This is a genomic window from Collimonas sp. GW821-FHT02H07 (genome assembly GCF_059421505.1).
Map to the genome: position 1 here is coordinate 1 of NZ_JBWKVC010000025.1, position 42,913 is coordinate 42,913.

The window sequence follows — 42,913 nt, forward strand, 5'->3', positions numbered from 1 at the left end:
GCCTTTTGATCTGCTTGCTGCAGATAGTTGTTGCTGGCGATGTGGTGGACGGCAATGATCAGGAATTCATTCTTGCCCGCTTCTTCATGGCTGGCAAACGGGCTGGAAGAGAAATGGCCGGTGAGGCGGTACCAGCGTCCTGGCAGCACGTAGCGGTTGTTGCCCGCCGCTTCAAAGTGCTTGCCGGCGGCTTCGATCTCTTCCATGCGCAACCGCGACAGTTTATCGGCATCCTGGGCGCCCTTGACGCCGTAGGCGCCGGCATATTCATAGGATTCGACATCGAGCACATTGCCCTGCTTGTTCAGGGTCGGCACGCCGGCATTGATCGGCACCGGGCTCTTGAAGTTGAAACCGGACAGCGACACCGAACCGGGCACGATCTGCCGCACCGGAGAAAACTCGCCGATACCGTCTTCCTCAAACGCGCCGCCATGGCGCTGGAAGCGGATTTCTGCGCCGCCGTCGATGGGAACGGCCTGGGTCGAGTCATCGGTGATGATGAGCTTGTGGCCTTTGTCCGTGTGTTCGTAGTAGTACAGCAAGCCGGCGGCTTCCAGCCGGCGATGGATGTAGTTATGGTCGCTTTCGTCGAACTGGATGGCGTCCGTCATGACCGGGTCTTCGCCGCTGACGCGGTAGTCCCAATCGGGCAATGTGCCGTAGTCGGCGCAGATACTGTCGATCTGTTCGCGCAGAGTCTTGCCGTGGAAGATGTAGTTGTCCTTGCGCAGGCGCAGGTATTGGATCCAGGGTCCCAGCTTGGCTTGATAAAAGGTGATATTCCCGTCGGTACGCAAGAGACGGAATTCGAAGCAGTAGCCGGAGAAGTAACGCAGGCTGCCGTCGGCTCTCACTAATTCTACGCAGAACAGCTTGCCTTGCAGATCCTTCAGGGCCAGCCCGGCGTCATCGGAGAGCAATTCCACGGTGTAGTCAAAATCGCGCGACAGGCTTTCGACGGCATCGAGCTTGTTCACCAGCAGCTGGGCGTGCGGGCCGTCGTCGTGGGAGAAGGAGAGACGGAGGATGCGCTTGTTCTGGCGGCCGTTGATAAGGCTTTGCAAAGTCTGGATGACGTTATTGCTCATGCGGTATTCCTATGGCAGCACAATATTTCACAGGGGAAATAAACAATGTGATTTTAACAAACTTCTGCAAAATAGGGATTGCTATGTTTCAACACCGGACACAATGCAACAGCTTGGAACAGGTCTTGTATGTGATTTGCTGATCTTTAAGCGATCAATTGCTGACGCCACGCACCAGGCACAGCGCCGTGCAGACGAATCTGTTCGACCGCAGCCAGTTCCTCGCGGCTGCAAAGGGAAATCGCGAAACCATGCTGCGACCAGTTCCGCGCATGCCAGCCAGGTCCTGACTGCAAGCGCAGGCCGCCAGCTACAAGCTCGGGCGATACGCCATCCTCGCTCTGATTCGACATCAGCTTATACAGCGCTTCCTTGGCGCTCCACAGAGCATAAAACGCCTCCACCCTTTCGGCATCAGGACGCCCGGATAACCAGTGGCTCTCCGCAGAGGAAAAAGCGCTGCCGGCAAGCGCTTCAACATCGCGCCCGCCGTCCAGCGCTTCCATATCGATGCCGACAGCCGTATCGGCGCTGGTCGCACAGGCGACCCAGCCGCGGCTGTGCGATAAGCTGAACTGCGGCGTCAACGGGCAAGCGGCCGGCAACCGCAACTGCGGCGCCTTGCCTTGGCGTTCGATGAGCTCGATCGCCTCGAATGCGATGCCGGCCAGCTGTGCGACCGCAAAGCGCAGCAGGACCCGCCCCAGCAGGAATTCGCGCTGGCGCAGCGGCCGCAGAAAACGCCGGTAGCGCAGCAGTTCAGGCTCGCTCAGGCAGGCCAGCATACGCTCGCAGTCATCGTCAGCCAATGCATTCGCATCGAGCAGCCAGATGACGGCGGATCGCACGGCAGGCCTCAATCCAAGCGTTTGAAAATCAGCGAAGTGTTGATGCCGCCAAACGCAAAATTGTTCGACATCACATACTCGCATTGCAGCGCGCGGCCCTGGTCGACAATGTAGTCGAGCTCGGCGCACAGCGGATCGAGCTGCTTCAAATTGATGGTCGGCGCGAACCAGCCGCTGCGCATCATCTCGATGCTGACCCAGGCTTCCAGCGCGCCGCAGGCGCCCAGCGTGTGGCCGGTGTAGCTCTTCAGCGAACTGATGGCGGTATTGCGCGCAAACACGGCGGCGGTGGCGTGCGATTCGGCGATATCGCCCTGCTCGGTGCCGGTGCCGTGGGCATTGATATAGCCGATGGCCGAGGCCGGCAAGCCGGCATCCGCCAGCGCCAGCGTCATCGCAATCTGCATGGTGTCGGCGTTCGGATGAGTGACGTGGCAGCCGTCGCTATTGGTGCCGAAGCCGACGATTTCGGCATACATCCTGGCGCCTCTGGCGCGCGCGTGTTCGAAGTCTTCCAGGATCAGCGTCCCCGCGCCCTCGCCGATCACCAGGCCGTCGCGGCTGCGGTCGAACGGGCTCGGCGTCATGGCCGGCGTATCGTTGCGGATGCTGGTGGCAAACAAGGTGTCGAATACCGCGGCTTCGGTAGCGCACAATTCCTCGGCGCCGCCGGCTACCATCACTTGCTGGCGGCCGCCGCGGATCGCTTCGTAAGCATAGCCGATGCCCTGGCTGCCGGAAGTGCAGGCGCTGGAAGTAGTGATGACGCGGCCGGTGATGCCGAAAAACACGCCGATATTGACTGGCGCCGTATGCGCCATCATCTTGATATAAGTAGTGGCGTTGATGCCGCGCGTGCTGCGCTCTTCCATCATCCGGCCGAAATCGCCGATCGCCGCCGGCGTGCCGGCGGACGAACCGTAGGCGACGCCGCAGACGCCGCTTTTCAGCAAGGGATCGTCGATCAGGCCGGCATCAGCCAAGGCCAGCTCGCTGGCGCGGGTAGCCATCAGCGCCACCCGGCCCATGCTGCGGGTGGTCTTGCGGTTATAGCGCTCCGACAGAGAAAACTCGGCGGCAGGCGCTCCCAGCTGGGTGTTCAAACCATCGTAGTCGGCCCATTCATGCATGCGCACGACGGCGTTGCGATAGCTGCCGAGATGGGCGCGGATGGCGTTCCAGTCATTGCCGATCGGGCTGATGCCGGCCATGCCAGTCACCACCACCCGGCGCGCTGTTGAAACATGCGTCATGCCATGCCTCCGTTCACCGAAATGACCTGGCGCGTGATATAGGCTGCATCCGGATGCAGCAGGAAAGCCACGGCCGCCGCCACTTCCTCCGGCTTGCCGACCCGGCGCGCGGGGATCATCTTGAGCGCTTCGTCCAGCGGCACGTCATCGATCATGTCGGTTTCTATCAGCCCCGGCGCCACGCAATTGACCGTAATGTTGCGCTTGGCCAGTTCGATCGCCAGCGCCTTGGTGGCGCCGATAATGCCGGCTTTGGCGGCGCTGTAGTTGACCTGCCCGCGATTGCCGATCATTCCGGACACCGAAGCCAGCGTCACGATGCGGCCTGCCGCGCGGCGCTGCACCAGCGGCATCACCAGCGGGTTGAGCACGTTGTAGAAGCCGTCCAGGTTGGTCTTCAGCACCAGGTCCCAGTCCTCGCCCGGCATCGCCGGGAACGCATTGTCGCGCGCCACGCCGGCATTGCACACCACGCCGTAATAACAACCGTGCTGCTCGATGTCGGCCAGCAGGATATCCGCCGTGGCCTGGCGATCGCCGATATCGAACTGCAATACGCGCGCCTGCACGCCCAGCTCGCGCACCGTCTGCGCCACCGCATCGGCGGCTGCGCGCTGCTGATGGCAATGCAAGACGACATCGTAGCCGTCGCGCGCCAGCCGCAAAGCGATGGCCTTGCCGATGCCGCGGCTGGAACCGGTCACCAGCACGGTTTTACTCAGCCCGGCAAGCGGGGCCGCAGCCGGACCTGCGGCAATATTCACATCCGACATCATTCAGTACTTCCTTCTAGAAAAACAGCCGCATCAACCGGCTGGAATACGGTAATCGTGGCGCTCGCCAGCTGCTGCGTACTGGTACTGGCCCGGATATGGCATTCGAACGAGCCGATGCCGTTGTCCGCCTGCAGCAGCCTGTGCACCTGCACCTGCAATACGCTGCCGATGGCAAACTCGGCGCAGGCGGCTTCGTAGCGCCGGGTGCCAAGCAGGAAGCCGATCTTGACTTGCTCGCCGCGCTGGCGGGCGGTATAGCCGGCATAGGCGGCGATCGCCTGCGCCATGTACTCGACGCCGACCCAGGCCGGCACGCCGTGCTGCCGGCAAAACAGGCTGTCGGCGCGGATCGTCACCTCGGCCAGCAACTCTTCGGCACCGGCGTGCAGCAGGCGATCCAGCAACACCATCGTGCCGGAATGCGGCAGCAGGCTGCGGATATCCAGGTTTTCAAAGGCTATCGGTTCGCTCATCATTCGCGTCCCAGCAACAGGCTGGCATTGGCGCCGCCAAAGGCAAAGGAGTTGCTCAGGGCCCAGCGCACGGGCCGGCCCAGCCTCGCCCCCAGCGGTTGCAGATTGAGCTGCGGCAGTTGCGCGTCGGCCGTGCCGTCCCACAAATGCGGCGGCAGGCAGCCCTGCGGATTGCTGTCCTGCATCGCCAGCCAGCACAAGCCCGCCTCCACCGCGCCGGCGGCGCCCAAGGCATGGCCGGTGAACGGCTTGGTCGAACTGAGCGCTACCTGGTCGCCGAACAAGGCGGCGATCACGCGCCCTTCCATGGCATCGTTCTGCATCGTCGCCGTGCCATGCAAGTTGATGTAGTCGCATTGCGCCGGCGCCAGGCCGGCGCGCGCCAGCGCCTGTTCGATGGCGCTCCTGGCGCCGTTGCCGGACGGATCGGGCGCAGAAATATGATAGCCGTCGGAAGACTCGCCCCAGCCGCGCAGGCTGACCGTCGCCTCTGCCTTGGTCATCAGGAACAGTGCGGCGCCCTCGCCGATATTGATGCCGTTGCGATTGGCGCTGAAAGGATTGCAGCGGGCGACGCTGACCGATTCCAGCGCGGCAAAGCCGGCCACGGTGAACGCGCACAGCGAATCGACGCCGCCGCTCAGCACGGCGTCGCAGATCCCCATGTTCAGCAGGCGGGCTGCGCTCGCCATTGCCTTGCTGCTCGATGCGCAGGCGCTGGAATGCACATAGGCCGGGCCGCTGACGCCCAGTTCGGCGGCCAGCATGGCTGCCGGCGACGCCATTTCCTGCTGCGCATAGCTGAAATCCGCAGGAAAGCCGCCGTTTGCCCGGCAATAGCGAAAAGCCGCCTCGGTCTGGGCGATGCCCGAAGTACTGGTGCCGAGCACGATCGCCACCCGGTGCGCGCCGAAGCGTTGTATGGCGGCGTCGACCTGCGGCCGGATCTGCGCCAGCGCGGCCAGCGCCAGCTGGTTATTGCGGCTGCGGTGATGCAGAGGCAGGCTCTCGATGTCAGGCAGGACGGCGTCCACGCAACCCAGCGCCAGCTCCCGCTCCGGCGAATGACGGCGCGTCGTGGCGACGCCGCTGTCACCGGCGAACAGGCGGCCGCTGATCCCGGCGTGGGTATCGCCGAGCGCACAGATCATGCCGAGTTGATTGAGATAAACCATGTCTAAGGCGCCGCGGGCGCTACGTTAGTTACCGGACTGGCCGGCACATCGTCGGCGGCATCGCTGACCGAATCGATCGTCAGGCGATAGTGGTAACGCAGATTGTTCAATTCCATCTTGCCGCTCCAGGGCGCCGTCTTGCTGTCCGAACTGTAGTTGATGATCATTACCGGCTCACCCTGCAGCGACAAGGTGCGCGTCAAACCTTGCTGCTGGATGTCCCAGCCTGCCGGCAGCGCCGAACGGATTGCCGCCAGCGGCCACAAGGTCAGCTGAGTGTCTTCCAGCACATCCTCCGCCCGTACCTGGGACGGCAGCATCGGATGACGCCAGGATTGCAAGGCCTCGCCATCATAATGCAGGGTCAGGACGCGCTGGCCGAAAGCCAGTCCGACCATATTGAATTGCTGCTGGTCGATCTCCAGCGCAGCATCCAGCTGGTCGGTGCGGCCATTGCGCTCCACCGTCAGATGCTGCTGCAGGCTGATATTGGCGCCCAGCGTCGCCGGCGCCAGCTTCAGCCCAAGCCGGGCTGGAGCCAGCGCCTGGCTGGCCGGCTGCGTCGTGCAGGCAGCCAGCAGCAGCGCGCTCAACGACAAGCCGAGCCAGCGCCGGCCGGCAAGCTGAAAGCAGCCTAGCTGCATATTTCCTCCAGCGTATTGAGGCGACGCTTGCTCTCCTTGACATACGGATTGCTCTCGTCCCAGGCATAGCCGGCCAGGATGGCGGCGATCATGCGGCGCACCTCCGGCTGCTGACCTTCATAAAAGATCACTTTCTGGAAGCCACCGGAATACCAGGATTCGACAAAAGTGCGGAAAGCGTCCACGCCCTTTTTCAAGGGTATTGCATATTCTTTCTCCCAATCGACGGCTTCGCCGGCAAACTGGCGCTGCAAGGCTGCGGCGGCCAGGCTGGCCGACTTGACGGCAATCGTCACGCCGGAAGAAAACACCGGATCGAGGAACTCGCCGGCATTGCCCAGCAAGGCATAGCCTTTGCCCCACAGGGACTTGACGTTGGCCGAGTAGCCGACGATCTGGCGCGCCGGCGTATCCCAGCGCGCATTTTTCAGCAGCGCGCGCGAGGCCGGGTCCTGCATCACCAGTTCCTGCAGGCGCTCGGTTTCGCTGCCCTTGAACTGCTCCAGGAACTTGGTTTCCGCCACCACGCCGATAGAACAGCGGCCGCCGGCAAACGGAATCAGCCAGTACCAGACATTGCAATGCTCCGGATGGACCGTGATGCGGATCTTGTTGCGGTCGAATCCGCCGGCGGCGACGCCGTCCTCGATATGCGTGAAAATCGCGCCGCGCACCGGAAAATTCGACGGCGTTTCCAGTTGCAGCAGCTTCGGCAAGACACGGCCAAAACCGCTGGCGTCCAGCACAAAGCCTGCTTCCACGATGTATTCGCTGCCGTCGGCGTGACGCACGGTGACGCGCGGCTTCGCTCCTTCTTGATCGAATGCAGTGACGGTGTGCTGGTAACGCACTTCGGCGCCCTGGCGTTCAGCCTCATTCGCCAGCACCTGGTCGAAATGGGCGCGCTGCACCTGATAGGTAGTGCCCCAGCCGGCTGAGTGCTTGTCGCGGAAATCGAAGTCGGTATAGCGCTCGCCGCGGACAAAGGCGGCGCCGTTCTTGTACTGGAAGCCGGCTTCCACCACGGCCTTCAGCATGCCGGCTTGTTCCAGGTACTCCATGCTTTGCGGCAGCAGGCTTTCGCCGATGCTGAAACGCGGGAACTGTTCGCGCTCCAGCACCAGGACCTGGCGCCCCTGCTTCAACAGCAAGGCCGCCGCCACCGCTCCGGCTGGACCTGCGCCGATGACCAGAACATCACATTGCTCAACTCTTGTATGCATTATTGTTTTTCTTCCCTTGGTGAATCTTGGCTAAAACATGGTGCGATCATCCAGACAACCGCAATCCCGATCAACATCGTAAATCCGAAAGCATGCAGCGGCGGCGTTCCCGACAGCGCCAGCAAGCCGAACGACAGCAAGGCGCTGGCGGCCGACAAGCCTACCGTCAGCCAGGCGAAGCGATCACGCTGCATGCTTTGTTCCTGCAGGAAAATGCCGTAGTCGACGCCCAGGCCGAGAATCAGCATCAGCGCCAGCACATGGAACAACTGCAAGGGCTGGCCGATGACGCCCAGCAAAGCCAGGGTGGCGATGCTGGCCACGGCCGGCGGCGCCAGCACGCGCCAGGCGGCAAAGCGGTAGCGTGAAAACAGCAGCAGAAAGATCGCGGCATAGGCGCCGAGCAAGACCCAGCCCATGTATTGCCGGTAGTGCCCCAGCACCGAGGATATTTCACTGACCTTGTCGACCCACTGCACGCCGTCGAGCTGTTCGCCAGCCTGTTTCAGCAGCGGCAGATTGGCGTAGTTGCTGACGCCGCGCAAAGCGACGATGCTGGCGTAGACGCTGCCCTGAGGGCTGTCCACCTGGCCCAGCCAGAGATGGCGCGACGGTTCGCTGGCCGCGGTTTTCAGGAACGCTTCCGGGGTCAGCGCCTGGCCGCCGTTGGCGCTGGCGGCGCCGCTCAGCGCGCGTTCGCGCATCTGCCTGATCCAGCTGTCGTCCTCGCCCAGCTGCGCCGCCAGCGCCTTCAAGGGACCGTCCGGCGCCAGCAGCGCTTGCGTCACCAGGCTGCGGTTGGCTTGCTGCGCCTGCATCGAAGGCGTCCAGTTAGACATGGCCTGATAGCCGCTGATGATGCGGCCGGCGACCAGCGGTTCGAGTTTCTGCTTGAGGACTTCCTCGCGCTGCAATACCTGCTCCGCACTGGCGCCGCGCACCAGGTAGAACTGCACCGGGGTGGGCGCATCGAGCAGCTTGCCGAGCTTGATCTGGTCCGCCAGCAGCGCCTTGGGCGGTGTCTGCAATGAGCGGATATCGTCGTTCACTTTCAGGCGCGCTATGCCGCCGAATGCAAATGCAGCGAACAACAGAGCCGCCAGCAAGGTCGCCCGGTTCCATTGCAGCAAGGGCCAATGGCGGCGCGTCTGGCCGAACCAGGCGGCAAAGCTGGAACCGTTCAGCGTCGAGGCGCTCACCAGCGCCGGAAACCAGAAAACCACGGTGAGCCAGGCGAATAGCAAGCCGATCACGGAAAACAGCGCCATCTGCCGCAAGCCGGGAAACGGCGTCAGCGCCAGGCCGACATAGCCGATCACAGCGGCAGCCAGCGTCAGCAGCAGGCCCGGCATCAGGCGCCGCAGCAGCCGCCAGGAATCGAGCTTGCGATCGGCCGCCGTTCTGCTGCACAAAAAGTAGATGCCATAATCCTGCGCCACGCCGATCAGGCTGGCGCCGAACACCAGCGTCAGCAAGTGCACTTGCCCAAAGATCAGCCAGCACAGGGAAAACGCGGCCAGGCAGCCGACCGCGATCGACAGCATGATCAGGACTATCGGCCGCAGCGAGCGGAAAGTCAGCCACATCAGCAGGATGATTCCGAGCAGCGAGCCGATGCCGATAGTCGACATTTCATCGCTGGCCTGGGCGCTGCCGGCGCCCGCATGCAGCACCACGCCGGCGCTGACCAGTTCCACCGATGGCACCGCCTGGCGCGCGGCGGCGCCGGCCTGCTCCAGCAAGGGCAAGATGGCGCGCTGGGTGGCCATCGAAAACGCAGGCTGGCGCAAGGTCATCAACAGCACAATATAGGGACGGCCTTTATCTTCCACGAACAGATAGCCGTCGCGCGGGCGCACCGGGGTTTCCTGCGCGCGCGCCTGCACCCAGCCGCTGAACAAGCCGAAGGGATCGTCTTGCCAGGCGCCCAGCTTGGGGCCGGAAAACGGGCTGTACAGCTGCTGCAATGCGGTGTCGGCCCAATACTTGGAGGGCTGCTGGCGCAGCGCGGCCTGCTGCGCCGGCGTCAGCAGGCTGAGCCGCATCTGCTGCGACGGCGCAAGCCAGTCCTGCTGGCTTTGCTCCGACAACTGCATGCCGGTTTGCAGCAAAGCGGCATGCTTGGCCAGCACCGCGTTGTAGGCATCGGCGGCGGTACGGGCATGTTCCCAGTCATCGGCGCCGACCAGCACGATGACGCGCTGCTGGGCAGCGTCGACCATATGCGTGAAAGCTTGCTGCAAGACCGGATCGCGCTGCTGTACCGGCAGTAGCGCCATGATATCGGTATCCGGCACCACGCCCTTGCCCAGCCACAGATAGGCGTTATGCGCCAGCAGCAAGGCCACCGCCAGCGCCCAGGGCAACGCAAAAATCAGCGCCAGCCGTCTGGACCACCTGTATGCCGGCTTCGCCTCTGTGGCGGGATTACTCAAGCGCCGCCCCTTCTTCCGCTGTCATGGCGCTGCTGCCGCTTTGCAGGCCGGAAAAGCTGATTTCAGTGCGGTCGCCGCTGGCTTCATTGATGGTGACCGTCTTCACATAGGCGCCGCCGCTCAACGCCAGCGTGCCGATCGCCTTGGCCAGCGCCGGCTGGCGTGCTTTCAAGGCCACGTTCCAGCTATTGCCGGTGACGCTGCCATCCAGTTCAAACAGGGTTTCCAGCTGACTCAGATCGCCGGCCAGCAATGAAAACAGCACGCCGTTGATCATCTTCACCACCGGCTCCTGCTTGGCGTCCATGCGCATGGCGACGCGGTCGCCCTGCATCTGCACGATTTCGTCGCGCTTCAGCCGCAGCGTATTGGGAAACGGCTGCAAGGTGCGCCACAAGACGCCCTTGCCGTTCACCACGCAGAAACGGCCGTTGGACAGCAGCGGCTTCTTGATGCCGACCAGCTGCTTGCTTTGATCGAAACGGCCGCACAGGACCGGCGGCCGCGCCAGCATCGCCTGGATTTTGTCGACCGGAGCGGCGGCATATGCGGAGCACGCCGAAGCAGCTAACAGGACGGCCATGAGAATGTTGCGTGCGCTGCTTACGTTGTTTGCGCTGTTTACTTTCATGCTGGTTCGATTCCTAGTTTTTGAAATAACACCGGCGGCGAGGCAAAGCACATTTCGCGGGTTGCCATATCCACCGCCACCTGGGTGGTGGTGCCGCGGCTCAGGCGCTGGCCACTGGCGCTGTCGCTGATCACATACTCGATCCGCAGGCGGTTTTCCCATTCGATGATGGCGGCGCTGACCTTGATGCGCTGACCGAAGGTCGCCGGGTGGGCGTAACGCAGATGCAGGTCGATGATCGGCCAGATGTAGCCGGACGCCTGCATTTGCGGATAGTTGTAAGCGATCGTATCGAGCAGCGCGCAACGGGCCACTTCCAGATACTTGACGTAGTTGCCGTGCCAGACGACTTCCATCGGATCGAGATCGTAGAACTGCACCTGCAATTCCACTTCGGCCGACCAGCGGCTGCGCGGTTTGTCGTTGCGTATCGTCATGTTCTTACTCGTACAGCTGCCAGTGCTGCAGGCGCAAGCGTTCCAGCAAGCGGCGCAGATCGGGTTCCAGCATGCGGTCTTCCCGGATCACGTCGACATCCACAGCCAGCAACTCCATCATCTGCTGCAGCTTGTGTTGCGGCTGGGCCGCGCCATCCTGGCGGCTGCGCAGCCAGACGCCCTGGCGCACGCTGATCAGCAAGGCTGCCACCACCTGCTCGGTCAATTGCAGCACGCGCAGGCAATCGCGGGCGGCGATGGTGCCCATGCTGACCTTGTCCTGGTTGTGGCATTCGGTGGAACGGGAAAACACCGAAGCCGGCATGGTTTGCTTGAGCGCTTCGGCGGTCCAGGCAGACGCGCTGATCTGCAGCGCTTTCAAGCCATGGTTGATGCTGGCGCGCGGCCCTTCCGCGCCGGACAGATTGGCCGGCAAGCCATGGTTGTAGCGGCTGTCGACCAGCAAGGCCATCTGCCGGTCCAGCAGGTCGGCGATATTGGCGACCGCATTCTTCATGCTGTCCATGGCGAAGGCGATATGGCCGCCGTAGAAATGGCCGCCGTGCAGCACGCGTTCGTTTTCGCCATCGATGATGGGATTGTCGTTGGCGCTGTTGAGTTCGTTTTCAATCGATTCGCGCATCCACGGCAAGGCATCCGCCAGCACGCCGATCACATGCGGCGCGCAGCGGATCGAATAGCGGTCCTGCAGGCGCTTCTGGTTGCGCGGGGCATCGCTGGTCGGCAGATCCTGGCGCAGCCAGGCGGCCACCCGCTGCTGGCCAGCGTGCGGCTTGACCGCAAACAGCGTTTCATCGAAATGATGGGCATTGCCATCCAGCGCAAAGCTGGCCATGGCGGTGATGCGGGTGGCGATAAGCACCAGGTATGCGGCGCGATCGTAAGCCAGGCAAGCCAGGGCGGTCATGACGGCGGTGCCGTTCATGATCGCCAGCCCTTCTTTCGGCCGCAGACGCAGCGGCGTGATGCCGGCCGCGGCCAGGGCTTCGGCGGCAGGCACCTTGGCGCCGTCGCGCCAGACTTCGCGCTCGCCGCACAGCACGGCGGCCAGGTAGGACAAGGGCGTGAGGTCGCCGCTGGCGCCGACCGAGCCTTCGGATGGGATCAGCGGCAGCAAGTCCTCTTTCAGCAGACGCGTGATCTGCTCCAGCAAGCCGACGCTGACGCCGGAATAGCCTTTGCTGAGCGATGCCAGCCGCGCGGCCATGATGGCGCGCGTCTGCGGCGGGCTGAACAGCTCGCCCAGGCCGCAGCCGTGGTAGGTGTACAGGTGATGCGGCAGCTCCGGAATCAGTTCGGCCGGCACGTTGACGGTGCAGGAATCGCCGTAACCGGTGGTGACGCCGTAGATGGTGCCGTCTTCGCGCAACAAGCGGTCCAGGAAATCGGCGCCGCGGGTAATCGCGGCACGGAACGCCGGCGCCTCGGACAGAGTCACCTGCGCCTCGCCCGCGGCGATGGCGACGATATCTTCAATCGTCAGGCGTCCCTGGTCGAAACAGATGGCGCGGCGTTCGTCCGCTGCGGCCGGCAAAGGGAGATCTTTCAGTTCAGCGAGATGCATCTTTATATCCAGATAATTGCCAGAAGTCGTAGAAGTTGAACCATTGCAGCGGAGCTCTCAGGCAAAAGTGCTCCAGCCTTGCCGCGTACGCGGCCGCCAGTTCATTGAGGACCATGTCGCGCTCCTTGCGCGGCAGCCGGATGGCTTCCCGGAACAATTCGAAATGGCATTCGGAATGGCCGTTCTTGGTCATCGAAAACAGCAGATAGACCGGGCATTGCAGCAGGCTGGCCAGCACATAGGGGCCGACCGGAAAGGCTGCGGTTTTACCGAGGAAGGAGGCGCGCGCCACCCGCGGCGCGGCCGACACCGGAATGCGATCGCCGGCGATGGCGACGAATTCGCCGCGCCCGACTTTTTCCGCCAGGATCATGGCGGTAGCCGGTGTCATCTCGCTGACCTGCATCAAGTTAAGCTGGCTGTCCGGATCGAGTTTTGCCAGCAGGCGGTTGAACGCCTGCGCATGCTTGGTATGCACCAGCACGGTGATCCGCAGCGCCTGCCGCTGCCTGGACAGCACCCGGCACAACTCCAGGTTGCCCAGGTGCGCACAGATCAGCAGGCCGCCGCGCTGCGCCTGTATGTTCTCCAGCATCCGTTCGCGGCCGAATGAAACGACCTCGGCAGTCTTGAACAGGCCGCCCCAGAGCAGCATCTTGTCGAGGATGTTTTCAGCAAAGGAAGCGAAATGCTGGAACACGCCGCGCAGGCCCGGCCGGATCCGGTTGATCCTGCCGACCGCCGGATCGAAGGCGCACAAACGCTGCAAATAACTCATGGAGGCATGCCGCGCCGCCGGCTTGCTCAGCAAATACCATCCCAGCACCGGATACAAGGCCATGCGGAAAGGCCAGCGGCCGGCAATGCGGTAAACCCAGAACAGCAACCGCATGCCGCCGACAAAGCTGGCTTCATTGATCTGCGCCCAGTGCTGCTGCGCTTGCTGCGTGCTCATGCCACACCTCGCCTGGGCAGCAGGCGGCGCGCCAGCAAACGCGGTGCGCGCCACAGCATGCCGAAGAACAGCGTCGCATGCAGGCGCGAGATCAGGAGATTGTCGAGGCCGGCGCGGAAATGCGAGACGCCGTCCAGCGGATAGGCAACCCGGGTCGGCAGATTGACGATGGCAACGCCGTCCCAGTACAAGCGCACCAGCACTTCGATATCGAAATTCATGCGTTCGCCCAGCTGCCTGCGCTGCGCCAGGCGGATCAGGGACGGCAAGGGATAGACACGGAAACCGCACATCGAATCCTTGATATCCAGCGACAGCGTATTGATCCAGACCCATACATGGGTCAGATAGCGGGCATACAAGCGTACGGTGGGCACGCTGTCGTCGTATTGCGGACAGCCGGCGATCAGGCTGTGCGGCGCGGCGGCGGCATGCTGCAGGAAACGCGGGATGTCGTCGGTGCAATGCTGGCCGTCGGCATCGATTTGCAGCGCGTGGCTGAAGCCGGCGGCGGCGGCATGCTGGACGCCGGTCAATACCGCCCCGCCCTTGCCGCGGTTGACGGCATGGCGCAGCAAGGTGATGCGCTGCGGATCGGCGCCGGCCAGCGCATCGAGCACCGCGGCGCATGACGCCGAACTGGCATCGTCCACCAGCACGCACGGCAAGTCATGGGCCAGCACCGCGGCCACTACCGCGCCGATGGCTTGTTCGTGGTTGTATACCGGGATCACTGCGCACGGCGTGAATTGCCCCGGATCGGCCCCGATACCGGGTTCAGCAAGATATTCAGCCCGAGACATGGGCGCCTCCAAAAGCGATACGGCCGCCGGCATGCTGGCCGGCGGCAGAGAACATGCGGAATGACAAGCTGTTTTTTTGCAGATCGTGCTGCAGCTCCAGCTGCACCACCATGCCAGGCGTGATCACGCGCTGGAACTTCAGCGCCTGCATGCCGAGGAATTGCGGCGCCAGTGCAAAGTATTCGCGGCCGTAGCTGACGGCCCAGTCGACCTGCACCACGCCAGGCAGAATCGGCGCTTCGGCGAAATGGCCGTCGAAGTACAGGAGATCGGCCGGCACCGCCAGCTCCAGCAACACTCTGAGCGGCTCCTGCTCCAGCAGGCGCATAGCCGGCAAGACGGGCCGCTTGATCGCCGCCGGCGCTTCTGGCGACTCAAACAGCGCCAACAAATCGGCGCGGGTGGTCTTGCCCTGCGCATTGAGCGGCAAGGCTTCCAGATAGCGCCAGCTGCGCGGCAGCGCCACCGGCTCGACCGCGTGCGCCATGCCGTCGCGCAGCTGGCGGTTCAAGGCCAGCTTGCCTTGCGCCGCCAGAATCTGACCGCCAAGCGCGGACAGCACCACGAAAGCGGCAATCCGCTGGCGGGGCTGGGATGGCGACTGATCCAGCAGCAGGACTTTGGCATCGGCCACCGCGGCCTGCGCTTTGAGCTGGCGTTCCAGCGCATCCAGGGAAATGCGCTTTTCTTCGACTTTGACAATCCGGTCCACTCTTCCCTGCAGGCGGAAGCGCCGCTGGTCGAGCGCTTGCACCTGGTCGGCCATTGCATACCATTCAGTGTCCGGCAGATGCGGCGAACGGATTTCCAGCAGTTCCTGGCCGGCCGCTACGCGCCATGCAATCGCCGGCATGACCTGCCAGCTGTCATCGTCGCTGCTGCGCTGGCGCCAGGCGACGCCACCGGTTTCCGAACTGCCATACACTTCAATCGGGACAGATCCCAGCAAACGCCCAGCTTCGGCCGCCACGTCCGGCGGCAGCGGGCCGCCGGAGGAAAAGATGGCGCGCATGGCCGCCAGCGACGAAGCGTTCTGCGCGGAAGCCAGCTCGGCCGGCAGCCGCTTTAGATGGGCCGGGCTGGAAATCAGGGCAAATGGACCGCCAGCCGGCTGCAGCTCTTCCAAGTAATTGATCTGCTGCGCATGTATCGCGCGCCGCTGACTCACAGGCCATAGCACCTTGAACAGCAAGCCGTATATATGCTGGTGCGAGACGGTGGCGAAGATGCCGGCGTCGCCGATGCGTTCGCCGAACAGTTGTTCGAGGGTAGCCACTTCCGTAGCCAGCTGCGAGAGGAATTTCGGCACCGCTTGCGGTTCGCCGGTGCTGCCGGAGGTGAAGATCACCAGTCCGGGAAAATCCGGCTGCAGCGCCTTGAAGCCGTGCTTTATGGGCTGCTCGCTTGTGGCGGCGATTGTCAATGGCGCATATTGCGGCGGGAATTCGCCGAGGTAACCGTCCACCAGCGTGTCCAGATTGGCGCAGGTGGCGGGCAGCACGTCGCCCGGCAGATAAACCGTCTTGCCAGCCTGCCAGGCGCCAAACAGGATGCCGGCGAAATGCGCACTGTCGCTGGAGTACAGGGCGAAGCGGCTGCCAGGCTGGCGCGCCAGCATATTGCGCCAGGCGGCGGCCTGCGCCAGAAAATAATCCCAGCTCAGCGCGCGGCCGTCGCGCCAGGCAAACGGCCGTTCATCAGCGCAGTCCGAGGGCTCGCTCAGCAGCGTCAGCAGATTGCGCGGATCAGACATGCTGGCCGTCCTGCCGCAGGCTGGCTTGCGCTTCAAGCCTGGAATGGCGGCGCTTGACCAGCATGCGCACCAGATATTCGCCGGCGAACAGGCTGCCCATCAGCACGTAGGCAACTACGCCGTTGTACAAAGACCAGAGCGTGGCCGAAGCCCACAGCGCGGTCGCCAGCGCCAGCGCGCCGTTGAGGACAAAAAAACCGCACCATACCTGCGTCACGCGGCGCGTATAGGCAACCGCATAAGCAGGTAAGGCGGGATCGCTCAGGCGCGCCATGCGTTCGATGATCGATGGCGGCATGTACAAGCTGTAACCGAACAAGGCCAGCATGCCAAGATTGACCAGCACCGGATACAGCTTCAAGGGCAGCAAGGCATTATTCCAGATGGCTACCGCTGCCAGCAGCAAGGCGCCGGCCAGCCACCAGCGGCTGGCGCGGTTGATCTTCAGCGTCGGCAGGCGTGTTGCGGCCGCCAGCACCAGCAGCAAGGCCAGCAGGCGCGGCTCAACATGGCCGTGCCCCAGCCAGATCGCGAGCGGATAGAGCAAGGTGACCAGCACGCTGACAGCGGTCGGCACGAGGCGCCAGAAATTCTGCATGGTATTCCTAGTGGACTGTAACAGCCGAATCGAGAGTGAAGGATGCGTATCCGGCGCGCAGGGCAAGGCGCACAGCGGAGCAATAGCAGGACTATTGCGAGCATGTGCAACGCTGCCATGCGCGTCGGATACGTGGCAAGCGCTCTTGATTTGGCTGTTAGAGTCCACTAGTGCCTTAGCCGGCATCCTCTGCCAGCAAGGCAGCCAATGCATCGACCACGTCCTGCACCGTGCGCACCGCCTTGAACACGTCCGGCTGCAGGCGCTTGCCGGTCAGCTGCTTGAGCTTGACCACCAGATCCACGGCATCGATGCTGTCGATATCCAGATCGGTATACAGATTGGCTTGCGGCGTTACCTTGTCCTTGTCGATCTCGAACATTTCATGCAGCACATTCACCAGCCACAGGTAGATCTCTTCCTTGCTCATCGAATTGGTCAACATCGTCACACCGTCATTTCTTTCTATTGCTGGCGATCATCGCGGCCAGCGAGCGCACTGAAGCAAAATGATTACGGGTCTCGGTCGAATCCGCCGACAACGAGATGCCATATCGCTTTTGGATCGCCACGCCGAGTTCCAGCGCATCGATCGAGTCGAGGCCGAGGCCGTCGACGAACAACGGCGCATCGCTGACGATGTCGGCCGGAGTGATATCTTCCAACTGCAGGACATCGATGATGACCTGCTTTACTTCTTCTTCAAGCTGCTGCATGGACTTGGCTTTCTTTCCTAAAATAATCCTGCAAATACGCGGTCAAATGCCTGGCAGCCAATACTTCGCTGCCGGATCTGGCAAGAAACGCGTGAACGTCGATATCGTCTTTTACTTCAATGCTGAAATGCGCGGCGACCGGCGGCACCTGCCACCATTTGACGCCCTTGCCCAAGGTCGGCGGCAGGCAGCGGATCACCACCGGCGTCACGTTCGACAGGCTGCGCACCGCGATGTTGGCAGCGCCGCGCTTCAGATTGATCTGGCCGTCGCCGGCAGTGCGCGTGCCTTCCGGGAAGATGATCAGGTTGCTGCCGCGCCGCAAGGAAGTGATGCAGCTTTCCACCAGGCCATTGCCGTCGTCGTTGCTGATGTAGCCGGCGGCGCTCACCGGTCCGCGCGTGAACGGGTTGTCCCACAGCCGTCCTTTGACGATGCAGTCGGCGCGCTTGACGAAGGCCATCAGGAACACCGTATCGATCAAGGTCGGATGATTGGCCAGGATCAGCAAACCTTGCCGCTCCAGGCGCTCCAGGCCGCTGATATCGTAATTGAGCACGCCGAGCCAGCGCATCAGACCGACAAAAGCGCGGAACACCCAGCGAATCACCCGGCGCGCGATCAACCGGCGCAACTGGTGTTCCCAGATGATCAGATTGAGCAGCGGAAACACCACAGCGCGCAAGATCAGGCCGCCGATGGCGAACACCACGAAACTGGCGCCGGTGGCCAGCACCCGCCAATAGCGGTTGAGACGCTTAAGCATGCTGCCCTCGCAGCCGCTGCCAGCGCCAGCGCTGCTTATCCACCGTACGCAGCAGTTCGGCCTGCCGGCGCAGATAAAATGCCAGCAACTCCAGTCCGGCCGGCTGGCGCGCGCCGCCAGCATCTTCGCTGCCTGACCCGGCCGTGCTTGACTCCTGTTTCATGACGTTTGCATCATCCTCATCCAGGCTCCCCCAGGACAGCCCGATCACATCGCTGGATTCCGTGGTCACCGCCTGCACCAGCCAGGCCCAGGCAAAGGGCTGTTCCCGGCAATCTTGATATGCGTGAAACAACGCTGGCAACACCCCGTCGTAGACCACCAGCAGCACTTCGGAGGCGCCGTCCGCCAGCAAGCCGCAGGCTTCGATCACCGCGTGCTCGACACCTGCATGCCCGGCTGCCAGGGCAGCATGGCTGGCCTGGTCCTGGCGCGCGATCGAAAACAGGCCGGCAGCGGCATTGTGGACGGACAGACTGAAAGAAGCGGGAGACAGGGGCTGGCCATCCGCGAGATCGGCAAGCAGCTCGACCGAGCGCATGCACTCGCCATGGCGCGAACAAAACACGGTCGGCACGCCAACCCGGCCATCGAGGCAGCGATAAGCGGTTTCCAGCGCCATTTTGCCGGTAAAACCGGCGCGCCGGCGCAGCATGACGGGCATCGCGGCGACCGCTGCTTCGCGCTCGCCTTCAATGACATAGGGCTGTTCAGCCCATGCCGTCCAGGCAGCGGCCGTGTCTAGCCCCGGCGCCCATGCAGCATGCGACGCGATTGAAAATCTAACTCCCCCGAGTTCCATCTACCACTCCCCGACAACCATTGAATCGATGTTATTTTTTGCCGGCAGCCCAGGGAGCCGAACCGACGGCAATTTGTCTATTTTGCGCGGCATTATAATCCATATGCCTCAGAGAAATGTTACTAATTGCCCAATATCACAAACTTTAACCATTGTTTGCAATTATTCATGAACCTGCCTATTTTTGCGGCAAAATATACAGTAAGTTACAGTTGGCGATACGGTTAACTTGAGCGTCACGATACGCAAGAAATCAAACAAAACTGAGCAAAACTGAGCAAGAGCGATAAATAGTGATCATTGTGATGGTCAAAAACAACACTATGATTTTCTGTGGCATGACAGACAATGCAAACACTGGCCTTGGCACGAGACGGGCGACGACAAAAGAAGCACGCAAGCCGCAGGGCAGTCGCAAGTGCCCTTGCTAGCGCATCAGCCCTGGCGGCGTGGATAGCCCTCAGCGGTAATCCGCTCCCAGACCTTGTTTTTTTCTTCCTCGGTCATGAAAACCCAGTGCGCCACCTCATTCACGGTGCGGCCGCAGCCGCGGCAGACATCGTCGAAGGTGGTCGAACAGACCGCTACACAAGGGGTATCGGGACGTTGCGGGGGAGAATCTGACATGCTGACCTTTATAAAAATGAAACGTGGGAACGCTTGCCATCAAGCGCCGCCCTGTCCCGCATTTTATAACAGCGCCCGTCCGCACCACCCCTATTTCGGGATTCGATGGCAGCTGCGGCGGGAAGTTCGGACGGGATAAAATAAATGCTATTACTATCATTTCAGCAATGCATCTACGACGATAGGCAGGAAGCAATATACAATCTTTGCTGAGCCAATTTATCAATCTGGTAAAACGGCATTGCGGACAGAACATCAGAAAGAAAACAAGTCATGGAGCAAAAGGCGCCACGTCGCACCCGCGAAAAAATCATGGATCTGTCGTTGCGGCTCTTCAATGAGTTCGGCGAACCCAACATCACCACCACCATCATCGCCGACGAGATGAAAATCTCGCCGGGAAATCTGTATTACCATTTCCGCAACAAGGACGATATCGTCAACTCGATTTTCGTCACCTTCGAGGAAGAAATCAGCCGCATGCTGGCCATGACGCAGGGGCAGCGCCCCACCATGCATGACGTCTGGCACTATCTGCACCATATGTTCCAGCTGATCTGGCGCTACCGTTTCTTTTACCGCGACCTGAACGATCTGCTGTCGCGCAACCGCACCCTGGAGCTGCACTTCAAGGAAATCTTCGGCCACAAGATCGCCGTCGTTCGCGAACTGTGCCAGGGCTTGCACGAAGACCATGCGCTCGAAGCCAGCCCGGCCGAGATCGATGCGCTGTCGTCCAACATGGTGGTGGTGGCCAGTTACTGGCTGTCTTACCAGTATGTCCTGAATCCGCGCCAGTACACGGAACAGCCGGTGGTGGATCATGCGCTGGCCAGCGGCTGCTATCAGGTGCTGGCGCTGATGCAGCCCTATCTGCGCGGCGAAACGCTGACCCATTTCGAAGAATTGAAAACCAAATACCTGCAAAGCAACGCTTGATTCGCGGCTCAGCAGATACCGGCCTGAATAACACTATGAAATCTCTCTGCATCTATTGCGGCTCTTCTCCCGGCGCCACGCCGGCCTATGCACAGGCAGCGCGCAGGCTGGCGCAAGCCATGGTCGAACAAGACATTGCCCTGGTCTACGGCGGCGGCAATGTCGGCCTGATGGGTATCATCGCCGACGAAGTGATGCGCCTGGGCGGCAAGGCTACCGGCGTCATTCCCGAGGCGCTGCTGAACAAGGAACTGGGCCACAAGGGCTTGACGCAACTGCATATCGTCAAGGACATGCATGAGCGCAAGGCGATGATGGCGGAGCTGTCGGACGGCTTTATCGCCATGCCGGGCGGGATCGGCACGCTGGAAGAATTATTCGAGGTATTTACCTGGGCGCAGCTGGGCTTTCACCAGAAGCCGATCGGCCTGCTGAACGTCGACAGTTTTTATGACGGCCTGCTGCAGTTCATCCAGCACATGGTGTCGCAGCGCTTCCTCAAGGGCGAGCAGGCCGGGCTGCTGATGGCGGAAGCGCAACCTGAAGCGCTGCTGCAACGCTTCAAGTCGTTCGTGCCCCTGCACGTGCCGAAGTGGCTGGACCGCACCACTATCTGAAATGCAAACGGGGCGGCTGCCATGGCAACCGCCCCGCTCTATTCTTATTTCAGCCGTTGCCGGCTCAGGCCTGCAGTGCCTGCTTGAAATCCGCCACCAGGTCAGCCGTATCTTCAATCCCGATCGAGACCCGGATCAGCGATTCGCTGATGCCCATGGCGGCGCGCCGCTCTGCTCCCATCTCGTAGAAAATGGTATGCGCAACGGCGATCACCAGGGTCCGGTTGTCGCCCAGGTGGGTGCCGGAAATCGCCAGCTTCAAGCGATTCAGGTAGTCGAAGCAATCGATTTCCGGCTTCAACTCAAAGCTGAACAGATAGCTGTTGCTGCGGAAGAGCTCAGCCGCCAAGGCGTGCTGCGGATGCGACGCCAGCCCGGGGTAATGCACGGCAGCGACACGCGGATCGGCTTCCAGCATCTGCGCCACAGCCAGCGCGCTGGCGCTGCTGCGCTCCATGCGCAAGGCGATGGTCTCGGCGCCGACAGCAATGTGATGCGCCGCCTCGGGACCGAGCGAAGCGCCGAAATCGCGCAGGCTCTTGGCGCGGATCTGCGCCAGCGCCCATTGCGCTTGCGGATTGCGCTTGTAGGCATCGTAGATATTCGGATAGCTGCTCCAGTCGAACAAACCGGTATCGGTCAGGGCGCCGCCCAGCGCGTTGCCATGGCCGCCGATCGATTTGGTCAGCGAGTTGACCACCAGGCCGGCGCCGACCGTCTTGGGCTGGAACAGGTAAGGCGAAGTCATGGTGTTGTCGACCACGAACAGGATCCCGCGCGCGCGACACAGTTCGCCGATGCGCTTGAGATCGGCAACCTGGGTGCGCGGATTGGCGATGGTTTCGACGAACACCATGCGCGTCGCCGGCGTCAGCGCCGCTTCCACCTGCGCCACATCGGTGGCGTCGACCATGCTGACTTTGCCGCCCTGGCCGCCAAAGGTTTGCCACATGCTGGCGGTATTGCCAAACAAGAATACCGACGACACCACATGATCGCCCTCGCGCAGCAAGGCCTGGATCAGCGCGCCGATGGCCGCCATGCCGGAAGCGAAACAGATGCTGGCAAGGCCGCCTTCCATCTTGGTGACCTTGTCTTCCAGCGCCGCAACCGTAGGATTGCCCTGGCGGCCATAGCGATAGCCCGACTGCTTGCCCTGGAATACCTCGGCCAGCTGGCGTGCATCGCTGTAGCCCCAGGTGACCGAGGTATGGACCGGCTTGTGCGGCGCGCCGTGTTCGATGGCTTTCTGGCGGTCGCTATGCAGGATGGTGGTGGTGAAACCGTATTTTTGCGTCATGTTGGATTTTTACCTGTCATGCCTTTGTCCGCGAAAAACGCAAAAGGCACGAAAACCAGCCGAATGAGGGAAATCATTAACGGGTATTTCGTGCCTTTCGTACTTTTTGCAGATCAGGTTTTTAAGCTGAATATTGCATACGTTCAGAAAACAAGATCAGTCGACTTGCGCCAAGCTCAGATTCAGCTGCGAACGCACCGCATCTTCGCTTTCCGGCTTCGGATTGTTGCGCGCAAACTCGATGCGGTCGAGGTAGTCGCGCGAAATATCGCCGGTGATGTAGTTGCCGTCAAAGCAGGATGCCTCGAAATTCCTCAGCAAGGGATTGACATCGGAAATCGAACGCTTGAGGGCGTCGATATCCTGGTACACCAGCGCGTCGGCTGTGATCTCGCGGCACACTTCCTCGTCGCTGCGGCCGTAGGCGATCAGCTCGCCGCGGGTCGGCATGTCGATGCCATAGACGTTCGGGAACTTGACCGGCGGCGCCGCCGAAGCAAAGATCACGCGCTTGGCCCCGGAGTCGCGCGCCATCTGCACGATTTCACGGCTGGTGGTGCCGCGCACGATCGAATCGTCGACCAGCAGCACGGTCTTGCCCTTGAATTCGGAGCCGATCGCGTTCAATTTCTGGCGCACCGATTTCTTGCGGATCGCCTGCCCCGGCATCAGGAAGGTACGGCCGATGTAGCGGTTCTTGATGAAACCTTCGCGGTATTCGATGTTCAGCTTGAGCGCCAATTGGATGGCGGCCGGACGCGACGAGTCGGGAATCGGCATGACCACGTCGATGTCGCCGCTGGAGAATTCGCGCTTGATCTTGTCGGCCAGGTACTCGCCCATTTTCAGGCGGGTGGCGTACACCGAAGCGCCGTCGATGATCGAATCCGGACGGGCCAGGTAGACGAACTCAAACGCGCATGGATTCAGGGTTGGATTGTCAGCGCATTGCTGGTTATACATCTGGCCGTCGATATCGATGAAAATCGCTTCGCCAGGCATGACGTCGCGCAGGAAGCGGAAGCCCAGGCCTTCCAATGCGACCGACTCGCTGGCGATCACGTATTCGGTGCCCTTGTCGGTTTCGTTGGCGCCGATGCACAGCGGACGGATGCCGTAAGGATCGCGGAAAGCCAGCAAACCGTGGCCAGCGATCTGCGCCACTACGGCGTAGGAACCGCGCACCCGCTTGTGAACATTGGCGACTGCCTTGAACAGCACGCCCGGATCAAGCGAATAGCCAATCGTGGCTTGCTGGATTTCATGCGCCAGGACGTTCAGCAGCACTTCGGTATCGGAATCGGTATTGATGTGCCGGCGATCGTTCTTGAACATCTCGATCTTCAGCTGCTCGGCGTTGGTCAGGTTGCCGTTGTGCGCCAGGATGATGCCGAACGGCGCATTGACGTAGAACGGTTGCGCCTCTTCCGCGCTGGCGGTGCCGGCGGTCGGGTAGCGCACCTGGCCGATGCCGAAATTGCCCGGCAGCGAACGCATGTTGCGGGTACGGAAGACGTCGCGCACCAGGCCGTTGGCCTTGTGCATGAAAAATCCGTTGCCGTGGTTGGTTGCAATGCCCGCCGCATCCTGGCCGCGATGTTGCAAAAGCAACAAGGCGTCATAAATGAGTTGATTGGCGGGGTTATGGGAAGCGATGCCGACTATGCCACACATGGTGGACTCCTAAACAATAAACAATCCGATACGGCTCAATGGCACTTGCGCGCAGGCTCTTGGCGCAGGCAAGTCCAGTACAGCAAATTCAAAACTTCAAATGGCTCGCGAACTCCCCCGGCAAATAGGGGATGGCAGTTCGCGCGGCGGTTTCCGCCAGCGGGCTCAGCATCGCATCGCGCCAGAAAGACTGTTGCGGAATTGCCGTAGCGCCACACACCAGGACCGCCGCCAGCACGATCACCAGGCCACGCGCCAGTCCGAACACCACACCCAGCCCATGATCGACCAGCCCCAGGCCGCTGGCCTTGATCACGGCGTCGAGCGCCATGCTCAACAACATCATTAATAACCTTACGCCAATAAACAGCGCCAGGAAAGCCACGATTAACCGCGTTACATTTCCAGGAATCGCATCGGGGAGCAATTCTGCCAGATTTTGGCCGTACGCGTTGGCAACAATCAAGGCAATCACCCAGCTTGCCAGGGACAGGACTTCCTTCACCAGACCGCGCAAGGTGCTGATCACGACCGAGCAGATCAGCACGAACAGCACCAGATAATCGAAAATTGTCACGCGGCTCGAGGGTTTCTGATCAGTAGTCTATATGGCGCGAACGACGCGGAAATCAAGCTGCCTGTATCAAGGCTATATATATCAAGCTATATCTATTTAACCCGGAATCAAACTGCCGTTAAGACCCAGCTTGGCCAGCTTGGCGCGGGCCTTTTCAGCCTCTTCCTTGCTGCTGAACGGACCGACCCGGATACGGATGCGCTCGCCGGCCGCGGTCGGAACCTTTTGTGTATAGGAATGGATGCCGGCTTCTTTCAGCTTGCCCTGCAGTTCATTGACCTTGTCCTGAGACGCCAGCGCGGCAACCTGCAGCACGAATTTTCCCGGCTTTTTCTCAGGCGCCGGCGCGGCGTCGCTGCGGCCGTCCAGGATCGCCAGCGCGCGCGCTGAATCGTCACTCTTGTCGGCTGCCGGCTCCGGCTTCGGTTTGGTTTCCGCTTTCGGCTTGGCTTCAGGCTTCGGCTTCGCTTCAGGTTTAGCTGAGGCCGCAGGCGCCACTGGCTTCGGCGCCGGCATTGGCGGCGTCACAACGGCAAGACTGTCGGGCGCCGCAGGCTTGATGGCGGCAGTTGCCGGCGGCGTTGCAGCTGCGGGCGGTTTGACAGCCGCCGCAGGAGGAGTACTGCTGGCGGGATCGACTATTTCTTCCTGCTTATCGAGACCGCTACTATTGACTGAGGCCGCCGCACTGGCAGAAGCACTCGCTGCTTGCGTGTCGCGCGAGGGAATCTGGATCGCAATGTCGTCCGCCAGCGGTTTCGGTTCGGAATCGAGGATCATCGGCAGCACGATCACGACCGCCAGCACCAGCGCCACTGCTCCCACCAGACGGCGGCGGGCACGCTTCTTTTCCGGCAGGACCGGATCCACTGCTTCGTTCTGCTGATTGGCCGCCTTGCCAGTCCTGGCTTTGCGCGCGCGCAAAGGCAATTCCGCCTGCTCGGCGTCCGGGCCGATTCCGGTATCGTCCTTGGAACGGTAAACACCCTGGTCGGGGTCGGTTTGCTGCTTGTTTTTGCGAAGAAAAGAGAACAAACCCATGCGATATATTTTGCTAGCTAGTCAGCGGCCAGAAACCAAGGCCGCCGATAAATCGTCAGTGAAATCCGGACTTTCTCGCCGCCATTACGCCAGCGACAGTCAGGAACGATCCGAAAACCACAATTCTATCATTCTCACCTGCCCTGCCTAAGGCATTTGCATAGGCTTCAGCGGGAGAGTCGAAACTGCTGATGCTCGATTCTCCGTCCTCGGGATGGACACCGGCTTCCAGCAAACGTTCTTTCAATTGCTCGCCGCTGGCGGCGCGCGGCAGCGGCAAGGCGGTCAGGCACCAGTGATCGATGCGTGTTTTCAGCTGCGCGACGATGCCTTCGATATCCTTGTCCAGCATGGCGCCGAACACCGCATAGGTGTAGGGATGGAAGCCCATGTTGTCAAGATTTTGCGCCAGCGTCGCAGCCGCGTGCGGATTATGCGCAACATCCAGGATCACCAGCGGCTGGCCTGGCAGCACCTGGAAGCGGCCAGGCAGATCCATCATGACGAAGCCGCTGCGCACTTCCTGCGCGCTGACCGGCAATTGCTGCCGCAACGCCTCTAAAGCCGCCAGCGCCGCCGAAGCGTTCAGCAGCTGATTGGCGCCGCGCAGGCTGGGATAGCCCAGCGCATTGCGGCGTTGGCCGCGGCCGCCGTAGTTCCACTGCTGCTTGTCGCCGGTATAGTTGAAGTCGCGTCCCAGCAGCCAGAGATCGGCGCCGATGGCGTTGGCATGGTCGACCAGGGATTGCGGCGGCACCGGGTCGCTGCAGATGGCAGCTTTGCCCGGACGGAAAATGCCGGCCTTTTCAAAGCCGATTTTCTCGCGCGTGTCGCCCAGGTATTCGGTGTGGTCAATATCCACGCTGGTGACGATGGAAACGTCGGCATCGACAATATTGACGGCGTCGAGACGCCCGCCCAAGCCAACTTCCAGGATCACCACATCGAGCTTGGCCTCTGCCAGCAGGTGCATGATGGCCAGGGTGGTGAATTCAAAGTAAGTCAGGGAAATATCGCCGCGCAGCGCTTCCACCGCTTCAAAGCTGGCGATCAGGGCGGCGTCCGAAGCCGATTCGCCGCCGATGCGGGCGCGTTCGTTGAAGTCGAGGAAATGCGGCTTGATGTACAGCCCGACCTTGTAGCCGGCGCGCAGCAATATCGATTCCAGCATGGCGCAGGTCGAGCCCTTGCCGTTGGTGCCGGCCACCATGATCACCGGACAGGCGAATTGCAGCTGCAACTTTTCCTTCACCTGCACTACCCGGTCCAGGCCCATGTCGATAGTTTTGAAATGGCGCGACTCCAGCAGCGCGAGCCAGTCGGCAAGCGTCACAGGCTTGGCGGAGATATTTGACATTTTGACATCCAGCTAAAAAACAAAAGGCCTGAACCGGCGACAGTTCAGGCCTTGGAACAGGCTTTACATCAGGCGATGGATTCGGCCGGCTGATCTTGCAACAACGCCAACAAACGGGCGATTTCTTCACGCATCTTGCGACGGTCGACAATCATGTCGACGGCGCCCTTGGTGACCAGGAACTCGGCACGCTGGAAGCCCTCAGGCAGCTTTTCACGCACGGTGTTCTCGATCACGCGCGGACCGGCAAAGCCGATCAGCGCTTTCGGCTCGGCGATCACGACGTCGCCCATGAAGGCGAACGAAGCGGAGACGCCGCCCATGGTCGGGTCGGTCAGGACACTGATGAACGGCAGCTTCTTTTCCGACAGCTTGGTCAGCATGGAAGTGGTCTTGGCCATCTGCATCAGCGACAGCAAGCCCTCCTGCATGCGCGCGCCGCCGGTGGCGGTAATGCAGATGAACGGTACTTTCTGCTCCAGCGCTACCTGGGCGCCGCGCACAAAGCGCTCGCCGACGACTGAGCCCATGGAGCCGCCCATGAATTCGAATTCAAACGCCGCCACCACTACCGGCAAGGTCATGATGGAGCCGCCGAGCACGATCAGGGCATCGGTTTCGCCGGTGGCGTCCATCGCTGCCTTGAGGCGATCAGGGTATTTCTTGCTGTCTTTGAACTTGAGCGTATCGATCGGCAGCGTTTCCTGGCCGATTTCATAGCGCCCTCCTGCATCCAGCAGCGCGTCCAGGCGCTCACGTGCGCGTATCCGCATGTGGTGATCGCACTTCGGGCAGACATGGATGTTCGATTCCAGGTCGGTACGATACAGCACCGCTTCGCAGGATGGGCACTTGACCCACAGGCCTTCAGGGATGGACTTGCGGGTTGCCGAGTCACTGCGCTGAATGCGCGGGGGTAGTAATTTTTCTAGCCAACTCATGGAGCGACCTCCTTCAGATTTTTTTCTTGCCGAATTTTACCTTTATCCCTGCATCAGCGAAATAGCTAATCAAAGATAGATTACGTGTCATTAATACATCAAAAGATGTCAAAAATCATTCATCCAGCGCTTTTCTGATTCCCGACAAAAAACTTTCCACTGCTGCCACCGCCTGTGCAGGCGGCGTATTTTCCAATTCCTGGATGATCCGGCTGCCGATGACGATGGCGTCCGATACCTGCGCCACGGCCTTGGCAGTGACCGCGTCGCGGATGCCGAAACCGACGCCGATTGGCAATTTAACATGCTTGCGAATGGCCGCTACGCGCGCCGCCACCTCTGCCGTGTCGATATTGGCGGCGCCGGTTACCCCCTTCAACGACACATAATACGTGAATCCGCCGCCGACCTTGGCAACTTGCTTAATCCTCTCTTCGGTCGACGTCGGCGCAAGCAGGAAAATCGGATCCATGCCGTTGGCCTGCATTTTCTCGGCGAACTCTTCGCACTCTTCCGGCGGATAGTCGACCACGATACTGCCGTCGACCCCAGCTTCTTTCGCAGCCGCAATGAAAGCGTCGACACCCATCCGCTCCAGCGGATTGGCATAGCCCATCAATACCACCGGCGTGCTGCTGTTGGTCTGGCGGAACTCGCGCACGTAGCCGAGGACGTCATGCAGGCTGACGCCAAACTTGAGCGCGCGCTCGCAAGCGCGCTGGATCACCGGCCCTTCCGCCATTGGATCGGAAAACGGCACGCCCAGTTCCAGGATGTCGGCGCCGCCCCTGACCAGCGCGTGCATCAGCGGCACGGTCAGTTCCGGCGCCGGATCGCCGGCGGTGATGAATGGGATCAAGCCTTTTTTATTGGCGGCCGCGAGTGCGGCCAGGGTAGTCTGGATTCGGGACATAGGATTTATCGAATTTTATCGAAATGAATTGCGTTGTGGGGAGCTTGCGCTTGTGCCGGGCCGCGGCGCTGCCGGCCCGGACCTGGTCACGGACTAGGCCAGTTTCAAGCGTTCGGCAACAGTGTGCATGTCCTTGTCGCCGCGACCGGACAAATTGGCCAGGATGATTTTATCCTTCGGCAAGGTCGCCGCCAGCCGCGCTGCATACGCCAGCGCATGGCTCGATTCCAGCGCCGGAATGATCCCTTCGATGCGGCAGCAGGTATGGAAGGCCGCCAACGCTTCGTCATCGGTCACGGTTTCGTAAGTGGCGCGGCCGGAATCCTTGAGCCAGGCATGCTCAGGGCCCACGCCCGGATAGTCCAGCCCGGCGGAAACCGAATGGGTCTCAATGATCTGGCCGTTTTCATCCTGAAGCAGATAGGTGCGGTTGCCATGCAGCACACCCGGCGAACCCAGCGTCAGCGAGGCGGAATGCTTGCCGCTGGCCAGGCCCTCGCCAGCAGCTTCCACTCCGATCAGCGCGACATCGTGGTGATCGATATACGGATAGAAAATCCCCATCGCGTTCGAGCCGCCGCCAACGCAGGCGACCACATGGTCAGGCTGGCGTCCGGCCATTTCCGGCATCTGCGTCAGGCACTCGTTGCCGATCACCGACTGGAAATCGCGCACCATCATCGGATAAGGATGCGGGCCGGCCACCGTGCCGATGATGTAGAAAGTGTCTTCGACATTGGTGACCCAGTCGCGCATGGCTTCGTTGAGCGCGTCTTTCAAGGTCTTGGAGCCGGATTCCACCGGCACCACCTTGGCCCCCAGCAGATTCATGCGGTAGACGTTCTGCATCTGCCGCTTGACGTCTTCGCTGCCCATGTAGACCACGCATTCAAGGCCGAAGCGGGCGCAGATGGTGGCGGTGGCGACGCCGTGCTGGCCGGCGCCGGTTTCCGCGATCACGCGCGGCTTGCCCATGCGCCGGGCCAGCAAGGCCTGGCCGATCACATTATTGATCTTGTGGGCGCCGGTGTGATTCAAATCCTCGCGCTTGAAATAGATCTGCGCGCCGCCCATCTGTTCCGACCAGCGCTTGGCGTGGTAAATCGGACTGGGGCGGCCGACGAAGTGTTTCAGTTCGCTGTGGAATTCGGCCAGGAATTGCGGCTCGTTCTGATATTTGGCATAAGCCTGCTGCAATTCGCTCAGGGCCAGGGTCAGGGTTTCCGAGACGAAGCTGCCGCCGTACATGCCGAAATGGCCTTTGGCGTCTGGCAAATTGTATTGCGCGCTCTGGCGCAAGGTGCTGGCGGCGAGCGGCTGGCGCTCGGCATATTGCTCGAGTGGGGTGAACTCTTTCATGATTTGTCTCTATAAAGGTGTGCCGGTTTGCCGATCCAGGCAATGCTGCAGCTGCTTTTTTTTGCCACTGCGGCTATATCTCGCCCGAATCTGCATCCGCCTGCCGTATCGCGGCAATGAATGCGCGAATCTTGGCGGCGTCCTTGATGCCCTTTTCTTGTTCGACGCCACTGCTGATGTCGACCGCAAAGGGACGTACGCGCTTTACCGCGTCAGTCGCATTGTGCACGCTCAAGCCACCACTTAAAACGACCTGAGGCGCGAGCTCTTTTGGGATGAGAGACCAATCAAATACCTTTCCACTGCCACCGTAAGCTTCTACCAGGGTATCCAGCAGCAATCCTGCAAACAGACGGCTGCCGGCTGCGTAGGCCTGGGCATATTCTATCAAATCTGCAGCCAGGGTTGCATTTCCAATGCGCATGGCGCGGATAAACGGCCGGTTGACTGCCGCCGCCAGCGCCGCGCTGTGCCCTACCGTTTCATCGCCGTGGAATTGCAGCAGCGATACCGGCGCTTCGGCCACGATTTCCCGCAGCTGCGCAGCCTCGGCGTTAACAAACAAGCCGACGGTGGTGATGAACGGCGGCACCGTAGCGATCAGGGCCGCGGCCTGGCTGGGCGTGACGTAGCGCGGGCTCTTGGGATAGAACACAAAACCGAGCGCGTCGGCGCCCGCTTCTACGGCCGCGCGCACGTCCTGTTCGCGGGTCAGGCCGCAGATCTTGATTCTGGTACGGTGGCTCATGGGCTGGTCTATTCAACAAAATATCAACAAACACACTATATCATTCTGCAGGCATGACAAATTGACAGCCAATTTACTTCCTGACGAGGCCTTCGCTTTTACAGCCAGGGCAACAGTCCCGCCGGCTGCTGCGGCAGCTGCCATTTCTGGTCGTAAGCCACTTGCGCAAGGTACAAGCCGTCCGGCATGAAGGTCGGTGCCGCCCGGCTGCGGTCGCGCTGCTGCAGCAGTTCCGCGATCCAGTGCGGCGGTTTGCTGCCATGGCCGGTGTAGATCAGGGAACCGACGATATTGCGCACCATGTGATGCAGGAAGGCGTTGGCGCGCAAGGTGAAGACGATCAGATCGCCGCGCCGCTCTATGCCGATCTGGTCCATGCTGCGCACCGGCGACTTGGCCTGGCACTCGATGGCGCGGAATGCGGAAAAATCGTGAGTGCCGATCAGGTGGGCCGCCGCCTGGCGCATCAGCTCGACCTCCAGAGGCCGGAATACCCACCCTGCCTTGCCCTCCAGCAGCGGCGAGCGAACCGGGTTGTTATACAAGAGATAATGATAAGTCCGGGCGCTGGCGCTGAAACGCGCGTGGAAATTGTCCTGCTCCTCGCCGCCGGCAACGATAGGCAGTTCATGCGCCCAGCGCACGGCGATGGAAGGCGGCAAAAAGGCATTCAGGCCGCGCACCCAGGAAAATATCTCGCGCGACAGGTGGGTATCGAAATGCACTACCTGCTCCAGCGCATGCACGCCCGAGTCAGTACGGCCGGCGCAGGTAGTGGCGACCGGGCCCTGGGTGAATTTTTGCAGGGCAAGCTCAAGCCGGTCCTGCACGGTCTTGCCGCTGGGCTGGGTCTGCCATCCTTGCCAAGGCGTGCCGTCGTACTGCACGCCGAGAACGATACGTTTCATCCAAATCCTGTTATATAAATGAAAACGGGCGCAAGCATTACGCTGCGCCCGTCCTTTGGCAAAATGCTACCGTGATTCTAGCAGTGAGTTGCCTCCTCAGTCAGGAGGCAACGCACTGATTACAGTTTAGCGATCAACAGCTTCGCTGCATCTACCTGCTCTGCACTGCCGCCCTTCAATACTTCTTCCAGCAACTCGCGTGCGCCTTCCTTGTCGCCGATTTCCTTGTAAGCGACAGCCAGGTCGAGCTTGGTTGCCATTTCAGGATTGGCGCTGGCTGCCGCCGACGCCACTTCAGCGACGGCTGCCACAGGAGCGCTGGCTGCTGCCGGAGCATGCGCATGGACCGCGCTGTCCAGGTCCAGGTTCATGCCGGACAGATTGAATTCCAGCGGCGCCACCATCGGCTCTGCATGTTGCGCATACGAAGGCGCCACAGGCGCTTTGACTGCCGGCTTGGTTTCAAATGGCAGGTCGATGTGAGCGTGGGCGGGCTCGTAGTTGGACGGCTGGCCGCCGGCCGGGAAATCCAGCGCGCCGAACGCCGCCACTGCCGGCGCAGCCGTCTCTGCTACTTTAGCTACGGCAGGCGCCGCAACGGCGGCAGGAGCAGCTGCCTTATGATCCAGTTCGAAATCGAGCGAATCGAGCATCGACTTGCCGGCTTCGTGCACGGGCGACAACAGCACGGTGTTCTGATTGGCGGACGCGGCGCTGCCGAGTTCTTCCAGATCGAAATCCATGTCGCTGATCTCTGCCTTGGGAGCGGCGTTGCCTTGCTTGCCCAGATCATTCTGGCTCAATGGCGCCAGCAATTCTGCCGCAGGGGCGGCATGCACAAGCTCAGGAATCGGCGCCGGCGCAGCTTGCGGCTCGGTCGGTGCTGTCAGCGAGTTGAAATCAAGACCATCCATAGGCTGGGTCGGTGCAGTAATTGCATCGGCCTTGGCGATCACCTGCTCCTGCAGCTTGCCGCCGCCGTACAGCGGATTGGCCGGATCGACATTCAGGCCCAGTGCCGCTGCCTGCTGCCAGTCCTCGCCCTCGCCGCGAGTCAGGCTGTACAACTCGCTGGCCAGGATTTCAAACGAGCGCGGATCCTTGCGGTTGGCATAGATTTCCAGCAGCTTGACGCGGATTGCATTGCGGCCTGGCTGATTGCGCAACGCTTCTTTCAGAATTTCTTCGGCCTGCGCATCGCGTCCGTAAGCGATGTATACATCAGCCTCGGCGACCGGATCGACATTGGTGTCGAGATGGCTGACCGATGGCACGAAATTCGAATTGAAAATGCTGTTCTTGGTGTCGACGCTCTGACCGCCGGTCGAGCCGAACAGGGAATTACCCTTCAAGCTCGAATTCGTCATTGGCGCGCCGCTGCTGTCCAGGAACGCTTGCTGGCGCGCCCGGTTGCGACGGTAGCGGAACAGGCCGAGGCCGGCCAGCAATGCCACCAGCACGCCGCCAACCGGCAGCAGCAATGGATTATCGGTCAGGCTGGCAAGCATGCTTGGTTCTGGCGCTGGCGCAGGCGCCGCTTTTGGCTTGGCCACAGGCTTAGGCGCATCGGCCGCCGGGGCTGCAGCGCTGGCGGCATCAGCCGCCGCCGTTGCAGAAGCCACAGGGGCTGCTGCTCCGGTAGCGACGATAGCCGCGCCGGCAGCTGCCGGTGCATCGGCTGAATCAGTCTTGGCCGGAGCCGCGACCGCAGGCGCCGGAGCATCTGCAACAGGGGCTGGGGCCGGGGTTGCAGCCACGACAGGAGCAGGCGCCGCTGCAGGTGCGGCAGGTTTCACGCTGGCGGCCTGATTCTGCAGGTCAGCCAGGTTCTTGTTTTTCAGTTCCAGCGTCTTTTGCAGATCGCTGACATTCTTTTCCAGTTCCTTGACGCGCGCCTGAGCTTCGGCAGCCGCTTTTTCGCGGGCGATCTTTTCTTCCGTCGCCGCAGTTGCTGCCGCCTTGGCGTCAGCAGCGCCGGCCGCAGCCGCACCGCGCGACAGTTTCAGCTTGTCCTTGGATTCGCTGGCAGGCGTGGCCTGTTCTTCCACCTTGGAGGTAATCTTGCCGCCGCTGCTTTGGCGCGGCTCCGCGGTTGCCGCCGGAGCGGCCGACTCAACCAGTCCGGCCAGCGTATTGCGATAGCTCTTGAAGTCCTTCGACTGCGCTACGACCACGTTCCGTGCTTCCGACTTGCTGACGCTGCCGGCGCTGGCGGCATCAGGAATCGACAGGATCTGGCCGGAACGCAGACGATTCATGTTCTTGCCGACAAACGCGCCTTCATTGCTGCGGTACAAGGCCACCAGCATCTGGTCGAGCGAAACGCCGGCAGGCAGGTTTTCGCTGGCGATGCGCGCCAGTGTATCGCCCTTCTTGACGTGATAATCGCCGCCCGAGGATTCCGCCGCCGGCGCTGCCTGGGCCGCCTTGGCCGGACTGCCCGAACCTGCCGCCTTGCCGGCCGCAGGACTATTGCCATTGCCGCCACCGGCGACAGCTCTGGCTGCCGCGGCGCGCGTGGCATCGGATATGGTGGAACCGCCGCCAGTCTGCGACGACGGTGCTGCCTGGCTTGGCGCCACGCGTACAACCGGTGCGGCAGCAGCGGCATTACGCGCCGGGGCCGCCATCTGGGCCGGTTGAGCCTGGCGCTGGCCGGCTGGATCCAGCAGCAAGGTGTATTCGCGCACCAGATGCGACTTGGTGCCGCCCAGCTCCATCAGCATGTCGACGAAAGGCTCATTGATCGGCTGGCTTGAAGTCACCCGCACGAAACGGCGGTCGCCGCGCTGGTCGATAGCGAACTGCAAAGACAGCAAGGCCGGATTGAAATCGATATTGGCCTTCTGGTAGGTTTCCGGACTGGCCAGCTTGGCCACCAGGCCGCCCGCCTCATCCTGGCTTACCGAGGTAAGCTCAATTTCTGCACGTAACGGTTGCCCCAGCGAGGACAGCACGGTTAATTTACCCAGCCCGGCAGCCTCAACGTTAGACACCATCAGCAGGGTCGAAACCACGGCTGCAGTGAGGGTCTTTAAACCGGTGGAAATAAATTTATTCGAAGAATTCGGGTGCATGTTGTGTGGCATGAAGGACTATCCGTTGGCGTATAAGGAAACAAATCTTGCTGAAAGCAAATACTGTACCCAGTTTTTTTAAAAATCAATATGCAGATTGACATGCATGCGTATCAATATGCGATAAACACAGCCAAATAATAATAAATGCCAATCAATACGACTAGATACATCAAACCCGCCAAGCCATTCTCAGGAAAGACTTAGCGGGCTTTATTGCAAGTCGGCAACAATATCACAACTAGTGCGACAAGTCAGCGGCTCAGTTATCCAGAACGATGCGCAGCATGCGGCGCAACGGTTCTGCCGCGCCCCAGAGCAACTGGTCGCCGACGGTAAATGCTGACAAATAATCGCCGCCCATCTGCAATTTACGCAGACGACCGACAGGAATTGTCAGGCTGCCGGTAACCGCTGCGGGCGTCAGGTCGTGCATTGATGACTCTTTGTCATTAGGCACCACCTTCACCCACTGGTTATTACTGGCGATGATGTCATTGATTTCATCCAGCGGCACATCTTTCTTCAGCTTGATGGTCAATGCCTGCGAATGGCAGCGCATGGCGCCGATGCGGATGCACAGGCCATCCACCGGGATTACCTTGCCGCCATTGCTGAAGCCTTCGCCGCGGCCGAGGATCTTGTTGGTTTCGGCGCCGGCTTTCCATTCTTCCTTCGACAAGCCCGCACCCAGGTCCTTGTCGATCCATGGAATCAGGTTGCCGCCCAGCGGCACGCCGAACTGCTTGGTTTCATCGGCCGGCATCGAATGCTGCTTGCCGAGCACCTTGCGGTCGATTTCCAGGATGGCCGATTTCGGATCGTCCAGCAGCGCCTTGACTTCGGCGTTGATGGAGCCGAACTGGGTCAGCAGTTCGCGCATGTGCTGGGCGCCGCCGCCGGAAGCCGCCTGGTAGGTCATGGACGTCATCCACTCGATCATGTCATGCTCGAACAGGCCGCCCAGGCCCATCATCATGCAGGATACGGTGCAATTGCCGCCGATGTAGTTCTTGACGCCGCGCTTGAGGCTGTCCTTGATCACATTCAGGTTGACCGGATCCAGCACGATGATGGCGTCGTCCTTCATGCGCAGGGTCGATGCGGCATCGATCCAGTAACCGTTCCAGCCGGCCGCACGCAGCTTAGGGAAAATCTCGCTGGTGTAGTCGCCGCCCTGGCAGGTAATAATGATGTCGCATTTTTTCAAGGCTTCAATATCGGTGGCGTCTTTCAACGTTGTTTCGTTTTTCGCCAGTGCCGGAGCTTTGCCGCCGGCATTTGAAGTTGAGAAAAATACCGGTTCGATATGAGCGAAATCGCCCTCTTCCTGCATACGCTGCAACAAGACCGAACCCACCATGCCACGCCAACCGACCAAACCAACCAGTTTCATCATGATTCCCTAACAAAATCGGGGAAAAGCCCCGCACTCCACGGCAGACCCACCTGCCAAATTCTATTATCCCAGCGCTTTCACCACGGCCGCGCCCATTTCACTGGTGCCGACCTTGGTCGTGCCCGCTTCGTAGATATCCGCGGTACGCAAGCCTTGCGCCAGCACTTTCTTGACGGCGTTGTCGATGCGGTCAGCCTGCTCCGCCTTGTTCAGCGAGAAGCGCAGCATCATGGCCGCCGACAGGATCGTCGCCAGCGGATTGGCGATGCCCTTGCCGGCGATATCCGGCGCTGAACCGTGCGACGGCTCGTACAGGCCCTTGTTGTTGGCGTCCAGCGAAGCCGACGGCAGCATGCCGATCGAACCGGTCAGCATGGCTGCCTGGTCCGACAGGATGTCGCCAAACATGTTGCCGGTGACGATGACGTCGAATTTCTTCGGCGCGCGCACCAGTTGCATCGCGGCGTTGTCGACATACATGTGATCCAGCGCAACGTCAGGATATTCTTTATGTACTTCAGTGACGATGTCTTTCCAGAACTGGAAGGTTTCCAGCACATTGGCCTTGTCGACGCTGGTCAGGCGCTTGCCGCGCTTTTGCGCCGCCTGGAAGGCGACGTGCGCGATGCGGCGGATTTCCGACTCGGCGTAGCGCATGGTGTCGAAACCTTCGCGTTCACCCTTGAAAGCGCCGTCCGGCGCGGTGCGAACGCCGCGCGGCTGGCCGAAATAGATGTCGCCGGTAAGCTCACGGATGATCAGGATATCCAGTCCGGACACCACTTCCGGCTTCAGCGTCGAGGCGTTGGCCAATTCCGGATACAGGATCGCCGGACGCAGGTTGGCGAACAGGCCGAGGTGCTTGCGCAAGCCGAGAATCGCCTGCTCCGGGCGCAGCGAACGTTCCAGGGTATCGTACTGCCAGTCGCCGACCGCGCCAAACAGGATGGCATCAGCTTCCTTTGCCAGTTTCAGGGTGCCTTCCGGCAGTGGATGGCCGTGCGCGGCATAGCCGGCGCCGCCGACCGGCGCGCTTTCCAGTTCAAATTTTTCGCCCAGCGCGTTCAACACATTGACCGCTTGCTCGACGATTTCCGGACCGATGCCATCACCTGGCAAGATTGCTATTTTCATTTTTTCCTGGATTGAATAATCAAAAATATCGCTTAGATGGTGTTGCTCAGCCAAGGCTGCGCAAAAAGATGACGCTCTTCAAATTCGCGGATCTTGTCAGCCTGGCGCAAGGTCAGGCCGATATCGTCAAGGCCGTTCAGCAGGCAATATTTGCGGAACTCACCGACTTCAAACGGGAAAGCCAGATTGCCGTTGGCCGTGCTGACCAGTTGCTTTTCCAGGTCGATCACCAGCTTGTAGCCGGGGAAGGCTTTGACTTCGTCAAACAGGCGGTCGATCTGCGCCTCAGGCAGCACGATCGGCAGCAAACCGTTCTTGAAGCAGTTATTGAAGAAGATATCGGCGAAGCTGGGCGCGATAACGGCACGGAAGCCGTACTGGTCCAGCGCCCACGGCGCATGCTCGCGCGAGGAACCGCAGCCGAAATTCTTGCGCGTCAGCAAAATCGATGCGCCCTGGTAGCGTTGCTGGTTGAGGACGAAATCCGGATTCAGCGGACGCCGCGAGTTATCCATGCCCGGCTCGCCATGATCCAGGTAACGCCATTCATCGAACAGGTTGGGGCCGAAACCGGTGCGCTGGATCGACTTCAGGAACTGCTTGGGGATAATCGCATCGGTATCGACGTTAGCGCGGTCCAGCGGCGCCACCAAGCCATCCAGTACAGTAAATTTATTCATCACATATCCAATCTTGATGCGCCTTTTCTTGACGCCGTTCCGCTTGCGCGGGGTGATCACTTGCCTTGAATCTTTTCGCCGACGTGTTCAACATCTTTGCCAAAGCCGTGAAAGGTATTGCAAGCAGTCAGCGCGTAAACACTCGTCAGCAACACGCACAGGGTGATCATTTTCTTCATCATTTTTCTATCCTTCAATCTTATAGCGAGCGAATATCCACGAAATGGCCGGCGATCCCTGCCGCCGCTGCCATTGCCGGGCTGACCAGATGGGTGCGGCCGCCGGCGCCCTGGCGGCCTTCGAAGTTGCGGTTCGAGGTGGAAGCGCAACGTTCGCCCGGCTCCAGCCGGTCGGCGTTCATCGCCAGGCACATCGAGCAGCCCGGCTCGCGCCATTCAAAGCCGGCATCCTTGAAAATCTTGTCCAGGCCTTCACGCTCCGCTTGTTCCTTGACCAGGCCGGAGCCCGGCACCACCATCGCCAGCTTGACGTTGGAAGCGCGGAACTTGCCGCGCACCACTGCCGCCGCGGCGCGCAGATCTTCAATCCGCGAGTTGGTGCAGGAGCCGATGAAGACCTTGTCGATGCGGATATCTTCAATCGCGGTGTTCGGCTTGAGCGCCATGTAGGCCAGCGCCTTTTCCATGCCGTCGCGCTTGGTGGCGTCTTTTTCCTTGTCCGGATCGGGAATGCGGCCGTCCACTGCCACCACCATTTCGGGCGAGGTGCCCCAGGTCACTTGCGGCTTGATCTCGGCGGCATTCAGCGTCACCACCATGTCGAATTTGGCGCCGGAATCGGAATGCAAGGTGCGCCAGTAGGTCACGGCGCGCTCCCAATGCGGCCCTGCCGGCGAAAACGGCCGGCCCTTGACATAGTTCAGCGTGGTGTCGTCGACGGCAATCATGCCGGCGCGGGCGCCGGCTTCAATCGCCATGTTGCAGACCGTCATGCGGCCTTCCATCGACAAGGCGCGAATCGCCGTGCCGGCGAATTCAATCGCGTAGCCGGTGCCGCCGGCGGTGCCGATGCGGCCGATCACGGCCAGCACGATATCCTTGGCGGTAACGCCGTTGGGAATCGCGCCGTCGACCTGCACCAGCATCGATTTGGATTTCTTGGTCAGCAAGGTTTGCGTAGCCAGCACGTGTTCGACTTCCGAGGTGCCGATACCATGCGCCAGGCAGCCGAAGGCGCCATGGGTGGAAGTGTGCGAATCGCCGCATACGACCGTCATGCCCGGCAAGGTCGCGCCCTGCTCCGGCCCGATCACGTGGACGATGCCTTGGCGGTGGTCGTTCATGCCGAAATAGGTCAGGCCATAGCTCTTGGCATTGGCATCCAGCGTTTCGACCTGCAAGCGCGATATCGGATCGGCAATGCCGTTGGCGCGGCCGGTAGTGGGCACGTTATGGTCGGCCACCATCAGGTTGGCCGGCAGGCGCCATGGCTTGCGCCCGGCCAGCTTCAGTCCTTCGAAGGCCTGAGGGCTGGTGACCTCGTGCAAAAGATGTCGATCGATATACAGAATCGCCGTGCCGTCCTGTTCGGTATGGACGACATGGGCATCCCAGAGTTTGTCATAGAGCGTTTTAAGCATGATCCAGGGCGGCTTCGAGACCGCGCAAAACAGTGAATTTAGCTCTTGATTATGCCATAGAAGCAGCCCGCCAATGCTCTAGAACGTCGTGAAAATGACATTCGCGGCCCTGGCGTGTTGCTTATATTCACGTATTGCCTTGCCCCGGGAACGCCAAAGCTAGAAATTGTTTAGCGCTTATTTAGCCGCTTTGCCGCGCAGATAGGCGGACAGATCGAGTTTGCCTGTCGCCAGCGCGGTTCCCAGCAAGATGATCAGGCAGCCGAGGATCATGCCGGCCGTCACCTGCTCCTTCAGGAAAATGGCGCCCCAGATCACGCCGAAGATCGGAATCAGGAAAGTCACGGAAGCCGCATAGGCCGAGCCAACGCGGTCCAACAGGCGATAGAAGATCACATAGGCCACGCCGGTGCACAGCACGCCCAGCGCCAGCACCGAATACCAGGCGAGGCTGGACACCGGCGCCGCCGGCCAGTACAGCAATGCCAGCGGCAGCAGCACCAAGGTCGCCGCCAGCTGGCTGCCGCACGCCACGACAAAAGGCGGCACGCCGGCCAGGCGGGTTTTCGAATAGTTGATCGCAAAGCCGTAGGACAGCGTGGCCAGCAGCACCGCGCCGGTCGCCAGCCAGACTCCGGGCTGTCCCTCGCCGATCTTGTCCCACACCAGCACAATCACGCCCGCCATGCCGACCAGCATGCCGATCACCTGCGGCCGGCTCATCGGCGTTTTCAGCCAGACGAACGCGATCAGGCCAGTCCACAACGGCACGGTGGCGTTCAAGACGGCATCGAAACCGGCGTTCACATACAAGGTCGAGTAGGCAAACAGCGAAAACGGCAAGGCCGAATTGGTGACGCCGACCACCAGCATCGGCCACAACTTGCTGCGCAAATGACCACGCGCAACAGCCGAACGCAATACCGGCAGCAGCACCAGCGCCGCGATGCCGACGCGCAATGCGATCAGCGGCACCGGACCGAATTCGGGCGTACCGATGCGCATGAAAAGAAACGATGCGCCCCAGATGGCCGCGAGAGAAAACAGTTCCGCAATATTCATGGCTGGCTTTTCAATTTGGATTGAGTGGCCCGGCAGCACCTGCCAGCGGGACAAAAATTAGCATGCGGCAATATATCCGATAATCGCGAGCCCGTAAAAATTTCACGCTGCCGAGGTCTATGTCGACCGCAAAAAAAAAAATCAGCACAGCACCTCGATGCACAAGCCGCTCCATATAAAAATCCGACTGCGCACCACATCGGAAAGCGGCGCCGCACATGCAATTTCAGCGAAACCATCCGGAGTTTGCGCATGTTGTTTTGCGCCTTGTCAAAAACGGACATCACATGCTCTCGACAGTTTTCCCGTACGTCATTATTTGCAGCGACACCATTTCAAGCGCCAAGAATGAAATGGCATTTTTATATTTTTTTTGTTAGCGCTCCCAAGATGCGGCACGGAAAAACACTAGCCAAATCAGCCAACTTATCTGTCCGATGCTGACAAGGTTTTGTCGTAAACACTAGGTTTTGCACTCCTATTATCAGATCAACGTAAATGCACTCGCTCGACGAGCCCTGCGTTGATCGCGCCCAAAACAGCGCACTTCGATCACGCTTTGTCCTGTCAAAAAGAGACATTTTCGTTCAGCTCGGCTGAGACATTCGGAACGCTTGTTGCTGCATAAGAATTTCGCCTTCATCCGGCGCATTTCTTATGCACAGCATGCTACCGACATGATCTTTATTTGTGGTAACACTTGCCGATGACCAGGGGCGCATGGGCAAGACAAACTGGTGAATGATGCCCCACTCCAAGGAGAAACAGAAATGAAAAAGCAAATTATTGCCGCATCCATAGTTTCACTGTTCGCCGTCTCTGCATTCGCTCATCACTCTTCGGGTTCCAGCACAAGCACCACTACCACCACTAGCGTCGCCACCGCGGTGTCGGTCGGCGGCATGGGCGGCGCAGGCGGCTCGGCAACTTCAGGCGGCGCAACCGGCGGAACAGCCATGGGCGGCACATCAACGGGCGGCAGCGCCACTCAAACCATTACCGGCGGCGCAGCAACCAGTGGCAACAACTGGACTGGCGCTGGCGGCGGCTCGGCAACTGGCGGCGCTACTACAGCCAGCGGCGGAACTACCAGCGGCGGCGCCGGCGGCGGCAATGCCGGCAACACCTCGCATGGCGACTCGACTGGCGGCGCAGGCGGCATGCCAAGCACCACCGGCAGTACACAAGCCTATAACGGCAATGCACTGGCAGGCGGCGGATCGGCCAGCTCTCACACCGGCAGCTCTGACGCATCGATCGGCGCCACCAATACCGGCGGCTCAGCTGGCAACTTTGTGTTCGCCGGCGGCGCCAAATCCGGCAGTGCTTATGCTGGGAATGGCGGCAGCGGCGGCAATGCATATTCAAAAGCACTCGCTGGATTTTAATAACAACAACAGGCAACGGCTCGGTTAGCTATGAGTTGCGGGAGGGGAAAGAAATTTTCCCCTCCCGTTTGTAAAACCAACCATTACGATGGAGAAGCCATGAAACGCATACTTATAGGCATACTGGTAGCCTCGACCTTCACATTGCCTGCGCTAGCACAGACGACACCTACCACCACATCCACCGCAACCGCGGTCGGCGGTGCCGGCGGCGTCGGCGGCTCGGCCGCCGGCGGCACGGCAGCCGGCGGCACCGCTTCCAATACGATTTCGGGAACATATGGCGCATCTGCCACCAACGGCGGCAGCGGGACCGGCGGCTCAGGCACCGGCGGCAATTCAACCGTGAGCGTATCGGTCTCCCTGCCGACCACGTCGGGAACGGGAGCATCCGGCACTGGAACATCGGCAGGGGCAGGAACCAGCAGCGCCGCAGGCGAGCCAGGCAGCAGCGCTAACAACACCAAGACCACGGTCGACTACGGCGGCACGTATTCCATCAAGACCGTGCCGAATATCGTTGCGCCATCGCTGACGACCACCTTGTCCGACACCTGCATGGGTTCAGCATCGTTCGGCTTGTCGTTCACAGGTTTCGGCGCCACCGG

At 60.9% G+C, this 42,913-nt stretch carries 41 protein-coding genes and 1 pseudogene; 4 read left to right on the forward strand and 38 right to left on the reverse strand.

The window, feature by feature from the left end; genetic code table 11:
- The 21 genes from AC07V8_RS24385 to AC07V8_RS24485 all read right to left on the reverse strand — a co-directional run.
- On the reverse strand, positions 1–1,091 hold a 1,091-nt coding region (locus AC07V8_RS24385; protein WP_494680883.1), incomplete at its 3' end, for a type VI secretion system Vgr family protein.
- A gap of 146 nt (positions 1,092–1,237) precedes the next feature.
- Positions 1,238–1,939: a 4'-phosphopantetheinyl transferase family protein gene (locus AC07V8_RS24390; RefSeq protein ID WP_494680884.1), complete on the reverse strand. Its 702-nt coding sequence runs from the start codon at positions 1,937–1,939 to the stop codon at positions 1,238–1,240.
- 8 nt (positions 1,940–1,947) lie between these two features.
- A complete protein-coding gene (locus AC07V8_RS24395; RefSeq protein ID WP_494680885.1) occupies positions 1,948–3,192 on the reverse strand; it encodes a beta-ketoacyl-ACP synthase in 1,245 nt (414 codons plus the stop codon).
- Positions 3,189–3,965, reverse strand: coding sequence for a 3-oxoacyl-ACP reductase FabG (gene fabG / locus AC07V8_RS24400; protein ID WP_494680915.1), 777 nt, complete (start codon positions 3,963–3,965; stop codon positions 3,189–3,191). The genes AC07V8_RS24395 and fabG overlap by 4 nt, the downstream gene beginning before the upstream one ends.
- Positions 3,965–4,441: a hotdog family protein gene (locus AC07V8_RS24405; RefSeq protein ID WP_494680886.1), complete on the reverse strand. Its 477-nt coding sequence runs from the start codon at positions 4,439–4,441 to the stop codon at positions 3,965–3,967. The genes fabG and AC07V8_RS24405 overlap by 1 nt, the downstream gene beginning before the upstream one ends.
- Positions 4,441–5,616 carry a beta-ketoacyl-ACP synthase gene (locus tag AC07V8_RS24410; RefSeq protein WP_494680887.1) on the reverse strand — a complete coding sequence of 392 codons (1,176 nt, stop codon included), beginning with the start codon at positions 5,614–5,616 and terminating at the stop codon, positions 4,441–4,443. Before AC07V8_RS24410 ends, AC07V8_RS24405 begins: the two co-directional genes overlap by 1 nt.
- A 2-nt stretch (positions 5,617–5,618) precedes the next feature.
- Positions 5,619–6,260 carry a DUF3261 domain-containing protein gene (locus tag AC07V8_RS24415; protein ID WP_494680888.1) on the reverse strand — a complete coding sequence of 214 codons (642 nt, stop codon included), beginning with the start codon at positions 6,258–6,260 and terminating at the stop codon, positions 5,619–5,621.
- On the reverse strand, positions 6,251–7,483 hold the full coding sequence (locus tag AC07V8_RS24420) for an NAD(P)/FAD-dependent oxidoreductase (protein WP_494680889.1): 1,233 nt from the start codon (positions 7,481–7,483) through the stop codon (positions 6,251–6,253). The genes AC07V8_RS24415 and AC07V8_RS24420 overlap by 10 nt, the downstream gene beginning before the upstream one ends.
- Positions 7,483–9,867 (reverse strand): MMPL family transporter, encoded by a 2,385-nt coding sequence (locus tag AC07V8_RS24425; protein WP_494680916.1) that lies wholly within the window; start codon positions 9,865–9,867, stop codon positions 7,483–7,485. The genes AC07V8_RS24420 and AC07V8_RS24425 overlap by 1 nt, the downstream gene beginning before the upstream one ends.
- A gap of 43 nt (positions 9,868–9,910) precedes the next feature.
- Positions 9,911–10,501 (reverse strand): outer membrane lipoprotein carrier protein LolA, encoded by a 591-nt coding sequence (locus AC07V8_RS24430; protein ID WP_494680890.1) that lies wholly within the window; start codon positions 10,499–10,501, stop codon positions 9,911–9,913.
- Positions 10,502–10,545: 44 nt separating this feature from the next.
- Positions 10,546–10,986 carry an acyl-CoA thioesterase gene (locus tag AC07V8_RS24435; RefSeq protein ID WP_494680891.1) on the reverse strand — a complete coding sequence of 147 codons (441 nt, stop codon included), beginning with the start codon at positions 10,984–10,986 and terminating at the stop codon, positions 10,546–10,548.
- 4 nt (positions 10,987–10,990) lie between these two features.
- Positions 10,991–12,571 carry an HAL/PAL/TAL family ammonia-lyase gene (locus tag AC07V8_RS24440; protein WP_494680892.1) on the reverse strand — a complete coding sequence of 527 codons (1,581 nt, stop codon included), beginning with the start codon at positions 12,569–12,571 and terminating at the stop codon, positions 10,991–10,993.
- On the reverse strand, positions 12,558–13,526 hold the full coding sequence (locus tag AC07V8_RS24445; RefSeq protein WP_494680893.1) for a lysophospholipid acyltransferase family protein: 969 nt from the start codon (positions 13,524–13,526) through the stop codon (positions 12,558–12,560). The genes AC07V8_RS24440 and AC07V8_RS24445 overlap by 14 nt, the downstream gene beginning before the upstream one ends.
- Positions 13,523–14,329, reverse strand: a complete 807-nt coding sequence (locus tag AC07V8_RS24450; protein WP_494680894.1) for a glycosyltransferase family 2 protein — start codon at positions 14,327–14,329, stop codon at positions 13,523–13,525. Before AC07V8_RS24450 ends, AC07V8_RS24445 begins: the two co-directional genes overlap by 4 nt.
- Positions 14,316–16,082, reverse strand: a complete 1,767-nt coding sequence (locus AC07V8_RS24455) for an ApeI family dehydratase (RefSeq protein WP_494680895.1) — start codon at positions 16,080–16,082, stop codon at positions 14,316–14,318. The genes AC07V8_RS24450 and AC07V8_RS24455 overlap by 14 nt, the downstream gene beginning before the upstream one ends.
- Positions 16,075–16,680 carry a COG4648 family protein gene (locus AC07V8_RS24460; protein WP_494680896.1) on the reverse strand — a complete coding sequence of 202 codons (606 nt, stop codon included), beginning with the start codon at positions 16,678–16,680 and terminating at the stop codon, positions 16,075–16,077. The genes AC07V8_RS24455 and AC07V8_RS24460 overlap by 8 nt, the downstream gene beginning before the upstream one ends.
- Positions 16,681–16,855: 175 nt before the next feature.
- Positions 16,856–17,125 (reverse strand): acyl carrier protein, encoded by a 270-nt coding sequence (locus AC07V8_RS24465; protein ID WP_230411571.1) that lies wholly within the window; start codon positions 17,123–17,125, stop codon positions 16,856–16,858.
- 10 nt (positions 17,126–17,135) lie between these two features.
- Positions 17,136–17,396 carry a phosphopantetheine-binding protein gene (locus AC07V8_RS24470; RefSeq protein ID WP_494680897.1) on the reverse strand — a complete coding sequence of 87 codons (261 nt, stop codon included), beginning with the start codon at positions 17,394–17,396 and terminating at the stop codon, positions 17,136–17,138.
- A complete protein-coding gene (locus tag AC07V8_RS24475; protein ID WP_494680898.1) occupies positions 17,383–18,162 on the reverse strand; it encodes a lysophospholipid acyltransferase family protein in 780 nt (259 codons plus the stop codon). The genes AC07V8_RS24470 and AC07V8_RS24475 overlap by 14 nt, the downstream gene beginning before the upstream one ends.
- Positions 18,155–18,964: a beta-ketoacyl synthase chain length factor gene (locus AC07V8_RS24480; RefSeq protein WP_494680899.1), complete on the reverse strand. Its 810-nt coding sequence runs from the start codon at positions 18,962–18,964 to the stop codon at positions 18,155–18,157. The genes AC07V8_RS24475 and AC07V8_RS24480 overlap by 8 nt, the downstream gene beginning before the upstream one ends.
- A gap of 435 nt (positions 18,965–19,399) precedes the next feature.
- Positions 19,400–19,591 (reverse strand): DUF1289 domain-containing protein, encoded by a 192-nt coding sequence (locus AC07V8_RS24485; protein ID WP_424249520.1) that lies wholly within the window; start codon positions 19,589–19,591, stop codon positions 19,400–19,402.
- Positions 19,592–19,864: 273 nt separating this feature from the next.
- On the opposite strand from AC07V8_RS24485, the gene AC07V8_RS24490 reads away from it, so the two are divergent.
- Together AC07V8_RS24490 and AC07V8_RS24495 are read left to right on the forward strand one after the other, a co-directional pair.
- Positions 19,865–20,530, forward strand: a complete 666-nt coding sequence (locus tag AC07V8_RS24490; RefSeq protein ID WP_494680900.1) for a TetR/AcrR family transcriptional regulator — start codon at positions 19,865–19,867, stop codon at positions 20,528–20,530.
- Between the two features lie 35 nt (positions 20,531–20,565).
- A complete protein-coding gene (locus tag AC07V8_RS24495; RefSeq protein ID WP_494680901.1) occupies positions 20,566–21,147 on the forward strand; it encodes an LOG family protein in 582 nt (193 codons plus the stop codon).
- A 64-nt stretch (positions 21,148–21,211) separates the two neighbouring features.
- Here AC07V8_RS24495 and AC07V8_RS24500 read toward each other — a convergent pair whose 3' ends face one another.
- The 17 genes from AC07V8_RS24500 to AC07V8_RS24580 form a co-directional block, all read right to left on the reverse strand.
- Entirely contained in the window at positions 21,212–22,447 is a 1,236-nt protein-coding gene (locus AC07V8_RS24500) for a cystathionine gamma-synthase family protein (protein ID WP_494680902.1), read from the reverse strand.
- Between the two features lie 156 nt (positions 22,448–22,603).
- The gene (purF, locus tag AC07V8_RS24505) at positions 22,604–24,121 is read right to left on the reverse strand and encodes an amidophosphoribosyltransferase (protein WP_098497228.1); all 1,518 of its coding nucleotides are present in this window, start codon (positions 24,119–24,121) and stop codon (positions 22,604–22,606) included.
- An 88-nt stretch (positions 24,122–24,209) separates the two neighbouring features.
- Positions 24,210–24,698 carry a CvpA family protein gene (locus AC07V8_RS24510; protein ID WP_494680903.1) on the reverse strand — a complete coding sequence of 163 codons (489 nt, stop codon included), beginning with the start codon at positions 24,696–24,698 and terminating at the stop codon, positions 24,210–24,212.
- A 96-nt stretch (positions 24,699–24,794) separates the two neighbouring features.
- Positions 24,795–25,739 carry an SPOR domain-containing protein gene (locus tag AC07V8_RS24515; RefSeq protein WP_494680904.1) on the reverse strand — a complete coding sequence of 315 codons (945 nt, stop codon included), beginning with the start codon at positions 25,737–25,739 and terminating at the stop codon, positions 24,795–24,797.
- 55 nt (positions 25,740–25,794) lie between these two features.
- Positions 25,795–27,096, reverse strand: a complete 1,302-nt coding sequence (gene folC, locus AC07V8_RS24520; RefSeq protein WP_494680905.1) for a bifunctional tetrahydrofolate synthase/dihydrofolate synthase — start codon at positions 27,094–27,096, stop codon at positions 25,795–25,797.
- A gap of 68 nt (positions 27,097–27,164) precedes the next feature.
- Positions 27,165–28,037, reverse strand: coding sequence for an acetyl-CoA carboxylase, carboxyltransferase subunit beta (gene accD, locus AC07V8_RS24525; protein WP_092415597.1), 873 nt, complete (start codon positions 28,035–28,037; stop codon positions 27,165–27,167).
- Between the two features lie 115 nt (positions 28,038–28,152).
- Positions 28,153–28,950, reverse strand: coding sequence for a tryptophan synthase subunit alpha (trpA, locus tag AC07V8_RS24530; RefSeq protein ID WP_494680906.1), 798 nt, complete (start codon positions 28,948–28,950; stop codon positions 28,153–28,155).
- Positions 28,951–29,043: 93 nt separating this feature from the next.
- The gene (gene trpB / locus AC07V8_RS24535; RefSeq protein ID WP_494680907.1) at positions 29,044–30,309 is read right to left on the reverse strand and encodes a tryptophan synthase subunit beta; all 1,266 of its coding nucleotides are present in this window, start codon (positions 30,307–30,309) and stop codon (positions 29,044–29,046) included.
- Positions 30,310–30,382: 73 nt separating this feature from the next.
- Positions 30,383–31,057 carry a phosphoribosylanthranilate isomerase gene (locus tag AC07V8_RS24540; RefSeq protein ID WP_494680908.1) on the reverse strand — a complete coding sequence of 225 codons (675 nt, stop codon included), beginning with the start codon at positions 31,055–31,057 and terminating at the stop codon, positions 30,383–30,385.
- 98 nt (positions 31,058–31,155) lie between these two features.
- Entirely contained in the window at positions 31,156–31,965 is an 810-nt protein-coding gene (gene truA / locus AC07V8_RS24545) for a tRNA pseudouridine(38-40) synthase TruA (protein ID WP_494680909.1), read from the reverse strand.
- Between the two features lie 119 nt (positions 31,966–32,084).
- On the reverse strand, positions 32,085–35,054 hold the full coding sequence (locus AC07V8_RS24550; protein WP_494680910.1) for a motility hub landmark protein FimV: 2,970 nt from the start codon (positions 35,052–35,054) through the stop codon (positions 32,085–32,087).
- A gap of 250 nt (positions 35,055–35,304) precedes the next feature.
- A complete protein-coding gene (gene asd, locus AC07V8_RS24555; protein ID WP_494680917.1) occupies positions 35,305–36,438 on the reverse strand; it encodes an aspartate-semialdehyde dehydrogenase in 1,134 nt (377 codons plus the stop codon).
- Between the two features lie 66 nt (positions 36,439–36,504).
- A complete protein-coding gene (leuB, locus tag AC07V8_RS24560; RefSeq protein WP_494680911.1) occupies positions 36,505–37,575 on the reverse strand; it encodes a 3-isopropylmalate dehydrogenase in 1,071 nt (356 codons plus the stop codon).
- Between the two features lie 32 nt (positions 37,576–37,607).
- Positions 37,608–38,255: a 3-isopropylmalate dehydratase small subunit gene (gene leuD, locus AC07V8_RS24565; protein WP_211441062.1), complete on the reverse strand. Its 648-nt coding sequence runs from the start codon at positions 38,253–38,255 to the stop codon at positions 37,608–37,610.
- 56 nt (positions 38,256–38,311) lie between these two features.
- Complete coding sequence (locus tag AC07V8_RS24570) at positions 38,312–38,437, reverse strand: entericidin A/B family lipoprotein (RefSeq protein WP_329956596.1); 126 nt, start codon at positions 38,435–38,437, stop codon at positions 38,312–38,314.
- 17 nt (positions 38,438–38,454) lie between these two features.
- On the reverse strand, positions 38,455–39,855 hold the full coding sequence (gene leuC, locus AC07V8_RS24575) for a 3-isopropylmalate dehydratase large subunit (protein WP_494680912.1): 1,401 nt from the start codon (positions 39,853–39,855) through the stop codon (positions 38,455–38,457).
- A 177-nt stretch (positions 39,856–40,032) separates the two neighbouring features.
- A complete protein-coding gene (locus AC07V8_RS24580; RefSeq protein WP_494680913.1) occupies positions 40,033–40,917 on the reverse strand; it encodes a DMT family transporter in 885 nt (294 codons plus the stop codon).
- A gap of 770 nt (positions 40,918–41,687) precedes the next feature.
- On the opposite strand from AC07V8_RS24580, the gene AC07V8_RS24585 reads away from it, so the two are divergent.
- Together AC07V8_RS24585 and AC07V8_RS24590 are read left to right on the forward strand one after the other, a co-directional pair.
- Positions 41,688–42,305 (forward strand): hypothetical protein, encoded by a 618-nt coding sequence (locus AC07V8_RS24585; RefSeq protein WP_494680914.1) that lies wholly within the window; start codon positions 41,688–41,690, stop codon positions 42,303–42,305.
- Between the two features lie 99 nt (positions 42,306–42,404).
- Positions 42,405–42,913 (forward strand): annotated as a pseudogene (locus tag AC07V8_RS24590) (hypothetical protein); the annotation flags it as partial.

Bases quoted from the DNA above. Each gene is read 5' to 3' on its own strand.
- AC07V8_RS24395 (WP_494680885.1), bottom strand. From the start codon at position 3,192: ATGACGCATGTTTCAACAGCGCGCCGGGTGGTGGTGACTGGCATGGCC.
- fabG (WP_494680915.1), bottom strand. From the start codon at position 3,965: ATGTCGGATGTGAATATTGCCGCAGGTCCGGCTGCGGCCCCGCTTGCC.
- AC07V8_RS24405 (WP_494680886.1), bottom strand. From the start codon at position 4,441: ATGAGCGAACCGATAGCCTTTGAAAACCTGGATATCCGCAGCCTGCTG.
- AC07V8_RS24410 (WP_494680887.1), bottom strand. From the start codon at position 5,616: ATGGTTTATCTCAATCAACTCGGCATGATCTGTGCGCTCGGCGATACC.
- AC07V8_RS24415 (WP_494680888.1), bottom strand. From the start codon at position 6,260: ATGCAGCTAGGCTGCTTTCAGCTTGCCGGCCGGCGCTGGCTCGGCTTG.
- AC07V8_RS24420 (WP_494680889.1), bottom strand. From the start codon at position 7,483: ATGCATACAAGAGTTGAGCAATGTGATGTTCTGGTCATCGGCGCAGGT.
- AC07V8_RS24430 (WP_494680890.1), bottom strand. From the start codon at position 10,501: ATGGCCGTCCTGTTAGCTGCTTCGGCGTGCTCCGCATATGCCGCCGCT.
- AC07V8_RS24435 (WP_494680891.1), bottom strand. From the start codon at position 10,986: ATGACGATACGCAACGACAAACCGCGCAGCCGCTGGTCGGCCGAAGTG.
- AC07V8_RS24440 (WP_494680892.1), bottom strand. From the start codon at position 12,571: ATGCATCTCGCTGAACTGAAAGATCTCCCTTTGCCGGCCGCAGCGGAC.
- AC07V8_RS24445 (WP_494680893.1), bottom strand. From the start codon at position 13,526: ATGAGCACGCAGCAAGCGCAGCAGCACTGGGCGCAGATCAATGAAGCC.
- AC07V8_RS24450 (WP_494680894.1), bottom strand. From the start codon at position 14,329: ATGTCTCGGGCTGAATATCTTGCTGAACCCGGTATCGGGGCCGATCCG.
- AC07V8_RS24455 (WP_494680895.1), bottom strand. From the start codon at position 16,082: ATGTCTGATCCGCGCAATCTGCTGACGCTGCTGAGCGAGCCCTCGGAC.
- AC07V8_RS24460 (WP_494680896.1), bottom strand. From the start codon at position 16,680: ATGCAGAATTTCTGGCGCCTCGTGCCGACCGCTGTCAGCGTGCTGGTC.
- AC07V8_RS24465 (WP_230411571.1), bottom strand. From the start codon at position 17,125: ATGTTGACCAATTCGATGAGCAAGGAAGAGATCTACCTGTGGCTGGTG.
- AC07V8_RS24470 (WP_494680897.1), bottom strand. From the start codon at position 17,396: ATGCAGCAGCTTGAAGAAGAAGTAAAGCAGGTCATCATCGATGTCCTG.
- AC07V8_RS24475 (WP_494680898.1), bottom strand. From the start codon at position 18,162: ATGCTTAAGCGTCTCAACCGCTATTGGCGGGTGCTGGCCACCGGCGCC.
- AC07V8_RS24480 (WP_494680899.1), bottom strand. From the start codon at position 18,964: ATGGAACTCGGGGGAGTTAGATTTTCAATCGCGTCGCATGCTGCATGG.
- AC07V8_RS24485 (WP_424249520.1), bottom strand. From the start codon at position 19,591: ATGTCAGATTCTCCCCCGCAACGTCCCGATACCCCTTGTGTAGCGGTC.
- AC07V8_RS24490 (WP_494680900.1), top strand. From the start codon at position 19,865: ATGGAGCAAAAGGCGCCACGTCGCACCCGCGAAAAAATCATGGATCTG.
- AC07V8_RS24495 (WP_494680901.1), top strand. From the start codon at position 20,566: ATGAAATCTCTCTGCATCTATTGCGGCTCTTCTCCCGGCGCCACGCCG.
- AC07V8_RS24500 (WP_494680902.1), bottom strand. From the start codon at position 22,447: ATGACGCAAAAATACGGTTTCACCACCACCATCCTGCATAGCGACCGC.
- purF (WP_098497228.1), bottom strand. From the start codon at position 24,121: ATGTGTGGCATAGTCGGCATCGCTTCCCATAACCCCGCCAATCAACTC.
- AC07V8_RS24515 (WP_494680904.1), bottom strand. From the start codon at position 25,739: ATGGGTTTGTTCTCTTTTCTTCGCAAAAACAAGCAGCAAACCGACCCC.
- folC (WP_494680905.1), bottom strand. From the start codon at position 27,096: ATGTCAAATATCTCCGCCAAGCCTGTGACGCTTGCCGACTGGCTCGCG.
- accD (WP_092415597.1), bottom strand. From the start codon at position 28,037: ATGAGTTGGCTAGAAAAATTACTACCCCCGCGCATTCAGCGCAGTGAC.
- trpA (WP_494680906.1), bottom strand. From the start codon at position 28,950: ATGTCCCGAATCCAGACTACCCTGGCCGCACTCGCGGCCGCCAATAAA.
- trpB (WP_494680907.1), bottom strand. From the start codon at position 30,309: ATGAAAGAGTTCACCCCACTCGAGCAATATGCCGAGCGCCAGCCGCTC.
- AC07V8_RS24540 (WP_494680908.1), bottom strand. From the start codon at position 31,057: ATGAGCCACCGTACCAGAATCAAGATCTGCGGCCTGACCCGCGAACAG.
- truA (WP_494680909.1), bottom strand. From the start codon at position 31,965: ATGAAACGTATCGTTCTCGGCGTGCAGTACGACGGCACGCCTTGGCAA.
- AC07V8_RS24550 (WP_494680910.1), bottom strand. From the start codon at position 35,054: ATGCCACACAACATGCACCCGAATTCTTCGAATAAATTTATTTCCACC.
- asd (WP_494680917.1), bottom strand. From the start codon at position 36,438: ATGAAACTGGTTGGTTTGGTCGGTTGGCGTGGCATGGTGGGTTCGGTC.
- leuB (WP_494680911.1), bottom strand. From the start codon at position 37,575: ATGAAAATAGCAATCTTGCCAGGTGATGGCATCGGTCCGGAAATCGTC.
- leuD (WP_211441062.1), bottom strand. From the start codon at position 38,255: ATGAATAAATTTACTGTACTGGATGGCTTGGTGGCGCCGCTGGACCGC.
- AC07V8_RS24570 (WP_329956596.1), bottom strand. From the start codon at position 38,437: ATGATGAAGAAAATGATCACCCTGTGCGTGTTGCTGACGAGTGTTTAC.
- leuC (WP_494680912.1), bottom strand. From the start codon at position 39,855: ATGCTTAAAACGCTCTATGACAAACTCTGGGATGCCCATGTCGTCCAT.
- AC07V8_RS24580 (WP_494680913.1), bottom strand. From the start codon at position 40,917: ATGAATATTGCGGAACTGTTTTCTCTCGCGGCCATCTGGGGCGCATCG.
- AC07V8_RS24585 (WP_494680914.1), top strand. From the start codon at position 41,688: ATGAAAAAGCAAATTATTGCCGCATCCATAGTTTCACTGTTCGCCGTC.